The organism is Guyparkeria sp. WRN-7, from assembly GCF_001641825.1.
Classification (GTDB): domain Bacteria; phylum Pseudomonadota; class Gammaproteobacteria; order Halothiobacillales; family Halothiobacillaceae; genus Guyparkeria.
In genome coordinates this window covers 1-56868 of sequence record NZ_LRFH01000002.1, presented here as the reverse complement: position 1 = coordinate 56868, position 56868 = coordinate 1, and the positions used below count along the sequence as shown (strand labels likewise).

Below are 56868 nucleotides of genomic sequence, written 5' to 3'. Positions count from 1 at the left end.
GCTGATCGCCAAGCGACTGGTGGACATCGCTCGTGAAACCGGCGCCGATGCGGTCGCCCACGGCGCCACCGGCAAGGGTAACGACCAGGTACGCTTCGAGCTCAACGCCTACGCGCTCAACCCCGAGATCGAGGTGATCGCCCCGTGGCGCGAGTGGGATCTCAACTCGCGCGAGAAGCTGATGAACTACGCCAAGACGCGCGAGATCCCGGTCGATTTTGCCGCGGCGGGCAAGAAATCGCCGTATTCCATGGATGCCAACCTGCTGCACATCTCCTACGAGGGCGGCAACCTCGAGGATCCGTGGTGGGAGCCGGAAGAGGAGATGTGGCGCTGGTCGGTCAGCCCGGAGCGTGCCCCGGACGAGGCCACCGAGATCACCATCGGCTTCGAGCAGGGCGACCCGGTCTCCATCAATGGCGAAAAGCTGTCGCCGGCCGAACTGCTGCTCAAGCTCAACCAGCTGGGTGGCGCCAACGGCATCGGCCGCCTCGACATGGTGGAGAACCGCTACGTCGGCATGAAGTCGCGCGGCTGCTACGAGACGCCGGGCGGCACCATCCTCCTCAAGGCGCGCCGCGCGCTGGAATCGCTGACCCTCGACCGGGGCGAGGCGCACATGAAGGACGAGCTGATGCCCAAATACGCCGAACTGGTGTACAACGGCTACTGGTTCGCCCCGGAGCGTGAGATGCTGCAGGAGGCGATCGACGCCACCCAGAAGAACGTCAACGGCGACGTCCGCCTGCGCCTGTACAAGGGCAACGTGATCGTCGCCGGCCGTCAGTCGGACAACAGCCTGTTCGACCCGGCCATCGCGACCTTCGAGGACGATGCCGGCGCCTACGACCAGCGTGATGCGGAGGGCTTCATCAAGCTCAACGCGCTGCGTCTTCGCATCGGCGCGAAAGCGGGCCGACGCGGCTGATCGCTCGCCGGACGACGGGGCGCCGACGAGAGCCTGAGTCTCCGCGCCGGCCTCCGTCGGACCGACAACAACCGGCAGGGAAGGTTTGGAATGCACAACCGGGATGACAGGACAGTCATTCAAGTCGAAAAGCCGCCCGTATCGGTACGGCGGGGTGGGGCGTTTGCCCTTCCCCGCCTTTTTTGTCTCCAGCGCAGCAGGGTGCGCCCGCTGTTGCTCGCCATGCTCGCCTTCGCCGGCCTGGTCGGCCAGACAGCCGTGCACGCGGCCGCGTGGGCAAGCGAAGACCAGCTGGTGACGGTGGGCGTCTTGACGATCACCAGCAAGGAGGAGGCCAGGGCGCGTTGGAGCCCGACTGCCGACTACCTGAGCCGGCAGGTCGAGGGTGCCCGGTTCGAGATCCAGCCGCTGTTCCTGCAGGAAATCGCCCGCGCCGTGCGGCAGAACGAACTGGACTTCGTTCATCTCCAGCCGTTGCAGTTCGTTCAACTGCGTCGCAAACATGACGTCACCGCCCTGGCTACGCGGGTGGTGGATGACGCCGGTGATGGCGTGACCCGCTTCGGTTCGGTCATCGTTCGTCACCGCGATCACACCGACATCGACGATGTCCGCGATCTGCGTGGCGCTATCGTGGCGGGTGTCGCCCCCAACGCGCTGGGGGCGTGGATCCTGGGCGTGGAGGAAATCGAGCGGGCCGGACTGTCTCCCCGGGATGACATCCTGCCGCTGTTCGTCGGCTTGCCCATGACGAACGTGCTTGGTGCCGTGGCGGCCGGTCGGGCCGATGCCGGCATCGTCCGGGCCGACGTCCTGCAACAGGCACTGTCAGCCGGGCGGTTCGAGAGCGACGCCTTCGTGGTGCTCAACCCGTCACGTCAACCGGGCTATCCGCACCGTGTCTCGACCCGGCTGGTGCCGGAGTGGCCGTTTGCCGCCACCTCCCGGGCAGACGCCCGCCTCAGTGAGCAGGTGAAGTCGGCCTTGCTCAACCTGCCAGGCGACGCGAAGGCAATGCGGGATGCGGGGCTGGTGAGCTGGTCCGAACCCACCAGCTACGACGGACTGGAGGCACTGGCGGACAAGTGGCTCACTCCACCGCAGACGATCGGAGACTGGTTGCGCGCCAACTGGTGGACGGTCCCGGTCATTCTGAGCGTGCTTTTCGCGGTGCTTTTCGGGCAGCAATGGCGCGCGCGGCGCCAACTGGCCGAGCGTGAACGCGAGCGTCGAGCGGCACTCAATGCCATGCGCGAGGCGGTGGTGACCCTCGACGCCGAAGGGCGGATCCAATTCATGAACCCGGCCGCCCAACAGTTGCTGACCCCGGATATGCCGCCGGAACGCGCCATGGGACGGCAGCTACTGGATGCATTTGCCCTGTTGCTGCGTCACGATCAGCACGATTTCTCCATTGGCGGGCTTTACGAACATCTCAGCCGTGAGGGCTGGGTGCAGTACTCCGTGGTGCTCGCTCACGGTCATCCCCGGCGCATCCTCGACCTCAACGCCGTGCGCATGGATCGCGGCAACGGCGAGGCAATTCGGGATGTCCTCGTGTCGATGACCGACGTCACCGAGCTCGACCAAGCCAGCCGGCAACTGGCGTTCCGTGCGACTCACGACGATCTGACCGGGGTCTTCAATCGGCGCAGCTTTATCGATCTGGTCGACCGCCGCCTCGCACCGGGCGGCCGAACACCCGGCGGCATTCTGCTCTGGGTCGACCTCGACCATTTCCATCTGGTCAACGAAGGCAGCTCGCACCGGATGGGCGATGAAATCCTTCGGCGGATGGCCAGCTACCTGAGTGTGGTACTGCCGGCCAACACCCCCCTCGGGCGATTGGGCGACGACGAATTCGGCATTTTTCTCAGTGACGCGATGGCCCCGCCGCAGGAAGACTGGCCCAGCCACGTCCTCACGGCGATCCGCGAATTCCGCATGGATGACGACGGCTCGGCCTTGCGGATCACGGCAAGCATCGGTGCCCGCAATCTGCCGGATGACGGCAGCCTCGATGCCGCGACCGCTCTGCAGGAGGCCGAATCGGCCTGTGCCATGGCCAAGCACCTGGGTGGCAACCGGCTGGTGACCTATCGCGAAAGCGAAAGCGAGCGGAGGCTGCGGCAAGCGGACTATGCCGAGCTCAACCGACTGAAGGAAGCGCTCGAAGACGATCACTTCGTCCTGCATGGCCAGGAGATCCGCCCGCTCGCCAGCAACTGCGACGGACCGTGGCTGGAGATCCTTCTGCGCCTCAAGGGGCGTGACGGTCGCTACGAGTCTCCGGGAACGATGATCGAACTGGCGGAGCGTTTCAATCACATGCCGCGGGTCGATCGCTGGGTGATACGCAACGCGTTCCGGACCCTCAAGGGGCAGCTGGAAGAGGCGACGACTCCGCCGGCACGCCTGACCATCAACCTTTCCGGCCAGTCACTCAAGGACGACGAACTCGCCAGTTACGTGCGCGAAGAGCTCAACCGCAATCGAGTCGAGCCGCACTGGATCTGCTTCGAGATCACCGAGACGGCGGCGATCGCGAATTTCGATCAGGCACTCGAGTTGATCGCCCGGTTGCGCGAGCTTGGCTGTCAGGTGGCGCTGGACGACTTCGGTAGCGGCCTGCTCTCGTTCGATTTCCTGCGGCGCCTGCAGCCGGACATCGTCAAGATCGACGGGCGGCTGGTATGCGACCTGGGCAGCGATCCGGTCGCGGCCGTCATCGTCGAGTCGATCCATTCGGTTGCCCGCGTGATGGGGGCGAAGACGGTAGGTGAATGGGTGGAGAACGAGGAAACGAGGGCGCGCCTGCACCACCTGGGGGTGGACTTTGCCCAGGGATACCTGTTCCATCATCCCGTGCCGCTCGAAGAATACTTGGTCGACGTCCGCGCCGGGTGCGACGGCTAACCGGCACAGCCGTGCGGCCGGTATCGCCATCCAGTTACGCGAACGCAGGGATCGACATGTCCGATACACACCGGTGCCGCCGATGACGATTGCCGACTGGGCAGGGCCCGCACATTGGGCACGCCAGCTACTGTGGACAGCCCTGATGCTGTCGTGCCTGAGCGGGCCTGCGATGGCCGCCGCCGACCGTGATGCCGAGACCCTCACGATCGGTGTCCTCGCTTATGCCGGCAAGGCGGCGGCGATCGATCGCTGGCAGGCCACGGCGGACTATCTGAGCGAGCGCAATCCCGGGTACCGTTTCGCCATCGAGCCGCTTTTCCTGTCCGAGCTGCGCAATGCCTTCGTCGAACAGCGGCTGGACTTCGTGCTGACCCAGTCGTTGCAGTATTCCGAATTGTCCAGGCTCGGTGATATACGACCGCTGGCGACGCTGATCGTGCACGGTGACGACGGCAGCTCGCTGGAACGGTTCGGCGCGGTGATCTTCAGCCGACAGGGCACCGGATTCGAGACAATCTCGGACCTGGTCGGGACCCGTGTGGCCGGGACCAGTCCGAATGCGCTCGGCGGGTGGCTGCTCGGCATGGAGGCCCTCGACCATGCCGGCATCGACGTCGAACACGAGATCACGCCGATATTCACGGGATTGCCGCTCGAGGCGGTCATCGAAGCGGTGCGGGAGGGGCGCGCGCATGCCGGCGTGGTCCGTTCCAGCTTCTTCCAGCACTACCTCGACCAGTTCCCGGACGCGCGGCTCGAACCGGTCGGCCCGGCCCGGCAGGACGACTTTCCCTACCCGACCAACACCCCGCTGGTACCCGAGTGGCCGTTTGCGGCGACCGCCACCGCGCCCGATGCGATCGCCAGCCGCGTCGGCGCGCAGCTCATCGCCATGCCGTCCAGCGTTCAGGCCGCCCGGGATGCTCGGGTGGCGGGCTGGCGCACCCCGCTCGATTACTCGGTTGTCGATCACCTGCGTGACAAGTGGCTGCCGACACCGCTGACACCGAGCACCCTGGCCGCACACTACGGTCAGTATGTCATCGCGTTCATCGCCCTGGTCCTGGGGCTCTTTGCCTGGCAGGCCCGACGAGGTACCCGGCGGATCCGGGCCGAGAAGCAACGACTGCGCCGCGCCTTTTCCGGTCTGCATACCGGAGCCGTACTCACCGATGAACAGGGACGAATACTGCTGGCGAATCGCGCCGTCGTTCCGTTTGCGAACGTCGAAACCGAGCAGGAACTGATCGGTCGCCCCGTGTGCGAGATGTTTCACCTGCATATCGAGGGCGTGTCGGCTCAATGCGCGTTCGAAGACCTGGTCAGCCAGATCGAGGCGCGCGAGACCCGCTCTGTCGATGGGATCCTCGAGCGGGGACAGCAACGCTTCGACGTCAACCTCAAGTTGAGCCGCCTGCAGGCGGACGGCGAGACGCAGATGCTGGTCTCGATGCTGGATGTGACCGAACTGCGTTCCGCCCACGCGCTGCTGACCTACCGGGCGACGCATGACCGCCTCACCGGCGTGCTCAACCGCGAAGCCATGGAGGAATTCCTGGCCCAGGCCATGCCCGGTCGGTCGGGCTCGAGTGAACCCCTCGATACCGGCTGCCTGGTCTGGGTCGATCTGGACGACTTTCGCCTGCTCAACGAGATCGGCACCCGGGAACTGGGCGATCGCATACTGGCGTCGCTGGCGAGCCATTTCTCGCTCGAGCTGCCGTCCGACGCCGTGCTGGCGCGGATGGGTGTCGACGAATTCGCCATCTGGATGCCGTTGACCAACCGTGACACCTGCATGCCTATCGCACGCGACGTGCTGGAAACGATCCATGCATTCCGTCTACCGGACAGTCACGGTCACTTGCGATTGAAGGCCAGCGTCGGGGTCACCCGGATCGATAGCGACGACTTGATTGCCACGCGCCGTCTGGAGGATGCCGAGCGGGCCAGCCAGAGCGCCCACCGGTTGGGTGGGGACCGGGTCGTACAGTTTTCCGGCGATGACACGGAGCTGATGGAACGTGAACAGCAAATCGAGCGCTACAGCGCCCTTCAATCGGCCATCGCCGAGGATCGTCTGTCATTGGTAAGCCAGCGCATCGTGCCGGCAAGATCGGGCGAGCCGTTCATTCACGAAGTGCTCCTGCGGGTCGAGGACGGGGCAGGGCAGCTGCGTTTTCCCAAGGAATTCATCGAGATCGCCGAAAAACATCAGGCAATGCAGGATATCGACCGCTGGGTGATCCGACATGCCTGCCAGTGGGTCGAGAACGCGCCGGACGGTGACTGGGCGGTCAGCATCAATCTCTCCGCGCATTCGGTCCAGGATCCGGAAATGCTGGACTACATTCGCCAGCAGTTGCACGAGACCCGCGTGGCACCGGACCGGATCATCTTCGAGATCACCGAGACCGCGGCCATCATCAACCTCGATCAGGCCGAACGACTGATACACGCCATGCGTGAGATGGGATGCCGGTTCGCCCTGGACGATTTCGGCGCGGGCTTCCTGTCGTTCGAATTCCTGCGTCGACTGCATCCGGACATCGTCAAGATCGATGGCCAGCTCATCGCCGATCTCCCTGCCGACCCGGTTGCCGGCGTCATCGTCGCCGCGATCGTGCAGGTGTGCCGGGTGATGGAAGCCTCGACGGTCGTCGAATGGGTGGAAAACGAGGCCCAGTACCGTCAGGTACTCGACATGAACGTCGACTACATGCAGGGCTTCCTGCTGCACCGACCGGAACCCATTGACCGCAGCGTTTAGCGGACCAGCAGCCGTGCCGGGTCGCGGCGCTGGCGCGAATCGGCTACAGTCGCGCGCCTCACGACCCGCAAACCAGACCGGAGGCGAAGTATGCGCATTCTTCACACCATGATCCGCGTCAGCGACCTGGAGAAATCGCTCGATTTCTACACCGACGTGCTGGGCATGAAGCTCCTGCGTCAGCAGGACTATCCTGCCGGCGAGTTCACCCTGGCGTTCGTCGGTTACGGCGACGAGAGCGAAACCGCCGTGCTCGAGCTCACCTACAACTGGGGTGATCATCAATACGACCTGGGTGACGGCTACGGTCACATCGCAATCGAGGTGGACGACGTCTATCAGGCCGCCGAGAAGATCCGTGAAAAAGGCGGCAAAATCCTGCGCGAACCGGGCCCGATGAATGCCGGTACGACGATCATCGCGTTCGTTGCCGATCCGGACGGTTACGCGATCGAACTGATCGGGGCGAAAGGGGCGTAAATTTGCCAACTGTCAAGGGTTGACAGCACCCATTTTCCACATCAACAAAGGCGCAGCCACGGTTGCGCTTTTTTGGTGCACGAAGAATCAGTCGCTTAGACGCATATACACGGTAACCTGTTGTTTTAAAATACAAATAGTTCAAAGAAACGGATCTGGTTAAAAATTAACCAACAGTGTCCCCCGCCTTGTGGGACCGGTGGTTACCGGGTTCATCCACACAGTTATCCACAGTTTCTGTGAAAAACTTTCCGGCCCGTGAATCCGCGGCCGGAACGCGCCGAAAGCTGTTAGAAAACCGTCATACGGGGCCGTTATTCTGACGCCGGATCGGTCCTTTCATCGACGCCGCTCGGGCGGGTCGCAACTCGGGAAGACAAGTCATGACGATTCGTGTCGGCATCAACGGTTTCGGTCGTATCGGTCGACTGGCATTACGTGCACTCGTGGATCGACCGGAACTCGATCTCGACGTGGTGCACATCAACGAGATTGCCGGCGACGCCGCCTGCATGGCGCACCTGACCGAATTCGACTCCGTGCACGGCCGCTGGTCCCACACGGTGACCGGGGAGGGCGACACGCTGGCGGTTGACGGAAGCTCGATCCGTTTCACCTCCAGCGACTCGGTCGAGGGGATCGATTGGCACGCAAGCGGGGTGGATGTCGTGATCGAATCCACCGGTCGCTGGCGGTCGATCGACCAGATCGAGCCACACCTGACACAGGGCGCGCGACGCGTCGCCGTGGCCGCTCCGGTCAAGCACGAGTCGGTGCTCAACATCGTGATGGGCGTCAATGACGACCGATTCGATCCCTTGCAGCACCACATCGTCACGGCCGCCTCTTGCACCACCAATTGCCTGGCACCGGTAGTCAAGGCACTGCACGAGGGCCTGGGCATCCGGCGGGGCACGATGACGACCATGCACGACCTGACCAACACCCAGTCGGTGGTCGACCGCGGCGACCGCGACTGGCGCCGAGCCCGCGCCGCCTCCAAGTCGCTCGCGCCGACGACCACCGGCTCGGCGAAGGCCATTGGATCGATCTTTCCCGAACTTGACGGGCGGTTGAACGGCCTGGCAGTGCGGGTGCCACTGCTCAATGCCTCGCTGACCGACTTCGTCTTCACGCCGGAACGCCCCACGACCACCAGCGAGGTCAACGAAATTCTCGAAAATGCGGCAAACGGCGCGCTAAGCGGCATCCTCGGCTACGAAACCCGGCCTCTGGTCTCGGTTGATTACGCCAACGACCCGCGCTCGTCGATTATCGACGCCCCGTCGACCATGGTGATCGATGACGAGCTGGTGAAGGTGATGGCCTGGTATGACAATGAGTGGGGCTATGCCAACCGCCTGGTCGAACTGGTCGCCAAGATCGGCCGGGCGTGATCCCTGACCGCCTACAGAACACGGAGTCGCGCGTGCCAGCTGCCCTGCGTCATTACCTCACCATCACCGGAAACTACTGGCTGTTCACCCTGACCGACGGCGCGATCCGGATGCTGGTGGTGCTCCATTTCTACCAGCTGGGGTACTCGCCGTTCGCCATCGCGATGCTGTTCCTCTTCTACGAGTTCTTCGGCATCGTCACCAACCTGGTCGGCGGCTGGCTTGGCGCGCGAATCGGGCTGAACCGGACGATGCAGATCGGCACCGGACTGCAGATCCTGGCCCTGCTGATGCTGACCGTCCCCGATGCCTGGCTGAGCGTGGCCTATGTCATGGTTGCCCAGGCCCTTTCCGGTGTCGCGAAGGATCTCAACAAGATGTCGGCCAAGGCCGGAGTGAAGCTGGTCGCGACCGAGGGCAACGCCCAGCTGTTCCGCTGGGTGGCCTGGATCACCGGATCGAAGAATGCGCTGAAGGGCGCCGGCTTCTTTCTGGGGGCGGTGTTGCTCTCCTCGGTCGGCTTTCAGGGCGCGATGGGCTGGTTGGCGGCCATGCTGTTCATCGGCCTGGCAATGACGCTGACGTTGCCGGGCGGATTCGGCGCCATTCGGGCGAAGAAGGGCTTCGCCGGCATGTTCTCCCGTGAGCCGCTGATCAACTGGCTTGCCGCTGCGCGTATCTTCCTGTTTGCCGCCCGCGACGTCTGGTTCGTGGTGGCCCTGCCGGTGTTCCTGGTCTCCATCGGCTGGGATTTCCACTGGGTCGGCGCCTACCTTGCTCTGTGGGTGATCGGCTACGGCATCGTTCAGGCACTTGCCCCGCGGCTGCTGGGCGGTCGCCGATCCTCGCCCTTGGAGGACGGGCCCACGGGTAGAACGGCCAGCATCTGGACCTTCTCCCTTGCCTTGCCGTTGGTCGCCATTCTGGCGGCCCTGATGCTCGACCTCACCGACGGCTGGGTGATCAGTCTCGGACTGGCATTCTTCGGCATCGTGTTCGCGATCAATTCGGCGACGCATTCCTATCTGATCCTGCGCTACTCGGCGCTGGAAAAGGCCTCGATGAACGTCGGCTTCTACTACGCGGCCAACGCCTCGGGGCGGCTGCTGGGAACGGTGCTCTCCGGGCTGAGTTACCAGTGGATCGGTATCATGGGCAGCATCGGGTTCGCGCTGGGATTCGTCATCCTGGCCGGCGCACTGAGCCTGCAACTCGCAAGACTCGAGCCGAGCGCCGACAACGAGTCATGACGATCACGACAGCTAGCAGCAAGCCGGAAATGTCGGTGTCACGGTGAATCCGGGCGACATGGTGAGCTAAAGTCCCGGTGGGGCGGCACGACCGTTAATCGCCCAGACGATCACTTTCCGGATCCTCACCAGGAGAGGAGGGGACGATGTCCGAAGCGTCCGACCTGCGCAGGGAAGGTTACGAGCAGGCCCGCGAGTTGTTGCGCCAGTGCGTGACCGATGACGGATTTCTCGCCTCGACCGTCGAACGGGACAACTACCGACGCATCTGGTCACGCGATGGCGTGATCATCGGCCTGGCGGCCCTGATGACCGGCGCCGACTCCCTGATCGAGACCATGCGGCGAACCCTGAAGACCCTGGGTGAACATCAGGGCGAGCACGGCGAGATTCCCAGCAACGTCGATACGGTTGCTCACCGCATCAGTTACGGCGGCACGACCGGCCGGGTGGATGCCGACCTCTGGTTCGTCATCGGTTGCGGGGAGTACTGGAAGGCCACGGGTGACGATGCCTTCCTCGACGAGATGCTTCCCGTACTCGAACGGGTACGGTTTCTTCTTGGTGCCTGGGAGTTCAACGACCGGGGGCTGATCTATGTCCCTCAGACCGGGGATTGGGCCGACGAATACGTCCAGTCGGGCTACATCCTTTACGACCAGCTGCTGTATCTGCAGGCGCTGCGCACCTTCTGCCGCATCCACCATCACATGCACGGTTCGGCCGACCACCAGCTAGAAGACCGCACCATGCGGATGGCCCACCTGATTCGCAGCAACTACTGGTTCAACGGCAAGGACCCCGAGGACGTCTACCACGAGGTGCTGTACCGAAAGGGCCGCAAGGCTGCGCCACACCGCGCCTCACGCTACTGGATGCCTTTCTTTTCCCCGACCGGCTACGGCTATCGCTTCGATGCCTTCGCCAACGTGCTCGCCGGGCTTTTCGGCGTCGCGGACAACGATCAAGCCGAGCATGTCGACCACTACATCCGCGACATCACACCCGAAAAGCTCTCGCTGCTGCCGGCATTCCACCCGGTGATCGAGCCGGTCGACCGTGACTGGGAGAGCCTGCAGATGATGTTCTCCTACAGCTTCAAGAACAATCCCTACGAATTTCACAACGGCGGCCTGTGGCCGATGATCACCGGCTTCTACGTGGCCGACCTGGTCAAGCGCGGCCATACCGTGACGGCACGCCGCTACCTCGACGGTATCCATCAGGCCAACGCCCTGCCGCTGGACGACCAGCCATGGGGGTTTCCCGAATACGTGCACGGCAAGAAACTCACCGCCGGCGGCAATCGCTGCCAGGGCTGGAGCGCCGCGGCCGCGGTGATGGCCCATCATGCCCTCGACGGCCAACCGCTGATACGCCTGGATAGCAATGACTGACCCGTTGCTGATCTGTACCGATCTCGACCGAACCCTGATCCCCAACGGGCATCAGCCCGAGTCTCCCGGCGCGCGCGACCGCCTCGCGCGGCTGGTCGAGGACCCCGGCGTGGTGCTGGCCTATGTCAGCGGCAGAGACGAACGCCTGCTGCATGAGGCGATCGCGCGCTATGACCTGCCTCGCCCCGATTTCGCCATCGGCGACGTCGGTACCACCATCTATCGCATCGAGGGGGCGGACTGGCAGCCGTGGGCAGACTGGTATCGTGAAATCGCGCCGGATTGGTCGGGACACGACCATGCCGATCTGGCCAGGCGACTCGAAGGCATCGACGGGCTCGAACGGCAGGAGCCAGCCAAGCAGAACACCTACAAGCTCAGTTACTACAGCCCGGCAGACATCGACGCCGAGGCGGTAATCACGGCGATACAAGGTCGGCTCGAACCGGCGGGGATCCGGGCGAGCGTGATCTGGAGCGTCGACGAGATGAACGATGTGGGACTGATCGACGTGTTGCCGCTTGGGGCCACCAAGCTCCACGCCATCCGCTTTATCCAGTCACACCTGGGCATCCCGGCGGAACGCACGGTCTTCGCGGGCGATAGCGGCAACGACCTTCCGGCCCTGACCAGTGAGCTGCCTGCGGTGCTGGTCGCCAATGCGCGCCCGGAGGTCAGGGAGACCGCGCGTCGTCTGGCGCACGAGAACGGTACGGAAACGCACCTGTATCTCGCTCGCGGGGGCTTTCTCGGCATGAACGGCAATTACGCGGCGGGCATCCTCGAAGGGATTGCCCATTACCATCCCGCTACAGTTGCATTGATGACCTGAGATCAGGGACGGCTCGTCTCATCGGACAGGTCGGGCACCGCCGATTCGGTCGTCACGATCCGATTCACGAGGGTGACGAACGCCTCGGCCAGTGGATTCACCGCACGCCCCACCGGCTCGATCAGCCCCAGCTCGCGGGTGGGCAACGGGCAGACCTCGCCGGGCAGCCCGATCAGCCCGGGGCGTTGCAGGGTCGCGGGGATCACCGCCCAGCCCACGCCGGTCGCGGCCAGCACGGCGATGGATTCGAGCTGGTTGATCTCGATCACCGCCGGTGGCGTCAGATCGCAATCGTCCATCCATCGGTCGATAGCCGTGCGCGTGCTGGTCGCCTCGGCGGGCAGGATCAGGGGCAGACGTTCACCGATGCCGCGCAGATCGGCCGGCCGGTCGGCAGGACAGTGCCGCTCGGCAACCACCGGCTGCAGCGTCTCCTGCCACAGCACCTGCGCGTGGACGCGCGGATCCAGTCGGGGCGGCAGGGTCGCATAGGCGAGGGCGACGTCCCCGACGGCCACCTGCTCGATGGCCCGCTCCGAGTCATGGAAACTCAGATCAAGCAGCACGTCGGGGTAACGGGTGGAGAACTCCTCCAGCACGCCCGGCAACAGCTGCAGCCCGCAGTAATGACTCAGCGACAGCGCGAGACGGCCACTGAGTCGCTCATCGCTCAGTTGCGCCGCGACGACGATGTCCTCGAGGCACGTCTGTATTTCGCGAACGGCCGGCAACAGGCGCTCGCCACGATAGGTGAGAACCACACGCTGGCCGAGCCGGTCGAACAAGGCAAACCCCAACCGCTGCTCGAGTTGCGAGAGGCGCTTGGATATCGCCGGCTGGCTGACATGCAGACGCGCCGCCGCCGCGGAGAACGACCCGGTCTCGGCGATGGCGAGAAAGGTCAGCAGTTGCTGGGTATCGAGCTGGTTCGGATTCATGTCGGCTCTCGTCCTTTCCTTTCCACATATAACCATAGGAAATCGAACCCATGATTTATTTCCATTTTGGTTATTGCAGCGCGGCCACTATCATTCCGGCATGAAAACCGAGGGACTCAACGTGCTGGGATTGCCGCTCGCGGCGTGCTCGGCAGACCCGATGACGGGATTCTACCGGGACGGCCGTTGCCTCGTCGGCGCGGAAGACGGTGGCGTTCACGGCATCTGTGCCGAACTGGATGATGCCTTCCTCGGCTACACCGCCTCGCAGGGCAACGAACTGCGGCAGCCCATCCCGGCATTCGACTTCCCGGGCCTGCAGGCCGGCGACCGCTGGTGTGTCTGCGCCTGGCGGTGGCTTGAGGCGTTCGAGGCCGGCGTCGCGCCGCCGGTCGTGCTCGCCTCCACGCACCACGAGGTACTCCGGGTGGTCAAACTCCGCGACCTGATCGAGCACGCCGTCGACCCGCCGGCCTCGGGTCTGGACGACGGATTCTTCGGTTTCTAGAACACTGTGAACGGGCCGTGGCCGAACGGCCGGTCTTGAGGAACAAGCCAATGGCTGGAAAGACACTCTACGAAAAGCTCTTTGACGCGCACGTCGTCCATGAACAGGACGATGGCACCGCGCTCTTGTATATCGATCGTCACCTCGTCCACGAGGTGACCAGCCCGCAGGCCTTCGAGGGCCTTCGCCTGGCCGGTCGCAAGCCGTGGCGCACCGGTGCGATGCTCGCCGTACCCGACCACAACGTGCCGACCACCAACCGCGCCGGCGGCATCACCGATCCGGTCTCGCGCGAGCAGGTCAGCACGCTCGACCGCAACTGCCAGGAATTCGGCGTGCAGGAATTCCCGATGGCCGACCTGCGCCAGGGCATCGTGCACATCATCGGCCCGGAGGAGGGCTTCACGCTCCCGGGCGCGACCGTGGTCTGCGGTGACTCGCACACCTCCACGCACGGCGCGATCGGCGCGCTGGCCTTCGGCATCGGCACCTCCGAGGTCGAGCACGTCATGGCCACCCAGACCTTGCTCCAGAAGCGGGCCAAGACCCTCCAGGTGCGCGTCGACGGCGAACTCGGTCCCGGTGTGACCGCGAAGGACGTCGTGCTTGCCATCATCGGCAAGATCGGCACCGCCGGCGGTACCGGTTATGCGATCGAGTTTGCCGGCTCGGCGATCGAGTCGCTCTCGATCGAGGGCCGCATGAGCGTATGCAACATGTCGATCGAGGCGGGCGCCCGTGCCGGCATGGTGGCCGTCGACGAGAAGACCATCGAGTACTTCCGCGACAAGCCGTTCGCCCCGCAAGGCGAGATGTTCGAGCGCGCCGCCGAGTACTGGCGCACGCTCAAGTCGGACCCCGATGCCCAGTTCGACAAGGTCGTCACGCTCGACGGCAGCAAGATCGAACCGCAGGTCAGCTGGGGCACCTCGCCGGAGATGGTAGTCCCGGTCAACGGCCAGGTACCGGATCCGGCCGCCGAGGCCGATCCGGTCAAGGCCGAGGGCATGCGCAACGCGCTGAAATACATGGGGCTTGAGGCGAACACGCCGATCAGCGACATCCAGATCGACAAGGTGTTCATCGGTTCGTGCACCAACGCGCGCATCGAGGACCTGCGCGCCGCCGCGGCCGCCATCAAGGGTGGCCATGTGGCCGACAACGTGACGCTCGCGATGGTCGTGCCGGGCTCGGGTCTCGTGCGCGAGCAGGCGGAGAAGGAGGGGCTCGACAAGGTCTTCCTCGACGCCGGTTTCGAGTGGCGCGAGCCGGGTTGCTCGATGTGTCTCGCGATGAACGCCGATCGCCTCGAGCCCGGCGAGCGCTGCGCCTCCACCTCGAACCGCAACTTCGAAGGACGTCAGGGGCAGGGCGGTCGCACGCATCTGGTCAGCCCGGCCATGGCCGCGGCAGCCGCCGTTGCCGGCCATTTCGTCGACGTTCGTCAAGCGTAAGGGAGAAAGATCATGCAGGCATTCACCACCCACAAGGGAATCGTCGCGCCTCTCGACCGCTCGAACGTCGACACCGACGCGATCATCCCCAAGCAGTACCTGAAGTCGGTCAAGCGCACCGGTTTCGGCCCGACGGCGTTCGACGACTGGCGCTACCTCGACCCGGGCGAGCCGGGCATGGATCACAGCCAGCGACGCAAGAACCCGGACTTCGTCCTGAACCAGGAGCCGTTCGACCGCGCCTCCATTCTGCTGGCGCGTGAGAACTTCGGTTGCGGCTCGTCGCGCGAGCATGCCGTCTGGGCGCTCACCGACTTCGGCTTCCGCGCCGTGATCGCGCCGTCCTTCGCCGACATCTTCTTCAACAACAGCTTCAAGAACGGGCTCCTTCCCATTGCCTTGAAGGAAGAAGAGGTCGACGCGATCTTCAAGGCGGTGGCGGCCAACCCGGGCCTCGAGCTCGAGATCGACCTGCCGAACCAGGTGGTCAAGGCGCCCGACGGCACCGAGTATGGCTTCGAGATCGACAGTTTCCGCAAGCACTGCCTGGTCGAGGGGCTGGACGACATCGCGCTGACGCTCGAGCACGCCGACAAGATCAAGGCCTACGAAACGGCGCAGATGCAGAAGACCCCGTGGCTGTTCAACGATCTGCGCGGCAACGCCGGCTGATACCGAACAAGAGATTGAAGAAAGGACCCCAACACCGTGACACAGAAGAACATTCTCGTACTGCCGGGTGACGGCATCGGCCCGGAAATCACCGAGCAGGCGGTCAATGTGCTCAAGGCCGTGACCGCTGGCACGGACCTCCAACTGTCCTTTACCGATGGCCTGATCGGCGGCGCCGCCTACGATGCGGAAGGCCAGCCGTTCCCCGAGACCACCCGCAAGCAGGCGGGCGAGGCCGATGCCGTACTGCTGGGCGCCGTCGGCAGCCCGCAATACGACGAGCTCGATCGTCCGCTGCGCCCCGAGCGGGGCCTGCTGGCGATCCGCAAGGAGCTTGGGCTGTTCGCCAATCTGCGCCCGGCGATGCTCTACAGCGCACTGGCCGACGCCTCCTCGCTCAAGCCCGAAGTGGTCGCGGGGCTGGACATCCTGATCGTGCGCGAGCTGACGGGCGGGGTGTACTTCGGCCAGCCGCGCGGCATCCGCGAGGTCGACGGCCAGCGCGAAGGCTTCAACACCATGCATTACAACGAGGGCGAGATCGAGCGCATCGGCCGGGTCGCCTTCGAGGCCGCTCAGAAACGGGGCAAGCGCCTGTGCTCGGTGGACAAGGCCAACGTGCTGGAGACCTCCGAGCTGTGGCGCGAGGTGATGAACCGCCTGTCGGCCGAGTACCCGGATGTCGAGCTGTCGCACATGTACGTCGACAACGCCGCGATGCAGCTTGTGCGCGCCCCGAAGCAGTTCGACGTCATTGTGACCGAGAACCTGTTCGGCGACATCCTGTCCGACCAGGCCTCGATGCTCTCCGGCTCGATCGGCATGCTGCCCTCGGCGTCGCTCAACGAGAAAGGGCAGGGTCTGTACGAGCCCAGCCACGGCTCGGCACCCGACATTGCCGGGCAGGGCGTGGCCAACCCGATGGCCACCATCCTTTCGGCGGCCATGCTGCTGCGCTATTCGTTCGGTCGGGGCGACCTGGCCGAGCGGATCGAGAATGCCTGCGTGGAGGTACTCGATCAGGGCCTGCGCACGCCGGACATCATGCAGGACGGCATGCGCATGGCGTCCACCAGCGAAATGGGCCAGGCGGTCGTCGACGCCCTGGGGTCTTGAGGCCGCAGCCCAACCAATCGCTTCGATAGCCCGGCGGGATGCGCTAGGCTAGGCGTATCACACGCAACGGGGTGGGTCACCGGTTGGGACCACCTCGATATGATTCGCACCAGACTTCCAATCCTAAGGAGAAATCTTCATGAGCAAGACGGTCGACGTAGCTGTCGTCGGTGCCACCGGTGCCGTTGGCGAGACCATGCTGTCCATCCTGGCCGAGCGCAACTTCCCGGTCGGCAAGGTGTACGCACTGGCATCCGAACGCTCCGCCGGCAAGAAGGTCGCCTTCGGCAACTCATACCTGACGGTCGAGGATCTGGCGACGTTCGATTTCTCCAAGGTCCAAGTGGGCCTGTTCTCACCGGGTGGTTCCATTTCCCGCGAATACGCGCCCAAGGCGGCGGCTGCGGGCTGTGTCGTCATCGACAACACTTCCGAGTTCCGTTATGACGACGACGTGCCGCTGATCGTGCCGGAGGTCAACGCCCACGCGATTGCGGGTTACACCCAGCGCAACATCATCGCGAACCCGAACTGCTCGACCATCCAGATGCTGGTGGCCCTGAAGCCCATCTACGATTCGGTCGGCATCGAGCGCATCAACGTCGCCACCTACCAGGCCGTCTCCGGCTCGGGCAAGGAGGCGATCGAGGAGCTCGCCACCCAGAGTGCGCGCAAGCTCAACGGTCAGGATGCCGACGCCGTGGTCTACCCGAAGCAGATCGCCTTCAACGCGCTGCCGCAGATCGACGTCTTCCAGGACAACGGCTACACCAAGGAAGAGATGAAGATGGTCTGGGAGACCAAGAAGATCTTCGAAGACGAGTCGATCCTGGTGAACCCGACCGCTGTCCGTGTGCCGGTGTTCTTCGGTCATTCCGAGGCAGTGCATATCGAGACGCGCGACAAGATCACCGCCGAGCAGGCCTGGGAGCTGTTCAAGAACGCGGACGGCATCGAGGTGCTCGACTCGCGTCGTGACGGTGGCTACCCCACGGCAGTTACCGAAGGTGCCGGTACCGACCCGGTCTACGTCGGCCGTATCCGCGAAGACATCTCGCATGACCGCGGCCTGAACCTCTGGGTCGTTGCCGACAACGTCCGCAAGGGCGCGGCACTGAACAGCGTTCAGATCGCCGAGTGCCTGGTGCGCGACTACCTCTGATCTGTGGCACAATCGGCTCGATACGGGCTATAGGAAGGCGCCGTAGCGTGCAAGGGAACCTACCCACCACGCCGGCACGAGCAAGGAGTCATTGACATGCGGAAGTTGAGTTTGGTGATTGCGGGGATCCTGGGTGCCGGGAGCCCGTTGATCAGCCAGGCCGCCACCTTGGGACAGGCCGAGGTGCAGTCGTACCTGAGCGAACCGCTGGAGGTTCGCGTTCCTCTCATGCGTTCAAGCGGCGAGCCGCTGGATGAAATCACCGTCCAGCTTGCGCCCCCGTCGTTCTATCGCGAGGCCGGCGTCCCGCTGACGAACCTTTCCGGCAATCTCACGTTCGCGATCGAGTCGGAAGGCGGTCAGGACTACGTCCTTGTCGGTTCCAAGCGCCCGATCCGCGACCCGATTCTCAGCCTCCTGCTGGAGGTGCAGTCGCCGCAGGGACGGATGATCCGTTCCTACAACCTGCTGCTCGACCCGCCGGCTGTCGCCCCTTCGCCCTCAAAGGCCGAAGCCGCGCCTGCCCGTGAGGCAAGCCGTCAAGCGTTGGCCCGATCGGCACCGGCGCCACGCGCGACAGGGCAATGGCAGCGCGTCGAACCGGCGGAAAACCTTTCCCTGGACTCGAGCCGCAAGGTGGAACGGGGCGACACCCTTTCCGAGATCGCCAGCGATTACGTGGGCGAGGGCGAGAACGTCCGCTCGGTAATGCAGGCGATTATCGACGCCAATCCGCACGCCTTTGCCAATGGTAATGGCAACACCATGCTGGCTGGCGTTGAGCTCAAGGTGCCCTCGGCCCCTGGTGAAACCGAGCAAGCAGTTCCGTCGGAGGTAGCCGACGGTGAAACCTCGCAGCAGGGCCCCGCGCTCGAACTGCTGAGTCCCGCCGAAGGTGAGCAGCGAGAGTCGGCCGATCTCGGCGGTTTCGGCGAGCTCTCGCGCGATACGCCCTTGCCGGCAATCGCGGGGGCGGAACAGCCTGCCACTCCGGCGATGGACCCAGACGACGCATTGGCTCAGGAAGAGCTGGAATCGGTCAAGGCGGAAAATGAGGCCCTGACCGAACAGCTTCGCTCCCTGAAAGAGGAAATCGATTCGGTCAAGGTGGCCGTCGACGAGCGTGACGCGCGCATTGCCGATCTCAAGGACGTGGTCGAGGAATCCCGTCAGCAGGCCGAACAGGCCCAGGCCCGCCAGGAGACGTTCTGGGTGCAATGGGGCAAGTACCTCACCGGGGCGATGGGGCTGTTGATCATCGCACTGTTGATCGCCCTCGGCCTGCGGCGCTCGCGTCACGACGACGAGCCGGCGGTCCCGATGCCGGCTACTGCCGACACGGCTGCGGAATCACGTGGCGAACAGCCGTCAATCGAGCGCAACATGGACAAGGCCGGCGCTTCTGCCGCTGCGGTCGGTGGTGCGGCAGTCGGCGGCGCCCTGGCAGGTCAGGAGAGCAACGATCCGGCTACCGCCGAACCGGGTGTCGATGACCCGATGAACCCGGAAATGGCCCTTGAGGAAGCGCGGGTGCTCGAGTCGTTCAACCTCACGCATCAGGCGCTCGAGCTCCTGCAGGAAAGCCTCGAGGAACACCCCGGCCATGCCGGCCTGCAGGCGGCCATCAACCGGCTCAGCGGGATCGAGCAGCAGGCCGAAACCGTGGACGTCGAGGAGGACGAAGGTGTCGAGGCGGCGCCGGAGGCCAGTGCGACGGATTCGGCGGAAGCGGATCACCTGGTGTCTGCCGACGAAACGGCCGGGGAGCCATCGATTGGCGATACGCAAATCGAGGCCGACCGGCAGGCAGAGCGCGAGGAAGTCGGTGGAGCCCCGTCCGAGACATCCGAGCCGTCGGGCGAGATCGCCTGGGACGAGGATTTCGATGACATGCTCGCCACGCCGGAGCCCGAATCCGCTCGCGGCTCGGACGACAACCTGATGGAGTTCGACGACTCCTTCGCGCTCGAGACGCCGAGCGAGGAGCAGGACGCCTCTGAAGCCCGGCCAGACGACGCGGCCGAACCCGACGATACATTGATCGACCTGTCGGAAGGCGATGCATCCACGGCCGGCGGCGAAGGCGAAGAAAAGGGGGCCGAGGACGAACTCGACGCTCTGGACCTCGACCTGAGCGGTTATCAGCCTGCCGGCGAGACCGCCGAGGCAAAGGACGAAGCCACGGGAACGACCGAGGACGAGGGGCTCGAGCTTGGCATGGCGCCGGAGCCCGAGGAGGAACCGGCGGTCGAATCGACCTCGGAGGCCGACAATGAAAGCGAAGTGGACGTCGACACTCGTGTCAGCCTGGCTGAGGCGTTCCTCGACGTCGGTGACCGCGAGAGCTTCGACATGATCGAGGCCGAACTGCGGGAAGAGGGCGCCACCGCGGCACTTCAACGTCTCGACGAGCTGAAGCAGCGCTACGACAGCTGATCTCGGCAAGACAGCCAGGACAAGCCCGCGTTAAAAAGGCCCACCGTCACCGGTGGGCCTTTTGTTATGGTGCCTCTGTACATGCGCGTGCTGCGGGGCGCGAGGTGCGACCAACCGCATAACCGCGCAACGAACGAAAAAGGCCGATAGCTCATCGAGCCACCGGCCTTTACGTCGATCTGAAATTTGGTGCCCAGGAGAGGACTCGAACCTCCACGGATCTCTCCACTAGTACCTGAAACTAGCGCGTCTACCAGTTCCGCCACCTGGGCAACGGCGCGCATATTAGGAATCTCGAGAGGGACTGTCAACAGTGAATGCGAAAAAAACACCCGATCCGGTACTGCGATTGCTCGACGGCGAGGCCCGCCGTGAGCGGCTCAAAGCGGACAAGCGTTTGATTGCATGCGAAAAGATCACCGCCGGGGAGGCCGCATTCACGGTGATCGTCGACAGTCCGGTCGATCACGGCCAGACAAGCTCCCCGGCGCAGGGAGTGCCGGACCGCCCGGAGGCCGTTTTCCAGCGCCTGTCGAGCAGCGCGGGGCCGATCGAGGTCATCGTGGAGAAAGACCAATGGTCCGGGACCGTGGCGGAGCTACTGGCGGGGCTACGTGACCGCGCCAATCGCCGCATCGTGGTTCACGTCGGCGAGGCCCGTATCGGCGACGACGTCGACCAGCGCATGGTTTCGCTGGGATACCGGCGCCTGAGCGCCGCCGAGGCCGTGTATCAATTCGACATCGAAACCTACAAGGACACCCCGGACTGGCTGAACCCGCGCAACTGGGCGAATCCGGAGCTGTGGGACAAATACCGGTGGTAGCGGCCGTAACCGTAACGACACAGGCCTGCGCGGGAGAGATATCCACGAGAAGACGGGGTACGACGTGGAGAACCGACAACAGGGACGCTCGTCCCGCGAATCGGTTTACTCTTACCTCACACCCTATTTAACATAATATATATTCTACGAACCCTGGTCAGGGGCGCAGGCCCGGAGGAACACGACATGACTCGCCGTCCGGCTGAACGAGTCATGTATCCGTGCGCATGGCCGGACCCGGATGCACTACAATGAGGCCAGCCCGGCCAGCGCCCCTTGGGCGTGTGGTGAAACCCATTCGTCTCACGAGCCCGCCATGCGTTCGACAACACCCGCCGCGCTGTTCTTCGCCGCCGCTTTTACTGTTTCGGCATCCGGTTGTGCCGTGAGTCCGGCTGACACCGCGCCCGATTCCTCCGCAGGCGCCGACACGGCCGAGTCTGGTTCGGACTGGTCCAACGGCCCGATATTCCACATCCTTGCCGGCGAGTTCTACGGCCGGCAGAAACAGTACGCCGAAGCGGCCGACCACTACGCCGAGGTCGCACTCGAAAGCGACAACATCTCGCTGATCGAGCGTGCCATTCAGGCGGCGATCTTCGCCGACCGGTTCGACCTGGCACAAAGGCTCGCCACACGCCTGCGCGAACTCGACCCCGGCAACGCCCGTGCCGCGGCGGTGATGATGATCGCCTCGCTGGAACTGGGCGAAACCGACCAGGCCGATCGGGCGCTAAACGAATGGCTCGAAGCCGACGCCGGCAACGTGGAAAAGATCTTCAACGAGATCGGCCAATATCTGCGCAAGAGCCTGGAACGCGATCGGGCGGTTGCCTATACACGGCACCTGGCCGACCGTTTTCCCCGCCAGTACGAGGCGCAGGTTGTCGTCGCGAAGCTTGCACTGTCCTTCGGGGAACTGCCTCTCGCTCAGAAGGCGGCGGACCGTGCGATGTCCCTGCGTCCTGACGCCCAGGCGCCGCATGATCTCGCGATGGTGATCGCGAACCGTCGCGGTGATGTCGACGAGGCAGTTCGCATACTCAAGAAGGCCCACGCCCGTTTTCCCGACGAAGGACGCTATGCCAGCGGCCTGATCGAGGCACGGATCGCCGCCGGGCAGACCGAAGCGGCCCTGGCACTTCTGCAGACAACCCTGCAAGGTGCGCCTACCGACCCCAGCCTGTTGCGCAACCTTGCCCTGTTCGCCTATGAACTCGACCGCCCCACCCTTGCCGACCAGGCACTGACGCGACTCGAAGCCATTCCCGGCCAGGCCGACGTCGTCCATCTGATTCGGGGACGGGTCTCGCTGCGCAACGGTGATCTCGCCGCGGCCGAAGAAGCGCTCTCTCAGGTCAGCGCTCGCAGTGAACACTTTGCCAACGCCCAGGTCCTCCTTGCCGGTGCCCGTATCGAACTGGGCCGTCCCGACGCCGCGATTCGCGGACTGGAGCGCGCGCTGCTCTCGAATGCCATTGACGAGGCGGACCGGCAGCAGCTGACCCTGGCCCTTTCCTCCACGCTGGCCGAAATGGGACGGTTCGAGGACAGTCTTCAGGTCAGCGATCAGGCGCTGGCCTCATGGCCGGAGGCAAACGACTTCCGCATGCAGAAGGCCATGACGCTGTTCGCACTTGAGCGTTCGAATGCCGCCACCCACGTGCTGCGCGAGGCAATCAACCGTGACCCCGAGCACGCGGCAGCGCTCAACGCGCTGGGTTATACGTTGGCCGACGAGAACCGTGATCTCGAAGAGGCCGAGCGGCTGATCGTCCGTGCACTGCACGTCGAGCCGGACAATCCGGCCTTTCTCGACAGCCTCGGTTGGCTGAAGTACCGCCAGGGCGATCTGGACAAGGCGATTCAGGCGCTGGAAACGGCTTTCCGCCAGTCGCCGAACGCCGAAATCGGAGCCCACCTGGGCGAAGTGCTCTGGATCGATGGTCAGCGCGATCGCGCCCTCAATGTCTGGCAACAGGCACTGGAGGTTGACCCGACCGACAGCACATTGCTTGAAACCCTGCGTCGCCTCGCACCGGAGCTCCTTCCGGCCAGCGGGCGTCCGTGATCCACCACGTCGATTCACCCACCATGCTTTCTTTGTCTCGCACCCGGGCGGCGCTGGCCGCCCTCGCCGTCTTTTCGCTCACGCTCGGCGGCTGCGCCAGTCTGGCGCCCGGCCCGGAGCCGGCAACTCCCGCCCAGCTGGCCGCCTGGGAAGCCCACAGCGACCGGATCGAATCTCTGACCGACTGGGCCTTCAACGGGCGCGCGGCTGTCAAGTCGGGCCTTACGGGCGGCAGCGTCAGCGTCGAGTGGACACAAGTCGGCCAGGTCACTGCCCTGACCATGAGTGGCCCGTTCGATACCGGCCGGCTTGCGATGACCGGCACTGCGGAACGCATGCTGATCACCGACGGCGACGGCAAGCGTCGTCTGACCGACGAGCCCACCGCGCTTCTCGAGGAGCAGACCGGCTGGCTCATCCCGCTTTCCGCCCTGCCCCGATGGCTGCGGGGCTTGCCCGAAGGTTCGCTTGCCGACAAGCCCGCCGATAGCTACGCGCTGGACGAATCGGGCCGGCTGAGCCAACTGGAGGAAGCCGGCTGGGCGGTCGAATATGACCGCTACGCCCCGGAGGGTCCGTCGCAGTTGTCGCTGCCGCACTTCGTCGAGCTTCGGCAGGAAGGCATGCGCATTCGCATCGTGGTCGACGCCTGGGACGTGGGAAGCGGCGTTCGATGAATCATGACAAGCGGTCGCTCCGGGTTTCGGCCGGCTGCAAGCTCAACCTGTTCCTGCACATCAACGGCCGTCGCCCCGACGGCTTCCATGAGTTGCAGACCTACTTTCAACTGATCGACTACGGTGACGAGCTCCGGATCGCCACCACGACCGATCGAGGTATTCGTGTGGACTGGGTCGCGGGCGACGAGGATCTGTCCGGACGCCCGACGAATCCCGAGGACGACCTTCTCTATCGCGCGGCGATGGCGTTGCGAAAGGCAGCCCCTGCCGCGGAACGGGACACCCGCTGCAACGCGCACATCACCCTGACGAAGAATGCCCCCATCGGCGGCGGACTTGGCGGCGGGTCGGCGGCGGCCGCACGGGTCCTTCTTGAGCTTAATCGCCAGTGGGGTCTGAATCTGTCCCTCGACCGGCTCTGCGAGATCGGGGTTCGCCTGGGCGCGGACGTGCCGGTCTTCCTGCGCGGCCAGAGCGCAACCGCTCACGGCATCGGCGACATCCTGCATCCGGGCGAGTTACCCGATGGGCCGGACTGGTTCCTGATCCTGATTCCCGCGCGCACCGCGCCGACGGCCGCCTTGTTCGCATCACCCGCACTCGAGCGCGACACGCCCAAGCAGGATGATGCACGACTGCTTGCCCACTGGCGGACGGAAGGCTTCAATGCCTTCGAGCCGGTCGTCCTGAGCCACGATGCCGAACTAACCGCGCTGCGCAATGCCCTGGCCGACTACGCGCGGTTCGCCCGTCTGACCGGTTCAGGTGCCTGCCTGTTCGCGCCGGTGGAATCGGCCGAGGCCGGGCGCCGAATCGGCGAACGCCTGCAGGCCGAGCACCCGATCCTGCGGCGGTTCGTGGTTGCGCCGCCGCTGTTCACGCCAAATCAGGAAGTTAGCGAAAACACCCGCTGAAATCCGAAAAAAAGCGCGCTGGGGCCTTGGCAAAGGCCGATCGCTCCGCTATGATGCGCACCTCTTTCGATTGGGCCGTCGCCAAGCTGGTTAAGGCACCGGATTTTGATTCCGGCATTCGCAGGTTCGAATCCTGCCGGCCCAGCCAACACCTGCGAGACCGATGTCACTATCACGTTCCTTGATGGTCTTCACGGGCAACGCGAATCGGCCACTGGCCGAGCGGGTTGCAGAGAGCCTGGACAGCCAACTGGGACAGGCATCGGTCTCCCACTTCTCGGACGGCGAATCCGCCGTCGAGCTCCTGGAGAACGTCCGGGGTCGCGACATCTTCGTGATCCAGCCGACGTGTGACCCGACGAACGAACACGTCATGGAGCTCATGCTGATGACCGACGCGCTGCGTCGGGCCTCGGCTCACCGCATCACCGCGGTCGTCCCCTACTTCGGCTATTCCCGTCAGGACCGCCGCGTCCGCTCCTCCCGTGTCCCGATCAGCGCCAAGGTGGTCGCGAACATGCTGCAGAGCGGCGGCGTCGATCGCATCCTGACGGTCGACCTCCACGCCGACCAGATCCAGGGCTTCTTCGATATCCCGGTAGACAACGTCTACGCCTCCCCGATCCTGCTGGGCGACATCTGGCGGCAGAAATACGACGACCTGATCGTCGTCTCGCCCGACGTCGGTGGCGTAGTGCGGGCCCGTGCCGTGGCCAAGCGTCTCGACGACGCGGATCTGGCCATCATCGACAAGCGCCGTCCGCGCGCCAACGTCTCCCAGGTGATGCACATCATCGGTGAGGTGAAGGACAAGACCTGCGTGCTGGTCGATGACATGGTCGACACCGCCGGTACCCTGTGCAAGGCAGCCGACGCATTGAAGAAGCACGGCGCGCGCAAGGTGGTGGCCTACTCCACCCACGCGATCCTCTCCGGCAAGGCGATCGAGAACATCGAGGCCTCGTCGCTCGACGAGCTGGTGGTCACCGATACGGTGCCGCTCAAGCCGGAAGCCGAAGCCTGCGAGCGCATCCGTGTCCTCTCGGTTGCCGGCATGCTCGCGGAGACCATCCGTCGCATCCACACCGACGAATCGGTCAGCTCGCTCTACAACGACGACTGACCCGCCCCGCTCTTCCGGTCGAGACCTGAATACTGTACAATCCGCGCGCCACTCGTTAGTTCGGGTGGCGCGCGTCGGTTGTGGCTTGGTCGCGGGCCGCAGCCGTATATCAGACGCCGGGAGTCGGCCTCACGTCGCCCCGGCGGTTTTCATTTCTGGAGTGGACCCAATCATGTCTAAAGAAACTTTCAAGATTGAAGCGTCCGTTCGCGATGACCTGGGGAAAGGTGCGAGCCGCCGCCTGCGTCGCGAAGGGAACGTTCCGGCGATCGTCTACGGCGGCAAGAAAGCCCCCGTTTCGCTGACGATCAACCACAACGAACTGCTCAAGCACCTCGACCACGAGGCGTTCTTCTCGCACATCCTCGAGCTGAACGTCGACGGTGAGACCGACGAAGTGGTTCTGCGTGACCTGCACCGCCACCCGTACAAGAACACGGTCGTGCTGCACGCTGACTTCCAGCGCATCACGCGTGGTCAGAAGATGCGCATGAACGTGCCGCTGCACTTCGAGAACCGCGAAGAGAGCAAGGGCGCAAAGGCCGGTGGTGTCGTCAGCGTCATCCACAACGAAGTGGAGATCGAGTGCCTGCCGCGTCAGCTGCCGGAATACCTGACCATCGACCTGGCTGACCTCGACGTCAACGAGTCGATCCACCTCTCCGAGATCAAGCTGCCGGAAGGCATCAGCATCCCGGAACTGGCCCTGGGCGAAGAGCACGACGTTGCCGTCGTCGCCATCCACCCGCCGAAGGTGGAAAAGGAAGAGGAGCCGGAAGAGGCCGAAGAGCCGGAAGCTGCCGGTGGCGAGGAAGAGAAGGGCGAAGAAGAGTCCTGATACTCTCCCCTTCCTCCACGCCGGAAACCCCGATCGCAAGATCGGGGTTTTTTCGTTGGGTCACCGCCGTGGCCGCAGTCGAGCTATGCGATAATCCGCGCCCATGAGTATCAAGCTGATCGTGGGGCTGGGGAACCCCGGACCGAAATACGACGGAACACGCCACAACGCCGGGTTCTGGGCGATCGACGCTATCGCCGACACCCTGGGTGGCCGCTGGGCCGAGGAGCGCAAGTTCAAGGGCGACGTCGCTCGCGTCATGGTTGGTGGCCAGGACCTGCGCCTGCTCCGGCCCGCAACCTTCATGAACCGCTCGGGCCAGTCGGTCGGTCCGCTGGCGAACTTCTTCAAGATCGCGCCGGAGGAGATCCTCGTGATCCACGACGAGCTCGACCTGCCGCCGGGTCGCATGCGACTGAAATGCGGCGGCGGCCACGGGGGGCACAATGGCCTGAAGGATATCCAGGCGGCCTTGGGCAGCGCCGATTTCTGGCGGCTGCGGGTCGGCGTCGGCCACCCGGGCCACCGCGACGCCGTGGTCGGCTACGTCCTGACCAATCCGCCCAAGGACGAACGGCGCCTGTTGGACGATGTCGTGATCGAGGTCCGTCATCTCGCGCCCGACCTCGTGCGCGCCGACGAATCCGCCCTGATGCAGGCCATCAACAGCTATCGACCCACCGCCTGAGCCGGCGGGTCCCCGAACCGACGCGGCCGCCCTGCCCGGCCGCGATCAACAATCGACATCACGGAGTCCCTATGGGTTTCAACTGTGGCATCGTGGGCCTGCCGAACGTCGGCAAGTCCACCCTGTTCAACGCACTGACCAAGGCCGGCATCCAGGCGGCCAACTATCCGTTCTGCACCATCGAGCCGAACGTCGGCGTGGTCGCGGTACCGGATCCGCGCCTCGACAAGCTGGCCGAGATCGTCAAGCCCGAGCGGGTGATCCCGACCAGCATGGAGTTCGTCGACATCGCGGGCCTGGTGGCGGGCGCCTCCAAGGGCGAAGGTCTGGGCAACCAGTTCCTCGCCAACATCCGCGAGACCGACGCGATCACGCAGGTGGTGCGCTGCTTCGCGAATGACGACGTCGTGCATGTCGCCGGTCAGGTCGATCCGGCCGCCGACATCGAGGTGATCAACACCGAGCTGGCTCTCGCCGACCTCGATACCGTGCAGAAGGCCGTCGAGCGACTGACCAAACAGACCAAGTCGGGGCAGAACAAGGACGCGGTCGCGAAGCTGGAGCTGGTCAAGGAAGTCGCCGAGGTGCTCGATGCCGGCCACTCGGTGCGCAGCATGAAGCTCGACCCGGAGAAGCAGGCCTTGCTCCACGACCTGCACCTGCTGACCGCCAAGCCGCTGATGTTCATCGCCAACGTCGACGAGAACGGCTTCGAGGACAACCCCCTGCTGGACCAGGTGCGCTCGATCGCCGAGCAGGAAGACGCGATGGTCGTGCCCGTCTGCGCGACCACCGAGGCCGAGCTGATCGATCTCGAGGGCGAGGACAAGGAGATGTTCCTCGAGGAGATGGGCCTGGAAGAGCCCGGGCTGGATCGTGTCATCCGCGCCGGCTACGCCCTGCTCGGCCTGCAGACCTACTTTACCGCCGGTGAGAAGGAAGTGCGCGCCTGGACCATCAGGCAGGGCATGACCGCCCCGCAGGCGGCCGGCGTGATCCACACGGACTTCGAGAAGGGCTTTATCCGCGCCGAGGTCGTTTCCTACGAGGACTTCGTCGCCTGTGGCGGCGAAAAGGGTGCCAAGGAGGCCGGAAAGTCGCGTCTGGAAGGTAAGGAATACGTCATGCAGGAAGGCGACATCGTGCACTTCCGCTTCAACGTGTGATCATGCCCTCAATCGGGCGTGAAAAGGCGCGCGGACAGGGTTGACAACCCGTCGGGGAATCCCGATAATGCGCGCCTCGCTTGGCTATGTAGCTCAGCTGGTTAGAGCACGGCACTCATAATGCCGGAGTCGGTGGTTCGAATCCACCCATAGCCACCAAACAGCCTCCCCAGTGAGTCCCAATAAGCCCCGGAGATCGCATTAAAACGCGGTTCCGGGGCTTTTTGCTGTCCCGCCCTGTCCCAGCCGGTCCCCACCAATGTAGCATAGAGAGCGGGGACCAGAGGGGGGACCACGGCACGGGTGGGGACTGACTAGCCCCCACCTTCGCCCTGCCCCGCCTCGCTGATACAGGGGACAGAGGCATGCGCACCAACCAACTATCCGCGCTCGACGTTCGCCGGGCGAAGTTCGACGGCCGCGCCTTCAAGCTATTCGACGGGGGCGGCCTGTCATTGCGCGTCCGCGAAAGCGGCCGGGCTTGGGTGTTCCGCTACAAGTTCCACGGCAAGAGCCGGGAGACCACGTTGGGCAAGCTGCCGGAGATGAGCTTGGCCGATGCTCGCCGCCGGCGTGACGAGTTCCGCGCCCTCCTGGCGGATGGGACCGACCCAATCGAGCACCGCCGCCAGCAAGTCGAGGCCGCCCGCATGGCCGATCAGGCCCGGACCTCGACCCTGGAGAAAGTCGGCCGCGATTGGCTGGCCGCCCAAGCGTGGGCCGCTGGCACACGCGAGAAGGTCGAGGGCCGACTAAACCGCCACGTGTTCCCTGCCCTTGGCCACATGCCCATTGCCGAGATAACCCCCTCTCGATTGCTGGAGGTGTTGCGCGTGGTCGAGAAGTCCGCCGGGATCGAGTCGGCACGCCGCGCCCGCCAGCACGTCGCCCGAATCTACAAGTTCGCCATTGCTTCCGACCTGGCCACCTTCAACCCGGCCGCCGGCCTGGAGGAAGCCATGGCGAAGAAACCCGCACCGGATCACTTTTCCGCCATCACCACCCCGGCCCGCTTCGGGGAATTGCTGCGAGCGATCAACGGCCTAGAGGCACAACCTCAAGTCCTGGCAATCGTCCGCCTCGCCCCGCTGCTGTGGACACGCCCCGGCGAGTTGCGGCACATGCGCTGGTCGGAAGTTGACCTAGACCGGGCGGAATGGACGTTCTGGAAATCCAAGCGCAAGGCGCAAGAGCAACCCGAGCTGCACACCGTGCCCCTGCCTTGGCAAGCCGTCGAGATTCTGGGGGAGCTGCGGGCATGGACCGGGCACCGGGAATTGGTGTTCCCCAACATTCGCAACGCGAGCCGTCCGCTGTCCGCCAACACCGTGAATGCCTGCCTTCGTCGCCTTGGCTTCGACAAGACCGAGCACACCCACCACGGTTTCCGGGCGAGCGCCCGAACCATGCTCGACGAGGTGTTGGGGTATCGCCCCGACTGGATCGAGCACCAGCTAGCGCACACCGTGCGCGATCCCAACGGCCGGAGCTACAACCGGACCAAGCACCTGGAGGACCGGCGGGAAATGATGCAGGCATGGGCGGACTACTGCGAACGCCTGCAAAAGCCTGGCGACGAGTAACCGCCGGCGGACGCGGTAGCATGACCAGATACGAAAAAGCCCGGCAAGCGCACCACCGCAAGCCGGGCCGCCAGCACTGAACGCGGGAGGTTCAGCGATGACACGCGACAACGTAGCACCGGCAGGACTGCCGGAAAAGGAATGGTTTAGCCTCGACGAGATCGCCGAGCGTTGGGGATGCTCGACCGACTACCTGATTCACATCGGCGGACAAGGCTTGTTGGCCATGGGGGTCTGGGCCGATGGCTGGGAAATCTGGGATCTCGAGTTCAGAACTGATGGTCACCTTGGTGTGGGTTTTTTCACCTTGGAGGCTCAAGATGTTGCCAAGCTAGAGCAGGCGGATGGGCAGTTCATCGCAGGTGGTTGTTTTGGATTTTCCGGAGAAGGTGACTTTATCTTCCCGACGGTCGGGTTTGGTACGACCGGCTACGCTTCAAAATTTTCTGCCGGAACAGACGGTTCGTTTGGGAACAGACCCCTAGTCCATATCGTTGACTTGAAGGTGAGCCGTGCCGAGCGCGACCGATTCGAGAAAGAGCACCGGATTGGGGTACACGCCGGGGAGATGCCGAAGGCTGGCGGAGAGGATGACAGGGAAGTTCACCCGAAAGCGAAGCATGGAATGCTCCGGGTGATTGCCGCCCTCGACGCTTACATCGGCGCACCGGATGAAGCCTACAACGCTGCCGATGCCATCCTCGCCAAGTTGAGCGAGAGCGACGACCTGCCGGATAGAAAGACCCTGGCCAAGTATCTGCGGGAGGCCCGAGAGGTCACCCGCTACCGCTAGCCCTCCCAAGCTGTCCAAATGGACCGGAAATGAGTCCGTTTGGGACACTTCCACAAATGCGCTCCCTACCGTCGTCCCCTGAGTCCACACAGACCCAGCGGGGTACGACGCATGACCAGAAACACCCACACCGGCCCGGCCTATCAGGGCCAAGCCATCATCCGTCCGCGTGAGGCTGCCGCCTATCTGGGGATCGGTAAATCGACCCTATACCGGCTTGTCGAGCGCGGGGAGCTGCCACGCCCTATCAAGCTGTCGGCCCAGGTAACCGGCTGGCGGCTGTCCACCCTCGACCAGTTCATTGCCGACCGGCAGGGGGTGGAAGCATGACCGCCCGCGCCTACTACCTGACCGACCGCCGCGCCCTGCTCGGCGTGTTCCCGCCGATCCTGATTCGCCACCTGGTGGCCGGCCCCTTCGCCAGTCGAGCGGAGGCCGAAGCCTACCGCCGCCGGCACGAGCTGAATGCCGCCGAAGTCCGGTCGCGCACTGCGTTGGCCGCTGTGATCAAGGCAAACGAGCGGGAGGCGATGGCATGAACCGAGAAACCCCCACACACCGCGAAGGCATGCAGGGGCCGGAGACACGCCGCCAGCATAGCACCGCCCAGGCACAGGGCCGGAGTGCCGAAGCACAACGCGCCCGCGTTCTCGCCCACCTTCGCCAGCATCACCGCCTGACCACGATTGAGGCACGCGAGCGCCTTAACGTGCTGCACCCGGCCGGCCGTGTGTTTGAGCTGCGAGCCCGAGGCCACCGCATCGAAACGCTATGGCGCACAGAGCGCGACGCCGCCGGCAACCCCCACCACGTTGCCGAGTACGTCCTAATGCCTGGAGTTGCGGAGGTGAGCCAATGAACGCACAAACCCAGACAGACGAGAGACAGGCCACCACGCCGCCCGAGCTCGCCATGCTGGCGGCCATGCGGGAGGCAGAATTGCCCCCGGCGGAAGGTGCGGCCCTGGTTGCCGATGGCGATATGCGCCGATACCGGGTCGAGGGCGATAAACCCGGATCGAAAAACGGGTGGTACGTCCTGCACGCGGATCGAAACCCGGTCGGGGTGTTTGGTAGCTGGCGGACCGGGGCAAAACACACGTGGCACGCCGATGGCTGGCAATCGCTGAGCGAGACCGAGAAGGCAGGGCAGCGGGCACGCATTGCAACCGCCAAGGCCCAAGCCGCTGCCGACCGGGCAAACCGCCATGCCATGGCCGCCAAGCGAGCCGCCAGCCTGTGGGCGGGATCGGTCCCGGCCGATGCGGCCCACCCCTACGCTGCCCGAAAGCGGATCGAGCCGATGGGTGCCCGCCAGCAAGGCGGCCGCCTGGTGTTACCGATCCGCCGCCTATCCGATTGGTCCCTGGCATCCCTTCAGTTCATTGATGAGCAGGGCGGAAAGCGCATGTTGTCCGGCGGGGCAAAGCGCGGCCACGCAATCCCTGTGCATGCACCCGAGCACCCGGACCGGCTGACCGTCTGCGAAGGGTGGGCAACCGGCTGCACGCTGGCGGGCATGTCACCGGGCGACCTGGTGTTAGCCGCTATCGACGCCGGCAACCTGGAGCCCGTGGCGCTGGCCGCCCGTGACCGTTGGCCCGACCTGCCGTTGGTGGTTGCCTGCGACAACGACCGCAAAGACCCAGGCCACAACCCCGGCATGGCCGCCGGTCGAGCCGCCGCGATCAATGCTGGCGGTCGGGTTATCTGGCCGGATTTCCCGCCGGGCGCGCCGCTGGAGCTTTCCGACTTCAACGACCTGATGGGCTACCGCCAAGGGGGTGGCGCATGACCGATGCTCCCGAAAATCGCCCGGACCCCTTGCAAAATGGGTGGTACAGGTGGGACACGTGGTACAAGCCCGCCAGCATGCGGCCTGAGCCTGTACCACCGGCCATTTCCGGAGGTGGTACAGGTGGTACAGACGAAACCGCCCCCGAGTTGCCCGAGCCGGTCGCGCCGACTGAGGCACCGCCGCCCGAAACACCCGAGCCGCCGGAACCGAAGCGCCCGAGCTTTGCGGTTTACAACGACTGGACCGCCTTGGGCCGGCCCGGCCTGTACTACCACGGCATGCGTGGCGGCAAGGGAGACAAGCCGCCGGAGCCCTTCGACCTGTGGGTGTGCTCGCCAATCCACGTCGAGGCGATCACCGCCAGTCCCCAGGGCGATAGCTTCGGCCGGCTATTGCGATTCGTGAACCCGGACGGCCAATGGCGAGAGTGGGCAATGCCCATGCGCCTACTGAACGCCGGGGGCGACGAGATGCGCGCCGAATTGCTCGACCTTGGGGTAAGGATCAACCCGGAGGCCCGAGCACGCCTTAACGCCTGGTTGATGCAGTCGAGCCCGAGGCGACGAGTCACCGCCGCCACCCGCACCGGCTGGCATGGCCCCGAGCTGTTCATCATGCCCCGGCAGACGATTGGCGAGGGCGACGTGATCTATCAGAGCGAGCACCCGGCCGCCGATCAGTTCACGGCCGGCGGCAATCTGTCGGGCTGGCGGGAGGAATTGGCCGGGCTGGCAGTCGGCAACCCCGTGTTGGTGTTTGCCGTGTCGGTCGGGTTCGCCGGCCCCCTGTTTGAGCGCGTGGCCTCACACACCGGCCACGGGTTCCACCTGGTGGGTGACAGTTCGAGCGGCAAGACCACCGGCCTGCACGCGGCCGCCAGCGTATGGGGTGGCCCCGAGTTTGTCCGCACCTGGCGAGCCACCGGCAACGGCCTGGAGGGTATCGCCGCCGCACTCAATGACACGCTGTTATGCCTCGACGAGATCAGCGAGGCGGACAACCGGGAGATCGGCGGCACTGTCTACGCCTTAGGCAACGGAGTGGGCAAGACACGCGCCGCCCGAACGGGAGCGGCACGGCATGCCTACCGCTGGCGGGTAGCGATGCTGAGCACCGGGGAGCGCTCCTTGGCCGCCCACATGGCCGAAGGTGGCCACCGGCAAAAGGCCGGGCAATCGGTCCGGTTGCTCGACATTCCCGCCAGCCGTGCCCATGGAGTGTTCGACGAGCTGCACGGGCACGAGGGTGGCCGGTCGCTGGCGGACGCAATCAAGCGCGCCGCCGGTCGGCACTACGGACACGCCGGCCCCGAGTTCGTCCGCCGGTTGATCGACGACCCCAGGGACATGGGTGGGGAGCTGGAGCGCGCCCTAGCCCTGCCCTGCTTTGCTGGCCGCGACGGCCTGGAGGGTCGAGCCGCCAAAGGGTTTGCGCTGGCCGGTATCGCCGGGGAGCTGGCGACCGAGTACGGGGTGACCGGATGGCCCGAGGGTGAGGCCATGCAGGCGGCCGCCGATCTGTTCGCCGTGTGGGCTAGCGCCAAGGGCGAAGGTGTGACCGAGGATCGGCAGGTGTGCGACGCCGTGGCGGCCTTTATCGACGCGCACGCCGATACCCGGTTTACCGACCTGGAGACCGAGGCGAAGGTGACAACCCACGCCGGCCGCGCCGGCTGGTGGCGGGAAATCCACGGGGTACGCGAGTACCTGTTTACCTCGACCGGCCTTCGCGCCGCCTGCCCTGGCTTCGACACCACACGGATTGCCCAGGCATTGGACGCTGCCGGATGGCTTTCCGACAAGGAATCGGGCCACGGCAAGCGATCAAAGCAGGTCCGCACATCGGAGGGGAAAAAGCGGCTGTACGTTGTCCGGCTTCCCGACGAGGGAGACGACCATGGGGCTGGGTAACGTGCTCGACCGCCTGGCCACCGGCCAGCCTGTACCACCTGTACCACCTGAGAAAAAGGCAGGTGGTACACCTGAAACCGCGCCACGGCGGGGCTGTACCCCATGCACCACCTGTACCACCACAAACAACAGGGGTCCGGGTCAAAATCAGAAACCCGAGTCATTGGCCGGCAAACAGAACGCGGAGGCATGGCTGGGCCTTGGGGTGCCTCCCCTGCCCCTGGTCCATTGCCTCGACTGTCGGCACTTCGAGCGGATCGCACCCCGTGCCCGTGTCGGGCGATGCCTAGCGGGCGAGCCGCCCCCGACCTGCGGCTTCATGTTCGACACGGACCGCCGCGCCTGCGAGAGCTGGCGGCCTGTGACTGTGGAGGCCACCCATGACCGAGCATGAACGCGAGATCACCCACCGTCTGGTCGAGTTGAACCGAGCCCGCGCCCTGATGGAGTGCCACGCCCGGCAGGCCGTCGAGATGATGCCGCGCCCCGATGCCGACGCCGCCGACCGATGCGCCCGGCACATGGTTATGGCGATGGCTTACCGCCAGCGGTATGACGAGACTGTAGCGGCTGTGCGGGCCGTCCTGCGACGTGGCGACAATGGCGACAAGGGGGAAGCATGCGACGCCTGACCGAGAGACAACGCCGATTTGTGGAAGCCTACGCCGCCAGCGGCAACGCAACCCACGCCGCCCGAGCCGCCGGGTACAAGCACCCCGAGCCCCAGGGCAGCCGGTTGTTGAGAAATGTTGAGGTTGCCCGCGCCCTGCGGGATCTGGCGGACCGAGAGCGGAGCGCCGCCGTGATCGACCGAGAGCAGCGGCAAGCCTGGTGGTCGGCAATCGTGCGCGGGGAGATCACCGGCCCGGATGGAGAGCCGCCAGCAATACGCGACCGGCTGAAAGCATCGGAGCTGTTGGGCAAAGCACAAGGCGACTTTGTGGAGCGCCGGGAGATCACCGGGGCCGTCGATCCCATCCGAGTGGTGTGGGAAGCGGAACCGCCGGCCCGGATCGAGCTGGTGGCACCTAGCGAGCGTGACGAGTGACGACCACGGCCCGGCCGCATTTGTAGGGATATGTAGGGCGATCCGCCCCGCGTGGCTGACTTCCCGACTGTCTGCCTGGTGCATCGCCGTCCTGGCGAAACGGATCACCTCGACCATAGCAAAACGTCGCGGGTCCCTGTAAGGGCTGCCGATCACACGGGTAGCGCGGAGCGCGGTTCTCGACAGTTTTTCGGCCTGCGTTGGGGGTGGTGGTTCTGGTGTGTCGCGGTCGGGGCAATGGGTCCTTCGGAGCCTGGCCGGACCGATGGGTGACACGGGCGCACTGAATTGCACTTGTGCCCGTGGTTTCGATTCGCGTTTGTTGTTTATCCCCGTCACTGGCTGATGGGTCTATGGTGGGGTCGGAAGCCCACCTAAAAGGAGAGCACGATATGGCGATGATGGAATGCCCGGAGTGCGGCAAGGAAGTATCAGACAAGGCGGCGGCCTGCCCAAATTGCGGAGCACCAATAGCAGCGCCGCCGCCGAAAGCAGCACGCCCCGGCAGAGAGCCGGACGGGGTGAGTAGGTCCACGCGTTCGGGCGGGGCGTGGGAAGCCATCGGTTTTCTGTTAATCGTCGCGGGGATGCTTATCGGGATGGCCGGTAATGGCGGACTCGGGTGGGCGCTTGGTTTGAGCGGCTTTGTGGTGTTCCTGGTGGGGCGCTTCAAATAGTTAGCTGTCCGGCTGTATTAATGCGCCGATGATTGCGACTAGGCCACCAATAATCATGACGATCCACCCCCATTCCAAAGATGCGGACTCCGAGATCGCCAAGGCGAAGCCGCCAAACGGGTTGCCTTCAAGGTCTTGCGCCAATTGTGCCTGTAGCTCGTCGATTCTCGTGACAGCGTTGTAAAGCCCGAAGGCCATTACGCCGAGGCCCGCCACGCTACTTGCGATGACAAATCCGCGAGCGCGGAGAAGAGCGAATAGGGCGACACCAAGGGCCGCAAATAGCACGAACACGCCGTCACCATCGCCCCCTTTCACATAGGTCATTTCCATCGCCCCAAGGCTCAACACGGGAAGGAATGCCCCGAGAGCCATCATGCTGGCACCGAATAGCGCGACTGCAACGTTGGTGTTGGTGAAAGGCTTTTCACCCTTCGAGGGATTTCCTGAGGCTGCCATGGGGTGCTCCTTGCGTTGGGCCAAATCCGTCTGAACAAGAGACTAGTCGTTCGTTGGGGTGGATTGCTACGGAGGGGTGGCCTTCATCCCCAGAGCCGCGAGAAGCGTAGTCCGCGTGCCCCGGCTTGTTCACACCGGGGCGAAAATAAAAATTCGGAGCCCATCATGCCGAGAGCGCCCAAAGCCCATTCCCCAATCACCGTCCGCGCACCACGGCACAGGCCAAGGCAGGACACGGATCGGCAGAAGCGCCGGGCACTGCCCACCAATAGCGCGGCATGGCGGAAGCTGCGAGCGGCATTCCTACGGGAGCACCCGCTGTGCATGGATTGCGAGAAGCGCGGTCGAGTGACGCCGGCAAGCGTGGTTGACCATATCGACGGCAACGCCCACAACAACGAACCGGGCAACCTGGCTGCCCTGTGCGCGTCCTGTCATTCCCGCAAGACCGCCCGGCAGGATGGAGGGTTCGGCAACCCGAGGGCATAGGGGGTGCCGAAATCGTCAGGGCGCACGATGGCGCGACACGCGGCCATTGGAGTTTTCACACATCCCCAAAACTTTGGCCACGGGTTCGAGCCCACCGCTGGCGGATAGGTTGCGCCCTGCAACGAGAAAACCCCGCGCCGGGTGTGTTCGGGCGGGGCTGTGTCGGTTCCACCTGTGGGGGAATGCCTAGGGCTTTTTCCGGCTTTCCGCTTCCTGCCCACTGGCGACGTACTCAAAGAGCACATAGGCCGCGCCGGTAGCCTGGCCGGCGAGTGTGGCCGCGCTGGTGATCGTGGTCGCCACCTGGTCGCGTTCCGTGATTTCGTCAGCCAGCCACGAGGCATAGCCCGAAACCGTCCGGGGTGGCGCTTCCTGTTCCCGTTGCGTGGAGGCTTCGCCAGCCACCCGGACAACCGCCGGTATCGAGCGCGTGAGATCATCGGCCGCGAATATCAGAGCCTTGAGGATGGCGCGGGCCGTCTCTTGCGAGAGATCACCCACCCACTTCTTTGCCCCGAAGTCATACCGGACGCTTTCAGCGTGCGCGACAAGCTGCGGAATGTCCGCCGGAGTCGGGGCGAGCTTTTCCCAGGCCATCATGCTTCACCCCCTACCCGGCTGGCGGCTGTGTTGAGTTGGCCGGACTGTGCGTGGCCCGCTGCTGTCAGTGCCTTGGCTGTCATGTCAGATTGTCCCCTTGTGGTTTGTTTGCAACCGGCGGCAAAGGTGGGGACCAAAGTGGGGACCAATATGGTTCGCATTGTCCGCAACCGCGTTGCGCTGAGGTCTGCGGCTATTTTTACGATGGCACCCATAGCCACCAGCATTATCAAAGGCTTAGGTCGTTCCTGTGAACACCTAGGCCTTTTTTATTGCTAGTCGGTAGGGCGACGGAAATGTGCCGAGCCATCTTCCACGCCTCACGCTAGGAAGATTAGCGCTCCCTAGCGATCAGGTGTCGAATAAACGCGCCTAGCAAGATGAACCGTAGTCTGCGTCATTGGGTTCATGTAGAGTCAGGCTATTCTTCTTCCAACCCCAGCCTCCAAATGCCAATCAAGAGCCTACCGGAATCCGCCAAACAGCTTATTGATCGCGTCTTCGCGCCGTGCGACCCGCCTGCGTTGAACGAGGAAGAGCGTCAGTCTGAATTGAGCGGCCAAATTCCGGAATCGCACTTCAACTCTTCAGGCATGAACAGAGACGATTTTGAGCAGATCCTAGACCTTATTTCTGATCAAACATCGGTCCGGACGCGTGCATATCACCGAATTGTGGTGTCGGTAGCGGTAACGATCATAATGCTCTGGTTTTGGAAGGTTCCCATCGATGAAATTAGAGTTTTAGGAGTCACCGGCGCTGAGACACATATTCCCAATGTGTTGGTATCAATCAATGCGTTTTTACTTCTAACTTTGTTTCTATACCTTGTCTCGGCATGGATCGATCATGGCGTTTCAAAAGCCAAAACGCAGTATGCTTCGGAGAGGCTAGCGCGAGCGGCATATCACTTAAGCTTCATTAAAGACAATATCGCTTGTGGCAACAAAATCCATCCAAATGGATTTTCAAACATATCACGCGTCCCGGGATCCGCTTTGCCTGAGTCTCATGTTCGGGACCGCCTAATGAGCGTCGAAAGATCATTAATAGCAGTTAACCTACTCCACAGAAGGAATAAATATCACCGCTTTTGGAAAATAGCCGATCCGATACTGACTACACTGCTAGTTATGATCGCTGGATATGTTTTAATTCGGTTGCTTATTGTCGCGGCGTGAGATTTTATAAATCAGACGCATGAGGCCCTATTCCTTTCTAAGGATAGGATAAGGCGATCCTCGTCGATATTTTATTTGAATAAATATGCCCTGAACCGGACAAAATTTCTCTTAAGGCGAAGTTTTTCGACATTTCCCTGAAGAGTTCGGCGGTCTTTTCCTAGTCAGGTGCTTTGATCCGCCTGCCGTCGCCGGGCAAACCAGCCGGTCAGGAGCAATACGACGAGCATTGCCCCAAGGGCCGGCCAAGCGCCCCAGCGTGCCAGCGGCGTCGCCCCCGAGCGTGGCGTGATGTCCGCCACCAGCGTGCCGCGCTCCCCGGTGCCCAGCATGGCTTCGACCCGGCCACGGGCATCGATCACCGCCGAGATGCCGGTATTGGTGGCACGGATCATCGGCCGACGGAATTCGATCGCCCTGGCCCTCGCCATCTGCAGATGCTGATGGGGCGAGAAGCTCTCGCCGAACCACGAATCATTGGACACGGTCACCAACATGCCCGCCTCGGGCATCGAGGCGCGGATATCGCGCGAGAAATCCGCCTCGAAGCAGATCGACGCCCCCAGCATCACGCCATCGATAACCAGCGGTGGTTGATCGGGACGCCCTGGGCTGAGATCCGACATGGGCACCTCGAACAGCCACGGCATGCGTTCGATCAGCCACCGCAACGGGAAATATTCACCGAATGGCACCAGGTGGCGCTTACGGTAGATACCGAGCGAGCTGGGCACGCCGATCAGGGCGTTGTAGTACCGCCCGGCGTCGTCGCGGGTGAACGTCCCCACCAGCATGGCGAAATCGCGCTCGCCGGCGAGCTGCTCCAGCGACTCACGCACGGCCGGCACGCTGTCGATCGGCCGCGGGATGGCCGTTTCCGGCCACACCACCAGATCCACCTCCGGCATCGCCAAGGTCAGTTCACGGTAGATACTGATCGTCTTGCGAAAGAATGCCGGATCGAACTTCTGCATCTGTGCGACGTTGCCCTGCGCCAACCCCACCTTGAGCGACTCGCCGCTCGGCTGACTCCAGGGAAGCTCACGCAACGTCAGGGACAATAACGGAACGGCCACCAGTGCGCCCGCGGGCAACAACCAGCGACGCCACGACATCGGCCCGGACATCAGCACCCGGCCAAGATGCCAAACAAGCACCGCCATCAGCAGTAGCAACGCGGTGACGCCGTATTCGCCCAGCAACGGCAGCCAGCCGACCAATGGCCCGTCGACCTGGCTGATACCCAGATTCAGCCACGGGAAACCACCAAACAGCCACGCCCGCAATCCCTCGACCAGCACCCAGCTGGCGACGAAACTGACCGCCCAGAGTCCACGGCCTCCGTTCCCGGCCACTTTCGCGGTGAGCCATGCCGCACCGGCCGGATAGAACGCCAGGCCGATGACGAACAGCGCGGTCACCAGCGCCGCCAACGGGCCGACGATGCCGCCGAACAGGGTGAAGCTTTCGTAGACCCAGCTTACGCCCAGGCCGAACTGACCCAGACCGAACCACCAGCCGAGCCGGAAGGCCCTTCCAGGCGCACGGCGATGGATGAGGGAAAACAGGATGGCCGGGGCGAGGATGGCCGCCGGCCAGAAGGCGAAGGGCGCAAAGGCCAGCACCAGAGTGGCACCGGCCAGGAGTGCGGTCAGGCTACCGCGCCAACCGGAAAACCATGAGAGAACGCGGCCGGTTTCAGCCCGGTTCGCTGGCGGCACCGTCGGTCTCCTCGCTTGGTTCGAAATCAAGCTTCGTGACCAGAAGCAAGTGCAATCGGCGGCGGTCGGCGCCCAGCACCTTGAATTCGTAATCCCCCAACCGGGCGACTTCTCCGCGCCGCGGCAGGTGGCCAAGCGTGTTCGAGACCAGCCCTCCGATGGTGTCGTACTCGTCGTCCGAGAACTCCGTATCGAATGCCTCGTTGAACTCGCTGATCGGCGTGAGCGCGCGGACCGTATGCCGACGCGGTGCCTGCTGGCGGATGTTGACGCGTTCCTCCACATCGAATTCGTCGTCGATGTCGCCAACGATCTCCTCGAGTACGTCCTCGATGGTCACCAGACCGGCCACGCCGCCGAACTCGTCGAGCACGATCGCCATGTGAGTGCGGGTGAGACGGAATTCGGCCAGCAGCGCATCCAGTCGCTTGCTTTCCGGCACGAACATCGGCGTGCGCACCAGTGCGAGCAGGTCGAAATCGGGATTCTCACCCCCCGTCTCCTGGGAGCTGGCATAGAAACGCAGCAATTCCTTGACCAGGAGAATGCCGATCACCTCGTCGCGGTTGCTGCGGATGACCGGATAACGCGAGTGTCCCGACTCGATCGCGGCCGAGAGGAGTTCCGGCAGCGTGGTGCCCTCCTCGATCACGTCCATCTGACCGCGCGGGACCATCACGTCACGCACACGCAGGTCGTGGAAATCCAGCACCGAGTCGATCAGCCCGCCGGTGGACAGCGGAAACACCTCGGACTCGGTCGCCTGGCGTACCAGCGACTTCATCTGCTCGACGGAGTGAATTTGGCAGGGGCAGAAACGATGTTTCAGGCGCTGCCACCAGGACTGGCGTGCCGAGTCCGGACTGGGAGGTTCGTCTTCCATGGGTCTCTTTACAGGGAGTGAGAAAAGAAAGGTTGAATCAATCAGATAGGCCGCGCATTCGATGTGGTGTCGAAGTGGCCGGTCTTCAAGAGATCAGGCGTAGGGATTAGGGTAGCCCAACGATTCGAGCGCGCGGATCTCGATCGATTCCATCTGCTCCGCCTCGCTGGGGGTGAGGTGATCATAGCCCAACAGGTGCAAAATCCCATGCACCACCATATGGGCGTGGTGCGCACGCCGACTCTTCCCCTGCTCTGCCACCTCGCGCTCGACCACCACCGGGCAGATCACAAGGTCGCCGAGATACGGTTGTGACGAGCCGGGCAGCACCTCGATCTGTGCGGGATCCTCGCTCGCCGGGAATGACAGCACGTTGGTCGGCCGGTCCTTGCCGCGGAACTGCGCATTCAGGCGGCGACTCTCCTCGGCCTCCACATAGCGGATGGTCACCTCACCTCCTTCCGGGCCATCGGCGAGCTCGGCAAGCGTGCGCGCCATCCACGATTCGAGGCTGTGACGCGACGGGCAGCGCTGCTCGCATGCCCGCTGCCGATCAATCACCACCGGCGGCGTGGTCAATCCGCCCCGCCCCGGCGCTCGTAGGCGTCGATGATGCGCTTGACCAGCGGGTGGCGGACCACGTCACGGCTCTGGAAGAAGGTGAACTGCACCCCGTCGACATCGCTGAGCATGTCGATGGCATGGCGCAGCCCCGAGGTCACCCCCTTCGGCAGGTCCACCTGCGTGATGTCGCCGGTGACCACGGCCGAAGTGCCGAAGCCGATCCGGGTGAGGAACATCTTCATCTGCTCGATGCTGGTGTTCTGCGCCTCGTCGAGAATGACGAACGACTCGTTGAGCGTTCGCCCACGCATGAAGGCCAGCGGCGCGACCTCGATCACGTTGCGCTCGATCAGGCGATTGACCTTGTCGAAGCCCATCATCTCGTAGAGGGCGTCGTACATCGGCCGCAGGTAGGGGTCGATCTTCTGCGCCAGATCACCGGGCAGGAAGCCGAGTTTCTCTCCCGCCTCGACGGCCGGGCGGACCAGTACGATCCGCTGCACCTGACCGCGCTCGAAAGCGTCAATCGCGCTGGCCACGGCGAGATAGGTCTTGCCGGTACCGGCCGGGCCGATACCGAAATTCAGGTCCGCCTCGCGGATCGCCTTGAGGTAGGTCACCTGGCGATTACCGCGGCCACGAACGATCCCGCGCAGCGTCTTGATCATCACCTCGTCGCCCGGCGGAGGCGGCGCCTCCTCCATGCCGGCCTCCTGCATACCGAGATTGACCCGCTCCGGATCAATGATCTGGGTCTCGCTCAACTTGTACAGGTCGGCCAGCAGGGTTTCGGCCTGAGAGGCGATCGCGGCCGGGCCGATCACGGCGAACAGGTTGCCGCGGTGGTTGATCTCCACCCCCAGCCGGCGCTCGATCATGCGCAGGTGCTCGTCGAAGGTGCCCGCGAGGTTGGCCAGCCGCTCGTTGTCGGCCGGCTCCAGGGCGAATTCGAGGCGTTCGGCGTTCGCTTCGGTCATCAGGCGGCCACCAGGTTGCGGGCCTTCGCCCGCTCGCGATCGGTCGGATGAATATCGACGAACTCACCGCGCAGCGAGTTCGGATTGACCTGGGTGATCTCCAGATCGACGAACAGGCCGATCAGCCCCGGGCGACCACGGAAGATCACGCTGCGGTTGTTCTCGGTCTTGCCCATCAGCTCGTTGGGGTCCTTCTTCGACGGCCCCTGTACCAGCACGGTCTGGGTGGTGCCGAGCATGGACTGGGAGATCTCCTGCTCGAACTCGTTGATACGCGACTGCAGGCGCTTGAGGCGGGCCTTCTTGACCTCCTCGGGCTGGTCGTCCGGCAGGTTGGAGGCCGGCGTGCCCGGTCGCGCGCTGTAGATGAACGAGAACGAATGGTCGAATCCGATGTCCTCGATCAGCTTCATGGTCTGTTCGAAGTCGTGATCGGTCTCGCCGGGGAAGCCGACGATGAAATCCGAGGAGATCGAGATGCCCGGGCGCGCCTCGCGCAGCTTGCGGATCTTCGACTTGTATTCCATCGCCATGTGCCCGCGCTTCATCAGTGCCAGCACCCGGTCCGAGCCGGACTGGACCGGCAGGTGCAGGAAGCTCGCGAGCTCCGGCACGTTGCGGTACGCCTCGATCAGACGGTCGGTGAATTCGACCGGGTGCGAGGTGGTGAAGCGGATGCGGTCGATACCGTCGATCTGCGCGATCACCTCGATCAGCAATGCGAGATCGGCCGTCTGGCCGTCGTGCATCGGGCCCTGGTAGGCATTGACGTTCTGACCCAGCAGGTTGACCTCACGCACGCCCTGCTCGGCCAGGTCCGCCACCTCGGCGACCACGTCGTCGAACGGTCGCGAGATCTCCTCGCCGCGGGTGTAGGGCACCACGCAGAAGGTGCAGTACTTCGAGCAGCCTTCCATGATCGAGACGAAAGCGACCGGCCCTTCGGCACGCGGATCCGGCAGGTTGTCGAACTTCTCGATCTCGGGGAACGAGATGTCGACCACCGGCTTACGCTCGGCCTCGACCACCGCGACCATCTCCGGCAGGCGATGCAGCGTCTGCGGACCGAAGACGATGTCGACGAACGGGGCGCGCTCACGCAGGGCCTCGCCTTCCTGACTGGCGACGCAGCCACCCACGCCGATGATCAGCTCCGGGTTCTTGTCCTTGAGCGGACGCCACTGGCCCAGCTGGGAAAACACCTTCTCCTGCGCCTTCTCGCGGATCGAGCAGGTGTTGAGCAGGATCACGTCGGCATCGGCCGGATCGCTGACCGGATGGAAGCCGCGCGACACCCCGAGCACGTCGGCCATCTTGGCCGAGTCGTACTCGTTCATCTGGCAGCCCCAGGTCTTGATATAGAGCCGCTTGCCGGCGCCATCGGTGGGCACGGATGTCTTGGGGGTGGCTGTCGTCGTCACGTGAACGAAATCCTCGTCATTCCGGCTTACGAAAAAGGGAGCGAAAGATAGCAGAAAACGCCGGCAAATCGAAGCGGGGACAAGGGCTTAAGCGGCTTTTCCCGGGAATTTTCCGCTCGGGACACCGGTCAAACGGATGTTGCTTGAAAAAATCGTACCGGTTTAGTACTTTTAAGCGCATTCCTTCGGTGTCCGGGCGCCCTTCTCGAATCGGTGCCGGATCCGGGTAACGGACCGCTATCCGCGGAGGCAGGCATGTTGAAGATCAGCCGACTGAGCGACTACGCCATCGTGCTCCTGACGGCGCTGGCCGGGGATCCGCGTGACGAGCCCAGCGCACAGCGGGCCAACGCCCGGGCGCTGGCCAAGCGTACCGGCATCAACATGCCCACGGTCGGCAAGCTGCTCAAGCTGCTGAACGGCGAAGGCATCGTGCAATCGCGCCAGGGGCGCAGCGGTGGCTATTTCCTCGCCCGCCCGGCCGCAGAAATCACCCTGGCCGAGATCATCGAGGCGATCGACGGCCCGATCGCGATGACCGATTGCTTCCGCCCGGACCATGACTGCGCCATGCAAGGCGACTGCGCGGTGCGACCGCACTGGGAGGCGATCAACCGTGGGGTGCACGCCCTGCTCGATGCCACCACGCTGGCCGAAATGACCCAGCCGGTGAGCACGGACACGCCGGCCACCCAGGTGCCGGTTTGGTACGAACGCGCTCGCAGCGGCGAGGTCACGGACGCCGGCAAGCGCGCTCGCAAAGCGACTTCCTGAACGGACTCGACACGAACATCCGCCCGCCGGCCGCCCCGCCGTCGGGCCATCAGCCTTCGACCAGGTGACAACGACATGACCGAAACACAGGAACTCGAACAGCTCGTCAAGCGCGAGTACAAGTACGGTTTCACCACCGACATCGAGCAGGAGATCATCCCGCCGGGTCTCGACGAGGACGTGATCCGCATGATCTCGGCCAAGAAGAACGAGCCGGAATTCATGCTCGAGTGGCGTCTGTCGGCTTTCCGCCAGTGGCAGAAGATGGCCGAGCCGGAGTGGGCGCACGTCCACTACCCGAAGATCGACTATCAGGCGCTCTCCTACTATGCCGCGCCCAAGACCCAGGAAGAGCTCGACGCCGAGGCGCCGGAGTCGCTCGACGAGGTCGACCCGAAGCTGCTCGAAACCTACGAGAAGCTCGGCATCCCGCTGCACGAGCGTGCCGCGCTGGCCGGCGTCAAGGGCGCGAACGTCGCGGTCGATGCGGTGTTCGATTCCGTCTCGGTGACCACCACCTTCAAGGAGAAGCTCGCCGAAGCGGGCGTGATCTTCTGCTCGTTCTCCGAGGCAGTCGAGAACCACCCGGAGCTGGTGCAGAAGTATCTGGGCACCGTCGTGCCGCAGGGCGACAACTTCTTCGCCGCACTGAACTCGGCGGTGTTCTCCGACGGATCGTTCGTCTACGTGCCCAAGGGCGTGACCTGCCCGATGGAGCTGTCGACCTACTTCCGCATCAACGCAAAGAACACCGGCCAGTTCGAGCGCACGCTGATCATCGCCGAGGAAGGCGCCTCGGTCAGCTACCTCGAGGGCTGCACCGCGCCGCAGCGCGACGAGAACCAGCTGCACGCGGCTGTGGTCGAGCTGGTCGCGCTCGACGATGCCGAGATCAAGTACTCCACCGTCCAGAACTGGTATCCCGGTGACGAGGAAGGCCGTGGCGGCATCTACAACTTCGTCACCAAGCGTGGCGAGTGTCGCGGCGACCGTTCCAAGATCACCTGGACCCAGGTCGAGGCCGGCTCGGCGATCACCTGGAAGTACCCCAGCTGCGTGCTCAAGGGCGACGACTCGGTCGGCGAGTTCTACTCGGTGGCCGTGGGCAACAACTTCCAGCAGATCGATTCGGGCACCAAGATGGTCCACCTGGGCAGCCGTACCCGCTCGACCATCGTCTCCAAGGGTATTTCGGCCGGGCGCGCCGAGAACGCCTATCGCGGCCTGGTGCACATCGGCAAGACCGCGCGTGACGCCCGCAACTTCACCCAATGCGACTCGCTCTTGATCGGCGATCGCTGCGGCGCGCACACCTTCCCCTACATCGAGGCGAAGAACAGCACCGCCCAGGTCGAACACGAGGCAACCACCTCGAAGGTCAGCGACGACCAGATGTTCTACCTGCGCTCGCGCGGGCTGTCCGAGGAAGACGCCATGAACATGGTCGTCAACGGCTTCTGCAAGGAAGTCTTCAACGAACTGCCGATGGAATTCGCCGTCGAGGCACAGGCCCTGCTGGCCGTGTCGCTCGAAGGCTCCGTGGGCTAACCGAACAGATACCAGAGGCTTTTCATCATGGCACTACTCGAAATCAAGAATCTGCACGCGGAAATCGACGGCAAGGAGATCCTCAAGGGTATCGACCTGTCGATCAACGCCGGCGAAGTCCACGCGATCATGGGCCCGAACGGCTCGGGCAAGAGCACGCTCTGCCACGTCCTCGGCGGTCGCGACGGCTACGAGGTCACCAAGGGCTCGATCACCTTCGACGGCCACGACCTGCTGGAAATGGAAACCGAGGAGCGCGCCATTGCCGGCCTGCTGCTGGGCTTCCAGCACCCGGTCGAGATTCCGGGCGTCAAGAACATCTACCTGCTCAAGGAAGCGCTGAACGCGAAGCGCGAAGCGCAGGGCCTCGACGAGATCGACACCTTCAGCTTCATGAAGCAGGTACGCGAGCTGGTCGCGAGCATGGACATGGACGATGCGTTCCTGCACCGCGGCGTCAATGCCGGTTTTTCCGGTGGCGAGAAGAAGCGCAACGAGATCCTGCAGATGCTGCTGCTCGAGCCGAAGCTTGCCCTGCTCGACGAGACCGATTCCGGCCTGGATATCGACGCACTCAAGGTGGTCTCCGACGGCATCAACCGCATGCGCGGCGAGGAGCGCGGCATCATCCTGGTGACGCACTACCAGCGCCTGCTGAACTACGTCGAGCCGGACTTCGTCCACGTCCTCTACAAGGGCAAGATCATCAAGTCCGGTGACAAGAGCCTCGCGCACCGCCTGGAGGCCGAGGGCTACCAGGAGATCCTCGAGGAGGCATCATGAAGCGAACCGGTCTTCCCGATTGGCTGAGCGACGCCCTGCCCGAGCAGGCAGCGGCCCCGAACGAGATCGCGCAGGCCGCCCGCAGCCAGGTCGAGAGCATCGGCCTGCCGGGCCTGCGTGACGAGGAGTGGCGCTGGACCAACCTGCGCGCCATCCAGCGCGGGCGGTTCAACGCCCCGTCGGGCGTCGGCGCCGACATTGAGCCGGGCACGCGCCTGCCGCTCGACAATCCCGTACGGCTGCGATTCGTCGACGGCGTGTTCCAGGGCGTGCCCGACGACGTCCCCGAAGGCGTCACCCTCACCGCGTTGGCGGATGCCGACGAGACGACCCGCGCGGCGGCCTTCTCGCCGAAGCCGGCGCCGAGTGTCGACAACCCCAACGACGCGCTGGTCACCTTGAACACCGCGATGGCCCGCGAAGGCGTGGTTGTCGACGTCGCGGCGAATACCGTGGTCGAGCGTCCGATCGTGATCGAGTGGCTCGACGGAGCGACCGAGTCGGTCATGAGCCACCCGCGCGTACTGGTGCGCCTGGGCCAGAGCGCGGCCGCCACGCTGCTCGAGCACATCGAGACCGTTGGCGAGCAACCGGCCTGGCGCAACAGCGTGATCGTCTCGACGATTGCCGCCAACGCCGCGCTGACGCACATCGCACTCGGCCTCGATGGCGAGTCGCGCCTGACCACGGCGCGCACGTTCGCCGAGCTCGATCGCGACGCGCGCTACCACAGCTACAATATCCAGCTGGGCGGTCGCATGATCCGGCGCGAGTACGACATCCACGTCGGCGGCTCCGGCGCGCATACCGACCTGATCGGCCTGATGATGCCGCGCGGCAAGCAACTGCTGGATACCCACACGCGGATCACGCACGCGGCCGCCGACACCACCAGCAACGAGCACTACCGCACCATCGCGGATGATGCCGGGCGGGGCGTGTTCAAGGGACGCATCCTGATCGAGGAGGACGCGCAGCGCATCGAGGCGTACCAGTCGAGCAACAACCTGCTGCTCTCCGACAACGCCGAGATCGACGCCAAGCCGGAACTCGAGATCTACGCCGACGACGTCAGCTGCTCGCACGGGGCGACCATCGGCCGTCTCGACCAGGAGGCACTGTTCTACCTGCGCACCCGCGGCGTGCCGCTGGCCGAGGCGCGTGGCCTGCTGATCGCCGGCTTCGCCCAGGAGGTCATCGACGAGCTGCCGCTGACCGATCTGCGCGACTGGCTGACAGGCCAGGTCGAACAGCGCCTCGGCGAGCGCAGCCTGCCCGCCGATTCGGACGCGTAATGGCCGGCGACGGTCACAACCAGCCGTTCTCGGTCGAGACGATCCGGGCACAGTTCCCGGCCCTCGACCAGGAGGTACACGGAAAGCCGCTGGTCTACCTCGACAATGCGGCCACCACGCAGAAACCGCGGGTGGTGATCGACACCATCCGCGAGTTCTACGAGCGGGATAACGCCAACATCCATCGCGGCGTGCATACGCTGTCGGCCCGGGCCAGCGAGCGCTTCGAGAACGCTCGTGCCCGCGTGGCGCAATCACTGGGTGCCGACAACGAGCGCGAGATCGTGTTCGTCCGTGGCGTGACCGAAGCGATCAACCTGCTGGCCCACTCGCTGTCGAACGACTGGCAGGCCGGTGACGAGGTGATCCTCAGCGAGCTCGAGCATCACGCGAATATCGTGCCGTGGCTGATGCTGGGCGAGCGCAAGGGACTGACCATCCGCACCATCCCGGTCAACGATCGCGGCGAGCTCGAGATCGACGCCCTGCCCGGCTTGATCACCGACCGGACGCGCCTGATGGCGGTCAACCACGTCTCCAACGCGCTCGGGACCATCAACCCGGTCGCCCGCATTGCCGAGATCGCCCACGAACGGGACATACCGGTAATGGTCGACGGCGCACAGGGGCTGCCGCACGGCCCGGTCGACGTCCAGGCGCTCGGCTGCGACTTCTACGCCTGCTCCAGCCACAAGGTGTTCGGGCCTAGCGGTGTCGGGGCGCTTTACGCTCGCGGCGACTGGTTCGACCGTCTGCCGCCGTTCATGGGCGGCGGTGACATGATCGAGGAAGTGCGCTTCGATGGCGTGCGCTTCGCCCCGCCACCGTCCAAGTTCGAGGCCGGCACGCCCAATATCGAGGGCGCGATCGGCTTCGGCGCGGCGCTGGAATGGGCCGACGGCCTCGACTGGCTGGCGATCGAACGTCACGAGGCCGCCCTGCTCGAGCGCATGACCGAGGGGCTGGGCGAGATCCCCGGCCTGCGGATCGTCGGCCAGGCCGCGCACAAGGTGCCGGTCGTGTCGTTCCTGATCGACGACGCGCACCCGCACGACGTCGGCACGCTGCTGGATTCCATGGGCATCGCGGTGCGCACCGGGCATCACTGCGCCATGCCCCTGATGCGCTGCTTCGAGGCACCCGCGGGCACCGCCCGCGCCTCGGCGGCGTTCTACAACACACTCGACGAGATCGACCAGTTCGTCGCCGCGGTCAGCCGCGTGCGCGACATGCTCGTCTGACCAAGCCGGGAGAACGTATCGTGGAACCGATGGAACGCATCCGACTCAGCCGCGACGTGGTCTGCACCATGGTGCCTTCGGGGCAGAAGGTGCTCGCCTCGAAGGACACCCCCGTCGAGCTGATGCAGGCCCTGGGCGGCAGTTTCACCATCAAGGCACGCGGTCACCTGCTGCGGGTCGAGGGCAAGGATGCCGACGCACTGGGCAAGGAACCGCCCCCGCAGCCGGAACTGCCGGAGAACGCCTCCGACGAGGAAGTCGAGAAGATGGTCTGGGACCAGCTGCGCGGCGTGTTCGACCCGGAGATCCCGATCAACATCGTCGATCTCGGCCTGGTGTACAAGGTCAAGGTCGAATCGCTGCCGGTCGCCGGTCGACGCGTCGAGGTCGACATGACGCTCACCGCGCCCGGCTGCGGCATGGGCGGGGTAATCGCCTCGGATGCCCACCAGCGCATCATGGAGATCCCGACCATCGAGGAAGCCGCGGTGGAGCTGGTCTTCGACCCGCCCTGGAGCAAGGAGATGATGTCCGAGGAGGCACAACTGGCGACAGGCATGTTCTGATCGACCGGCCCTGCCCTGACCGACACCCGCTAAACGTAAGCACGAAGAGACAGACACGACGATGACCGACACCGCCAATCAGCCGATCGACGACAACTGGATTCGGGTCTGCGAACAGCGCGAACTGGCACCGGGCGAACGTCGCGTGGTCGAGGGACCGGAGGTCGACATCCTGGTCGTCAACGCCGATGGCGTGATCCTGGCAGTGGCCGACGAGTGCAGCCACCAGGAGCTGCCGATCTCCGAGGGGCCACTGGACGGCGACATCCTCACCTGCCCCTGGCACAACGCCGAGTTCTGCCTGCGCGACGGCGAGCCGCTGTCCGCCCCGGCCTACGAACCCATCGACTGTTACGATGTCCGAGTCGAGAACGACACCATTTACGTTGCCAGCACGCCCCGCGAGGCCGGCTGACAACCACGCTGGAGGAAGGCCCATGACCGCCGAGGTACACAGCGCCCAACCGGCAGAAGAGACCACCACGACCGTCGATCCGGCCCACATCGAGGCTGCGCGCGAGCGCGCCGCCGCCCTGCCGGCCGAACAGCGCCTTTCGGCCACCGAGGCCGCCCGCCGGCACCTGACCAAGGCGTTCGAGGGCGATGAATCCGCGCTCGGCCTGCGACTGGGCATCAAGAAGTCCGGCTGCTCGGGCTTCGCCTACGTCATGGACGTCGCCCGCTCGGTCGAGGACGACGACCTGTGGTTCGACTGCGGTGACGGCATCGCGGTGATCACCGACGAGGAGAGCTTTAAGGCCCTGCACGGCTCGACGCTCGACTACGTGGTCGAGGGCCTGACCCGCATGCTCCACGTCGACAATCCCAACGTCGAGGACAGCTGCGGCTGCGGCGAGAGTTTCACCGTGCGCGACGAGGCCTGAGCCCGACGCGCGCTGCATTCCGGAGGATATCCATGACCGACAAGGCGCCCAGCATCGACGCCGAGATCACCGCACTGAAGGACGAGTTCGCCTTTCTCGGCGACTGGACCGAGCGCTATCAGTACATCATGGACATGGGCAAGCAGATGCCCACCTTCCCGCCCGAGAAGCAGGACGAGGAGCACAAGTTCCACGGCTGCCAGTCGCAAGTGTGGTTCGACTATGCCTGGGACGGTGATCGTCTCAAGCTGATCGGCACCAGCGACGCGATGATCGTCAATGGACTGATCGCCCTGCTCTTCCGCGTCTACTCGGATCGCACCGCCGAGGAAATCCTGGCGACCGACAGCGGCTTCATCGACGAGCTGGGCCTGTCGGCGCACCTCTCGGCCAACCGGGCGACCGGTCTCTCGAACATGATCGAGAAGATCCGGACCGTTGCCGCCGAACACGCGGCAGCCTGAACAGCGCCGGATCCCCGACGTTCAATCCCCCGGCGCTCAATCCCCTCGCGCCGATTCCACCAGTGCCTCCATCATGCACTGGTGAGCGGGGCTTGCCATCAGCTCGCGCTGACGGAACAGCATCATGGCCGTTTCCGGACAAAGCCCGTCATCGACCGGTAGCACGACCAGGTCCGGTTCCTCGCGCACCTGATGCTCCGGCAACCAGCCGAACCCGAGCCCCGAGCGCATCAATTCGACCGCCGTGTGCATGTGATCCACGGTGACCCGCTGCGCCGCGCCCAGCCAGCCGGCATTCGTACTGCCCTCCGGGTGCGAATCCCGCAACACCACCTGGCGGTACTGGCGCAGCTGCGCATCGGACATCAGTTCGCCTTCCGGCAACCCCCCGGCGATGTCGACCAGCGGGTGATCGGGCCCGGCGCAGGGGACGAAGCGCACCCGTCCCACCTGGGTCCCGGTGTGGTCGCCGACCGGTTCCAGCCCTAGATAGACCCCCACCTCGCCATCACGGAACAGCGCGGGGCCACCACCCAGCACGGTCTCGAACAGCTCGATGCGGGTGTGCGGATATTCCCGAGAAAAACGCTCCATCGCGTGAATCAGGCGGTCGTGGGGAAAAACCTGGTCCACGGCGATTCGGAGCACCGAGGCGCCCGTGGCGCGAAACTGGTCGATCACACCCTGCACCCCTTCCAGCTCCCGTATCAGCGGGCGCATGTGCTCGAGCAGGATCGCACCCGCCTCGGTCAGACGAATGCGACGGGCACGGGTCTCGACCAGGGTGACTCCGATGCGGCGTTCGAGCTGCTTGATGGCGTGGCTGATCGTCGACGGCGTGCGGTGAAGCCGCTCCGAGGCCGGTTTGAGCCCGCCGAGCTCGATTACCGTCTCCAGCCAGTGCCAGGTGCGAAAGTCATCCATCGTTCGCGATCCGAGTGGGGGAATAAGGACTATACCCACCCAAGGTGCGACCTTGCCATCCTCCCGGCCACTCGAATGGCAAACGCAAAAAAATCCCCGCTGCCGGGGATGCATCGGCAGCGGGGTAACACCGCAGGAGCAATCGGCGGGATCAGAGTGCGTAGGGAACTCGCACGCCGATCGTGAAGTCGGGCGCATCAGGCGTCAGCCCGACACCGAGGCTGGTGACCAGCGTCGCCTTGGGGCCGAGCGCGTAGGTCAGGCCAAGACTGAGGGTGGCCGAATTGGCATCGCTGCCGATGAGGTCGACCCAGTCCTCGCCGTCGTAACGGGTACGCGCCTGGCCGTTGATCTGCTGCGAATACGACATGGAGAGGCTGGCCTTGTCGTTGAGGGCGAAGGCAAGCCCCAGGCCCCAGTTCCACGCATCGCCCAGCTCGACATCGCCCGGATTGACGGTATCCGGGTCGTTGTTGAGGTCGTCGAAGCTGCGCGAAAAGTAGTGGGTGTAGCCGAGGTTGGCGAACAGCAGGGCCGGGTCGAGCGTCTTGACCGCCGATACCGAGGCCCCCGCGCCCCACAGGCCATTGCCGGTCGCCTGCTCCTCGGGGATGGCGAATCGTACGAAGGCGTTGCCGTCGGCGTCCTCGCCGGTCTCGATCACCCGCCAGTCGATCCCATAGGGCTCACGACCGGTCGGAGCGATCACGCTACCGGTGAGCACGACGTCGGGCCGGGTGGCCGTTTCGGGCAGCAACCGGTAACTGAGATTGAACGTGGTGTCGCCGATGGCGATATCGCTGCTCTGGTCCACTTCGGCGAACGCGGCCGCCGACCCGCCAGCACCACCCTTCTGGTAAGTGGTGTAGCGCTGGATGAACGGCGCCGAGACGCCGACGTTCCAGCGCGGCGTCAGGCCGTAACGCGCCGCCAGCGTGTACTTGAAGGTGTCGCTGGCGACGTTGTCGACCGCGATATTGCCGAGGAAGATCGCATCCAGGGCAAGAAAGCCGTTGAGCGTCAGTTGGGTACGGTCATAACGGCTGTATTCGAATCCGGCCTCGAGGACAAACGGTCGGTCGAAGGCCACGTGTTCCTGTTGCAGGAAGTCGTCGACGCTCCGCCTTGTGGCCTGCCGCTTGTCCTCCTCGCTGGGTGCATCGGTGCGGGTCTCTCCCTCGGTCGCGGCCGCCGCACCGAGGGGCGTCCGGGCCTGGAGATCCCCCTCGGGCTCCACCCCTGCTTCCGAGAGACGGGTCTGAACCGCCATCAGTCGCGCATCCAGTTCGCGCAACCGTCGCACCTCGTTGACGTATCGCTGTTTCAGGGCCTCGAGCTCGCTGCGCATCTGCTCGACGTTGTCGGCCTCGTTGGCTGCCCAGCCGGTCGAGAGCGGCACCATCGTCAGCCCCAGTGCCAATACCGAGAGGCTTGCCGGTACCAGAGCCCCTCGGCCGATCATCCGCTTGACGCGATCATCCATGGTCACACTCCTTGGGTGTTACCCCCTGGTTGCCCTTCGAGGCGCCGCCAATCCGCAGGCGGCGCTAGATCAGATGCCGCCGCGAAGTGAGGCCAGTGCCTGGCCCACCTGCCGCTGCAGTCGTTCCCGATCGTTCATCGCGGTGGGATCGATGCCCACCATCAGCCGCAACTGGTTGTTGACCACCTGGTGGTTTCCCGCCAGCTGGATCAATTGACTGGCTGCACCCGCCTGAAAGCCCTGAAAAACCTGCGAATTGCCCAGGCGCATGCTTACGCCTGCCTGCTGGCCACTGCCGGTCAGCCCGGAAGCCACGACTGCGCCGTTCTGGCTGATCTCGACCCGATAGCCGCCCTCGCCGCCTGATTGACCGCGGGATTGCGGGTCGACGTGGACCTCGAACGCATTGGTCGCACGGTTGTCGTTGCCGGCCACCTGGATCTGTTGACGAACGCCGTGCGAATCGACCTCGCTGCCGCCGGCGACATGGTGCTCGCCGCTCTGGTTGATCGTCGGCTCACCCTCGATCGCCACGGTCGGCTCGAAGGTCACCTGCGGCAGTTGCTGGCTGCGGTCGATACCCACGGTCAGACCGGCAGTCATCGCACCGCCCGTCGTCTTCCAGTGGGAGACCATCTCGACGCCGAAATACATCACGCGGCTGTCGCCGGTGACGAAACGACCCCGCATCTTCGCGAGTTCCGGGTCGCTCAGCGACACGATGGCCGGGTTCGCCGCAGCGACCGCACTACTGAACAGCAGCAGCCCGCAGGCAACGCCGACTGCCACACCACCGACCACCAGCACCCGGGTCGGGAAACCGGGATCGATCGGTTCTTTCTCAAAGACATTGAATGGATGTTTCATGGCGTATTCCTCGGTAGGCCGCGGATCAGAACAGATCCGCATGCTTGAATCCGAAATCCAGCAGCTCGCTCGTCGGCACCTCGCCGGAGCGGCGATGCAGTTCTCCACTGCTGGGAACATTCGTACGGTCCAGCAACACCGTGCGCCGGTCGAAACCCGGTCCGATCACGGCAAACACGGTGCGTGATGGCCAGCTGTCGATGAATGCCTGGCGCGTGTAACGCCGATTGCCCAGGGCCGGATCCGCCACATGCACGTAGGTCTCGTCGACGGTCTTGAGCACCACGAAGTGCTGGTAACCGTTGATGTCCATCAGGACGATCGTCGGGACATTGATCCGCCCGAGCCGGGACAGGTCGATCTCGTAGCCGCGGCCGCGATAGCCAAGCCGGGCGAGGTAATGCTTCATTTCCAGGAGGGAAAAGCCGCGGGTGCGCACCAACTCCGGATCGGACACGCCCCACATGCCAGCCAGCACCGTCGCCTCGTCGAGGCGCAGGCCATAGGCGTAGCGCAACAGCGTCGCCAGGGCGGCCGCCCCGCAGGAGAAGTCGAACTGCTGGCGCACCACGTTTCGGTAGCGGCGCTCGAGCATGCTTTCCACCGGCTTGTCGATCACCTGCCCGTGCGGCAACACGCCGGCGAAACGCACGTTGGCCGCGGCGGCACTGCCGGTTCCTGCCAACCCGAACCCGAGCAGCAGACCGGCAACCAGGGCCATCCGCCTTGTTCCCGTCTTCTCGTTGTTCAAGATGCTTGCCGGTTTCACGAACAAACCCTCCTGTCGACGCCGTCCGTCTTTCCGGGTGACGCGGGGTTGCCGGCCACGTCACCGGGAAAGACGGGGCGGAATACCGCCCCGTCGACCGATCCGGAGATCGGTTATTCGCTTCCGCCGCTGCTGCCACCGGCGCAGGTGACGCAGGCCACGGCCATCGACAGGCTGTTGCTCTGCAGGTTGCCGGTGCCGGCCGCGACGTTCACGCCGATGTTGCCGGAGGCGTTGGAGAACGCGCTGCCGAGCAGCGAGGCATCATTGGTCGCGTTGACCACGACGTAGCGCGTGGTGCCGACTTCGCCACTCATGACGCTGGAGAGTCCGACCGAGCCATACTCGTAGAAGCCGAGCGAGCCGCTCTCCTCACCCTCGTAGGTCATGTCGTGGGTGCCGAAGGCCAGCGCACCCCCGTCCTGGTTCAGGTCGGAACCGCCCTGGGTTGCGGTATCCAGGTCGAAGTGACCGACCGGCTCCCCACCCTCGGGATGCGGCTCGCTGATTTCACCCAGCTCGTTGCTCCAGGTATCCGGATAGACGTTGCCGATCTGGTCCATCTCGCCGTCGATCGAGCCGCTGGCGTAGCCACTGTAGCC

54 protein-coding genes and 3 tRNA genes (1 of these 57 only partly in view) are annotated in these 56868 nt (G+C 64.5%); 43 read left to right on the top strand and 14 right to left on the bottom strand.

Going from position 1 to position 56868, the window contains the following annotated elements:
• The 8 genes from AWR35_RS00555 to AWR35_RS00520 all read left to right on the top strand — a co-directional run.
• On the top strand, positions 1-928 hold the 3' portion of the coding sequence (locus AWR35_RS00555) for an argininosuccinate synthase (RefSeq protein WP_058574014.1). 308 nt of this gene lie to the left of the window's left edge; the window shows 928 of its 1236 coding nt (coding positions 309-1236); its start codon lies beyond the left edge, outside the window; its stop codon occupies positions 926-928.
• Between the two features lie 222 nt (positions 929-1150).
• Positions 1151-3844: an EAL domain-containing protein gene (locus tag AWR35_RS00550; protein WP_231723532.1), complete on the top strand. Its 2694-nt coding sequence runs from the start codon at positions 1151-1153 to the stop codon at positions 3842-3844.
• Positions 3845-4016: 172 nt separating this feature from the next.
• Complete coding sequence (locus AWR35_RS00545) at positions 4017-6617, top strand: EAL domain-containing protein (RefSeq protein ID WP_197408090.1); 2601 nt, start codon at positions 4017-4019, stop codon at positions 6615-6617.
• A 90-nt stretch (positions 6618-6707) separates the two neighbouring features.
• Positions 6708-7097 carry a lactoylglutathione lyase gene (gene gloA, locus AWR35_RS00540; protein ID WP_058574011.1) on the top strand — a complete coding sequence of 130 codons (390 nt, stop codon included), beginning with the start codon at positions 6708-6710 and terminating at the stop codon, positions 7095-7097.
• 383 nt (positions 7098-7480) lie between these two features.
• Positions 7481-8494: an ArsJ-associated glyceraldehyde-3-phosphate dehydrogenase gene (locus AWR35_RS00535; RefSeq protein ID WP_058574010.1), complete on the top strand. Its 1014-nt coding sequence runs from the start codon at positions 7481-7483 to the stop codon at positions 8492-8494.
• Between the two features lie 32 nt (positions 8495-8526).
• Entirely contained in the window at positions 8527-9744 is a 1218-nt protein-coding gene (gene arsJ / locus AWR35_RS00530) for an organoarsenical effux MFS transporter ArsJ (RefSeq protein ID WP_058574009.1), read from the top strand.
• Between the two features lie 146 nt (positions 9745-9890).
• Positions 9891-11141 carry a glycoside hydrolase 100 family protein gene (locus AWR35_RS00525; RefSeq protein ID WP_058574008.1) on the top strand — a complete coding sequence of 417 codons (1251 nt, stop codon included), beginning with the start codon at positions 9891-9893 and terminating at the stop codon, positions 11139-11141.
• Positions 11134-11973: an HAD-IIB family hydrolase gene (locus tag AWR35_RS00520; RefSeq protein WP_058574007.1), complete on the top strand. Its 840-nt coding sequence runs from the start codon at positions 11134-11136 to the stop codon at positions 11971-11973. Before AWR35_RS00525 ends, AWR35_RS00520 begins: the two co-directional genes overlap by 8 nt.
• Positions 11974-11975: 2 nt before the next feature.
• Here the strand turns inward: AWR35_RS00520 and AWR35_RS00515 are convergent, their stop codons facing one another.
• Positions 11976-12911 carry a LysR family transcriptional regulator gene (locus AWR35_RS00515; protein WP_058574006.1) on the bottom strand — a complete coding sequence of 312 codons (936 nt, stop codon included), beginning with the start codon at positions 12909-12911 and terminating at the stop codon, positions 11976-11978.
• 100 nt (positions 12912-13011) lie between these two features.
• On the opposite strand from AWR35_RS00515, the gene AWR35_RS00510 reads away from it, so the two are divergent.
• From AWR35_RS00510 to AWR35_RS00485, 6 genes are all read left to right on the top strand, one after another.
• Entirely contained in the window at positions 13012-13419 is a 408-nt protein-coding gene (locus tag AWR35_RS00510; protein ID WP_058574187.1) for a DUF2237 domain-containing protein, read from the top strand.
• A gap of 50 nt (positions 13420-13469) precedes the next feature.
• A complete protein-coding gene (leuC, locus tag AWR35_RS00505; protein WP_058574005.1) occupies positions 13470-14873 on the top strand; it encodes a 3-isopropylmalate dehydratase large subunit in 1404 nt (467 codons plus the stop codon).
• Between the two features lie 12 nt (positions 14874-14885).
• The gene (leuD, locus tag AWR35_RS00500; protein WP_058574004.1) at positions 14886-15545 is read left to right on the top strand and encodes a 3-isopropylmalate dehydratase small subunit; all 660 of its coding nucleotides are present in this window, start codon (positions 14886-14888) and stop codon (positions 15543-15545) included.
• Between the two features lie 60 nt (positions 15546-15605).
• On the top strand, positions 15606-16661 hold the full coding sequence (gene leuB / locus AWR35_RS00495) for a 3-isopropylmalate dehydrogenase (RefSeq protein ID WP_058574186.1): 1056 nt from the start codon (positions 15606-15608) through the stop codon (positions 16659-16661).
• 139 nt (positions 16662-16800) lie between these two features.
• Complete coding sequence (locus AWR35_RS00490; protein ID WP_058574003.1) at positions 16801-17823, top strand: aspartate-semialdehyde dehydrogenase; 1023 nt, start codon at positions 16801-16803, stop codon at positions 17821-17823.
• Between the two features lie 96 nt (positions 17824-17919).
• Complete coding sequence (locus tag AWR35_RS00485) at positions 17920-20259, top strand: hypothetical protein (protein WP_058574002.1); 2340 nt, start codon at positions 17920-17922, stop codon at positions 20257-20259.
• A gap of 187 nt (positions 20260-20446) precedes the next feature.
• Here the strand turns inward: AWR35_RS00485 and AWR35_RS00480 are convergent.
• Positions 20447-20531, bottom strand: a tRNA-Leu gene (locus AWR35_RS00480).
• A 41-nt stretch (positions 20532-20572) separates the two neighbouring features.
• On the opposite strand from AWR35_RS00480, the gene AWR35_RS00475 reads away from it, so the two are divergent.
• From AWR35_RS00475 to AWR35_RS10835, 19 genes are all read left to right on the top strand, one after another.
• A complete protein-coding gene (locus AWR35_RS00475) occupies positions 20573-21085 on the top strand; it encodes a DUF6231 family protein (RefSeq protein ID WP_156413884.1) in 513 nt (170 codons plus the stop codon).
• A gap of 316 nt (positions 21086-21401) precedes the next feature.
• A complete protein-coding gene (locus tag AWR35_RS00470; protein WP_058574000.1) occupies positions 21402-23156 on the top strand; it encodes a tetratricopeptide repeat protein in 1755 nt (584 codons plus the stop codon).
• Positions 23153-23833 carry a lipoprotein insertase outer membrane protein LolB gene (gene lolB / locus AWR35_RS00465; protein WP_058573999.1) on the top strand — a complete coding sequence of 227 codons (681 nt, stop codon included), beginning with the start codon at positions 23153-23155 and terminating at the stop codon, positions 23831-23833. Before AWR35_RS00470 ends, lolB begins: the two co-directional genes overlap by 4 nt.
• The gene (ispE, locus tag AWR35_RS00460) at positions 23830-24750 is read left to right on the top strand and encodes a 4-(cytidine 5'-diphospho)-2-C-methyl-D-erythritol kinase (protein WP_058573998.1); all 921 of its coding nucleotides are present in this window, start codon (positions 23830-23832) and stop codon (positions 24748-24750) included. Before lolB ends, ispE begins: the two co-directional genes overlap by 4 nt.
• Before the next feature lie 71 nt (positions 24751-24821).
• A tRNA-Gln gene (locus tag AWR35_RS00455) sits at positions 24822-24898 on the top strand.
• Positions 24899-24913: 15 nt separating this feature from the next.
• Positions 24914-25873 (top strand): ribose-phosphate diphosphokinase, encoded by a 960-nt coding sequence (locus AWR35_RS00450; RefSeq protein WP_058573997.1) that lies wholly within the window; start codon positions 24914-24916, stop codon positions 25871-25873.
• Positions 25874-26045: 172 nt separating this feature from the next.
• Positions 26046-26711 carry a 50S ribosomal protein L25/general stress protein Ctc gene (locus tag AWR35_RS00445; RefSeq protein ID WP_058573996.1) on the top strand — a complete coding sequence of 222 codons (666 nt, stop codon included), beginning with the start codon at positions 26046-26048 and terminating at the stop codon, positions 26709-26711.
• 103 nt (positions 26712-26814) lie between these two features.
• On the top strand, positions 26815-27399 hold the full coding sequence (pth, locus tag AWR35_RS00440; RefSeq protein WP_058573995.1) for an aminoacyl-tRNA hydrolase: 585 nt from the start codon (positions 26815-26817) through the stop codon (positions 27397-27399).
• 71 nt (positions 27400-27470) lie between these two features.
• Positions 27471-28565 (top strand): redox-regulated ATPase YchF, encoded by a 1095-nt coding sequence (gene ychF, locus AWR35_RS00435; protein ID WP_058573994.1) that lies wholly within the window; start codon positions 27471-27473, stop codon positions 28563-28565.
• An 82-nt stretch (positions 28566-28647) separates the two neighbouring features.
• A tRNA-Met gene (locus AWR35_RS00430) sits at positions 28648-28724 on the top strand.
• Positions 28725-28930: 206 nt separating this feature from the next.
• On the top strand, positions 28931-30148 hold the full coding sequence (locus tag AWR35_RS00425; protein ID WP_058573993.1) for an integrase arm-type DNA-binding domain-containing protein: 1218 nt from the start codon (positions 28931-28933) through the stop codon (positions 30146-30148).
• Between the two features lie 97 nt (positions 30149-30245).
• Positions 30246-30941 (top strand): hypothetical protein, encoded by a 696-nt coding sequence (locus tag AWR35_RS00420; protein ID WP_058573992.1) that lies wholly within the window; start codon positions 30246-30248, stop codon positions 30939-30941.
• A gap of 111 nt (positions 30942-31052) precedes the next feature.
• Positions 31053-31271, top strand: a complete 219-nt coding sequence (locus AWR35_RS00415) for an AlpA family phage regulatory protein (protein ID WP_058573991.1) — start codon at positions 31053-31055, stop codon at positions 31269-31271.
• Positions 31268-31480: a hypothetical protein gene (locus AWR35_RS00410; RefSeq protein WP_058573990.1), complete on the top strand. Its 213-nt coding sequence runs from the start codon at positions 31268-31270 to the stop codon at positions 31478-31480. The genes AWR35_RS00415 and AWR35_RS00410 overlap by 4 nt, the downstream gene beginning before the upstream one ends.
• Positions 31481-31796: 316 nt before the next feature.
• Positions 31797-32735, top strand: a complete 939-nt coding sequence (locus tag AWR35_RS00400) for a toprim domain-containing protein (RefSeq protein ID WP_058573989.1) — start codon at positions 31797-31799, stop codon at positions 32733-32735.
• A gap of 149 nt (positions 32736-32884) precedes the next feature.
• Positions 32885-34648, top strand: a complete 1764-nt coding sequence (locus tag AWR35_RS00395; RefSeq protein ID WP_058573988.1) for a DUF927 domain-containing protein — start codon at positions 32885-32887, stop codon at positions 34646-34648.
• A gap of 380 nt (positions 34649-35028) precedes the next feature.
• The gene (locus AWR35_RS00390) at positions 35029-35280 is read left to right on the top strand and encodes a hypothetical protein (protein ID WP_058573987.1); all 252 of its coding nucleotides are present in this window, start codon (positions 35029-35031) and stop codon (positions 35278-35280) included.
• Entirely contained in the window at positions 35268-35696 is a 429-nt protein-coding gene (locus tag AWR35_RS00385; RefSeq protein WP_082663807.1) for a terminase small subunit, read from the top strand. The genes AWR35_RS00390 and AWR35_RS00385 overlap by 13 nt, the downstream gene beginning before the upstream one ends.
• A gap of 392 nt (positions 35697-36088) precedes the next feature.
• Entirely contained in the window at positions 36089-36373 is a 285-nt protein-coding gene (locus tag AWR35_RS10835) for a zinc ribbon domain-containing protein (protein WP_058573985.1), read from the top strand.
• Here the strand turns inward: AWR35_RS10835 and AWR35_RS00375 are convergent, their stop codons facing one another.
• Both AWR35_RS00375 and AWR35_RS00370 read right to left on the bottom strand, forming a co-directional pair.
• Positions 36374-36832 carry a hypothetical protein gene (locus AWR35_RS00375; RefSeq protein ID WP_058573984.1) on the bottom strand — a complete coding sequence of 153 codons (459 nt, stop codon included), beginning with the start codon at positions 36830-36832 and terminating at the stop codon, positions 36374-36376.
• Positions 36833-37507: 675 nt separating this feature from the next.
• Positions 37508-37921, bottom strand: coding sequence for a hypothetical protein (locus AWR35_RS00370; protein WP_058573983.1), 414 nt, complete (start codon positions 37919-37921; stop codon positions 37508-37510).
• Positions 37922-38301: 380 nt separating this feature from the next.
• Here AWR35_RS00370 and AWR35_RS10690 point away from each other — a divergent pair, with 380 nt between their 5' ends.
• Positions 38302-39102, top strand: a complete 801-nt coding sequence (locus AWR35_RS10690; RefSeq protein WP_156413881.1) for a hypothetical protein — start codon at positions 38302-38304, stop codon at positions 39100-39102.
• Positions 39103-39266: 164 nt separating this feature from the next.
• On the opposite strand, the gene lnt is transcribed toward AWR35_RS10690, so the two are convergent.
• From lnt to miaB, 5 genes are all read right to left on the bottom strand, one after another.
• Positions 39267-40823 (bottom strand): apolipoprotein N-acyltransferase, encoded by a 1557-nt coding sequence (gene lnt, locus AWR35_RS00365; RefSeq protein ID WP_058573982.1) that lies wholly within the window; start codon positions 40821-40823, stop codon positions 39267-39269.
• Positions 40801-41706 (bottom strand): transporter associated domain-containing protein, encoded by a 906-nt coding sequence (locus tag AWR35_RS00360; protein ID WP_058573981.1) that lies wholly within the window; start codon positions 41704-41706, stop codon positions 40801-40803. Before AWR35_RS00360 ends, lnt begins: the two co-directional genes overlap by 23 nt.
• 93 nt (positions 41707-41799) lie before the next feature.
• Entirely contained in the window at positions 41800-42285 is a 486-nt protein-coding gene (gene ybeY / locus AWR35_RS00355; protein ID WP_058573980.1) for an rRNA maturation RNase YbeY, read from the bottom strand.
• On the bottom strand, positions 42282-43247 hold the full coding sequence (locus AWR35_RS00350; protein WP_058573979.1) for a PhoH family protein: 966 nt from the start codon (positions 43245-43247) through the stop codon (positions 42282-42284). Before AWR35_RS00350 ends, ybeY begins: the two co-directional genes overlap by 4 nt.
• On the bottom strand, positions 43247-44668 hold the full coding sequence (miaB, locus tag AWR35_RS00345) for a tRNA (N6-isopentenyl adenosine(37)-C2)-methylthiotransferase MiaB (protein ID WP_282096943.1): 1422 nt from the start codon (positions 44666-44668) through the stop codon (positions 43247-43249). The genes AWR35_RS00350 and miaB overlap by 1 nt, the downstream gene beginning before the upstream one ends.
• A 255-nt stretch (positions 44669-44923) precedes the next feature.
• Here miaB and AWR35_RS00340 point away from each other — a divergent pair, with 255 nt between their 5' ends.
• From AWR35_RS00340 to AWR35_RS00300, 9 genes are all read left to right on the top strand, one after another.
• Positions 44924-45442, top strand: coding sequence for an SUF system Fe-S cluster assembly regulator (locus tag AWR35_RS00340; protein ID WP_058573978.1), 519 nt, complete (start codon positions 44924-44926; stop codon positions 45440-45442).
• Positions 45443-45517: 75 nt separating this feature from the next.
• Positions 45518-46990, top strand: coding sequence for a Fe-S cluster assembly protein SufB (sufB, locus tag AWR35_RS00335; RefSeq protein ID WP_058573977.1), 1473 nt, complete (start codon positions 45518-45520; stop codon positions 46988-46990).
• Between the two features lie 27 nt (positions 46991-47017).
• Positions 47018-47773, top strand: coding sequence for a Fe-S cluster assembly ATPase SufC (gene sufC / locus AWR35_RS00330; protein ID WP_058573976.1), 756 nt, complete (start codon positions 47018-47020; stop codon positions 47771-47773).
• Positions 47770-49068, top strand: a complete 1299-nt coding sequence (gene sufD, locus AWR35_RS00325) for a Fe-S cluster assembly protein SufD (RefSeq protein WP_058573975.1) — start codon at positions 47770-47772, stop codon at positions 49066-49068. Before sufC ends, sufD begins: the two co-directional genes overlap by 4 nt.
• Positions 49068-50309, top strand: a complete 1242-nt coding sequence (locus AWR35_RS00320) for a cysteine desulfurase (protein ID WP_058573974.1) — start codon at positions 49068-49070, stop codon at positions 50307-50309. The genes sufD and AWR35_RS00320 overlap by 1 nt, the downstream gene beginning before the upstream one ends.
• A gap of 20 nt (positions 50310-50329) precedes the next feature.
• The gene (gene sufT / locus AWR35_RS00315; RefSeq protein WP_156413880.1) at positions 50330-50875 is read left to right on the top strand and encodes a putative Fe-S cluster assembly protein SufT; all 546 of its coding nucleotides are present in this window, start codon (positions 50330-50332) and stop codon (positions 50873-50875) included.
• Between the two features lie 61 nt (positions 50876-50936).
• Positions 50937-51290 (top strand): non-heme iron oxygenase ferredoxin subunit, encoded by a 354-nt coding sequence (locus AWR35_RS00310; RefSeq protein WP_058573973.1) that lies wholly within the window; start codon positions 50937-50939, stop codon positions 51288-51290.
• A gap of 22 nt (positions 51291-51312) precedes the next feature.
• Positions 51313-51759: an iron-sulfur cluster assembly accessory protein gene (locus AWR35_RS00305; RefSeq protein WP_082663804.1), complete on the top strand. Its 447-nt coding sequence runs from the start codon at positions 51313-51315 to the stop codon at positions 51757-51759.
• A 32-nt stretch (positions 51760-51791) separates the two neighbouring features.
• The gene (locus tag AWR35_RS00300) at positions 51792-52223 is read left to right on the top strand and encodes a SufE family protein (RefSeq protein WP_058573972.1); all 432 of its coding nucleotides are present in this window, start codon (positions 51792-51794) and stop codon (positions 52221-52223) included.
• A 36-nt stretch (positions 52224-52259) separates the two neighbouring features.
• On the opposite strand, the gene AWR35_RS00295 is transcribed toward AWR35_RS00300, so the two are convergent.
• From AWR35_RS00295 to AWR35_RS10825, 5 genes are all read right to left on the bottom strand, one after another.
• Entirely contained in the window at positions 52260-53147 is an 888-nt protein-coding gene (locus AWR35_RS00295; RefSeq protein WP_058573971.1) for a LysR family transcriptional regulator, read from the bottom strand.
• Between the two features lie 151 nt (positions 53148-53298).
• Positions 53299-54630: a hypothetical protein gene (locus tag AWR35_RS00290; protein WP_197408086.1), complete on the bottom strand. Its 1332-nt coding sequence runs from the start codon at positions 54628-54630 to the stop codon at positions 53299-53301.
• 69 nt (positions 54631-54699) lie between these two features.
• Entirely contained in the window at positions 54700-55497 is a 798-nt protein-coding gene (locus AWR35_RS00285) for a hypothetical protein (RefSeq protein ID WP_058573970.1), read from the bottom strand.
• Positions 55498-55522: 25 nt separating this feature from the next.
• The gene (locus AWR35_RS00280; protein WP_197408085.1) at positions 55523-56266 is read right to left on the bottom strand and encodes a C39 family peptidase; all 744 of its coding nucleotides are present in this window, start codon (positions 56264-56266) and stop codon (positions 55523-55525) included.
• A 113-nt stretch (positions 56267-56379) separates the two neighbouring features.
• The coding region (locus AWR35_RS10825; protein WP_197408084.1) for a hypothetical protein at positions 56380-56868 on the bottom strand (489 nt) is incomplete at its 5' end.

What these genes read in the sequence shown, in the direction of transcription:
- AWR35_RS00340 (WP_058573978.1), top strand. Translation starts at nt 44,924, where the DNA reads ATGTTGAAGATCAGCCGACTGAGCGACTACGCCATCGTGCTCCTGACG.
- AWR35_RS00515 (WP_058574006.1), bottom strand. Translation starts at nt 12,911, where the DNA reads ATGAATCCGAACCAGCTCGATACCCAGCAACTGCTGACCTTTCTCGCC.
- sufC (WP_058573976.1), top strand. Translation starts at nt 47,018, where the DNA reads ATGGCACTACTCGAAATCAAGAATCTGCACGCGGAAATCGACGGCAAG.
- AWR35_RS00375 (WP_058573984.1), bottom strand. Translation starts at nt 36,832, where the DNA reads ATGGCAGCCTCAGGAAATCCCTCGAAGGGTGAAAAGCCTTTCACCAAC.
- AWR35_RS00300 (WP_058573972.1), top strand. Translation starts at nt 51,792, where the DNA reads ATGACCGACAAGGCGCCCAGCATCGACGCCGAGATCACCGCACTGAAG.
- AWR35_RS00305 (WP_082663804.1), top strand. Translation starts at nt 51,313, where the DNA reads ATGACCGCCGAGGTACACAGCGCCCAACCGGCAGAAGAGACCACCACG.
- AWR35_RS00290 (WP_197408086.1), bottom strand. Translation starts at nt 54,630, where the DNA reads ATGGATGATCGCGTCAAGCGGATGATCGGCCGAGGGGCTCTGGTACCG.
- AWR35_RS00390 (WP_058573987.1), top strand. Translation starts at nt 35,029, where the DNA reads ATGACCGAGCATGAACGCGAGATCACCCACCGTCTGGTCGAGTTGAAC.
- AWR35_RS00295 (WP_058573971.1), bottom strand. Translation starts at nt 53,147, where the DNA reads ATGGATGACTTTCGCACCTGGCACTGGCTGGAGACGGTAATCGAGCTC.
- AWR35_RS00350 (WP_058573979.1), bottom strand. Translation starts at nt 43,247, where the DNA reads ATGACCGAAGCGAACGCCGAACGCCTCGAATTCGCCCTGGAGCCGGCC.
- AWR35_RS00420 (WP_058573992.1), top strand. Translation starts at nt 30,246, where the DNA reads ATGACACGCGACAACGTAGCACCGGCAGGACTGCCGGAAAAGGAATGG.
- AWR35_RS00535 (WP_058574010.1), top strand. Translation starts at nt 7,481, where the DNA reads ATGACGATTCGTGTCGGCATCAACGGTTTCGGTCGTATCGGTCGACTG.
- AWR35_RS00285 (WP_058573970.1), bottom strand. Translation starts at nt 55,497, where the DNA reads ATGAAACATCCATTCAATGTCTTTGAGAAAGAACCGATCGATCCCGGT.
- AWR35_RS00385 (WP_082663807.1), top strand. Translation starts at nt 35,268, where the DNA reads ATGCGACGCCTGACCGAGAGACAACGCCGATTTGTGGAAGCCTACGCC.
- sufB (WP_058573977.1), top strand. Translation starts at nt 45,518, where the DNA reads ATGACCGAAACACAGGAACTCGAACAGCTCGTCAAGCGCGAGTACAAG.
- leuD (WP_058574004.1), top strand. Translation starts at nt 14,886, where the DNA reads ATGCAGGCATTCACCACCCACAAGGGAATCGTCGCGCCTCTCGACCGC.
- leuC (WP_058574005.1), top strand. Translation starts at nt 13,470, where the DNA reads ATGGCTGGAAAGACACTCTACGAAAAGCTCTTTGACGCGCACGTCGTC.
- AWR35_RS00510 (WP_058574187.1), top strand. Translation starts at nt 13,012, where the DNA reads ATGAAAACCGAGGGACTCAACGTGCTGGGATTGCCGCTCGCGGCGTGC.
- AWR35_RS00525 (WP_058574008.1), top strand. Translation starts at nt 9,891, where the DNA reads ATGTCCGAAGCGTCCGACCTGCGCAGGGAAGGTTACGAGCAGGCCCGC.
- AWR35_RS00425 (WP_058573993.1), top strand. Translation starts at nt 28,931, where the DNA reads ATGCGCACCAACCAACTATCCGCGCTCGACGTTCGCCGGGCGAAGTTC.
- pth (WP_058573995.1), top strand. Translation starts at nt 26,815, where the DNA reads ATGAGTATCAAGCTGATCGTGGGGCTGGGGAACCCCGGACCGAAATAC.
- AWR35_RS00545 (WP_197408090.1), top strand. Translation starts at nt 4,017, where the DNA reads ATGGCCGCCGCCGACCGTGATGCCGAGACCCTCACGATCGGTGTCCTC.
- AWR35_RS00360 (WP_058573981.1), bottom strand. Translation starts at nt 41,706, where the DNA reads ATGGAAGACGAACCTCCCAGTCCGGACTCGGCACGCCAGTCCTGGTGG.
- ispE (WP_058573998.1), top strand. Translation starts at nt 23,830, where the DNA reads ATGAATCATGACAAGCGGTCGCTCCGGGTTTCGGCCGGCTGCAAGCTC.
- AWR35_RS10835 (WP_058573985.1), top strand. Translation starts at nt 36,089, where the DNA reads ATGGCGATGATGGAATGCCCGGAGTGCGGCAAGGAAGTATCAGACAAG.
- AWR35_RS00520 (WP_058574007.1), top strand. Translation starts at nt 11,134, where the DNA reads ATGACTGACCCGTTGCTGATCTGTACCGATCTCGACCGAACCCTGATC.
- AWR35_RS00410 (WP_058573990.1), top strand. Translation starts at nt 31,268, where the DNA reads ATGACCGCCCGCGCCTACTACCTGACCGACCGCCGCGCCCTGCTCGGC.
- AWR35_RS00310 (WP_058573973.1), top strand. Translation starts at nt 50,937, where the DNA reads ATGACCGACACCGCCAATCAGCCGATCGACGACAACTGGATTCGGGTC.
- sufD (WP_058573975.1), top strand. Translation starts at nt 47,770, where the DNA reads ATGAAGCGAACCGGTCTTCCCGATTGGCTGAGCGACGCCCTGCCCGAG.
- AWR35_RS00450 (WP_058573997.1), top strand. Translation starts at nt 24,914, where the DNA reads ATGTCACTATCACGTTCCTTGATGGTCTTCACGGGCAACGCGAATCGG.
- AWR35_RS00550 (WP_231723532.1), top strand. Translation starts at nt 1,151, where the DNA reads ATGCTCGCCTTCGCCGGCCTGGTCGGCCAGACAGCCGTGCACGCGGCC.
- ychF (WP_058573994.1), top strand. Translation starts at nt 27,471, where the DNA reads ATGGGTTTCAACTGTGGCATCGTGGGCCTGCCGAACGTCGGCAAGTCC.
- AWR35_RS00490 (WP_058574003.1), top strand. Translation starts at nt 16,801, where the DNA reads ATGAGCAAGACGGTCGACGTAGCTGTCGTCGGTGCCACCGGTGCCGTT.
- AWR35_RS00370 (WP_058573983.1), bottom strand. Translation starts at nt 37,921, where the DNA reads ATGATGGCCTGGGAAAAGCTCGCCCCGACTCCGGCGGACATTCCGCAG.
- AWR35_RS00485 (WP_058574002.1), top strand. Translation starts at nt 17,920, where the DNA reads ATGCGGAAGTTGAGTTTGGTGATTGCGGGGATCCTGGGTGCCGGGAGC.
- gloA (WP_058574011.1), top strand. Translation starts at nt 6,708, where the DNA reads ATGCGCATTCTTCACACCATGATCCGCGTCAGCGACCTGGAGAAATCG.
- AWR35_RS00320 (WP_058573974.1), top strand. Translation starts at nt 49,068, where the DNA reads ATGGCCGGCGACGGTCACAACCAGCCGTTCTCGGTCGAGACGATCCGG.
- AWR35_RS00445 (WP_058573996.1), top strand. Translation starts at nt 26,046, where the DNA reads ATGTCTAAAGAAACTTTCAAGATTGAAGCGTCCGTTCGCGATGACCTG.
- AWR35_RS00400 (WP_058573989.1), top strand. Translation starts at nt 31,797, where the DNA reads ATGAACGCACAAACCCAGACAGACGAGAGACAGGCCACCACGCCGCCC.
- AWR35_RS00470 (WP_058574000.1), top strand. Translation starts at nt 21,402, where the DNA reads ATGCGTTCGACAACACCCGCCGCGCTGTTCTTCGCCGCCGCTTTTACT.
- AWR35_RS10690 (WP_156413881.1), top strand. Translation starts at nt 38,302, where the DNA reads ATGAACCGTAGTCTGCGTCATTGGGTTCATGTAGAGTCAGGCTATTCT.
- AWR35_RS00415 (WP_058573991.1), top strand. Translation starts at nt 31,053, where the DNA reads ATGACCAGAAACACCCACACCGGCCCGGCCTATCAGGGCCAAGCCATC.